This is a genomic window from Ensifer sp. Root127 (genome assembly GCF_001425225.1).
Classification (GTDB): domain Bacteria; phylum Pseudomonadota; class Alphaproteobacteria; order Rhizobiales; family Rhizobiaceae; genus Ensifer; species Ensifer canadensis.
Genome location: NZ_LMDX01000034.1, coordinates 226964 through 283688, shown reverse-complemented (window position 1 = coordinate 283688; position 56725 = coordinate 226964). Strand labels below are relative to the sequence as shown.

At 62.6% G+C, this 56725-nt stretch carries 53 protein-coding genes, 1 other RNA gene and 2 pseudogenes (2 of these 56 cut by a window edge); 23 read left to right on the top strand and 33 right to left on the bottom strand.

Annotation, left to right across the window (positions count from 1 at the left end):
- Positions 1 to 25, bottom strand: the 5' end (the start) of a protein-coding gene (locus ASD03_RS28805) for a pyridoxine 5'-phosphate synthase (protein ID WP_025427634.1). The gene continues 728 nt to the left of window position 1, outside the view; 25 of the gene's 753 nt are visible here — the first part of the coding sequence; it begins with the start codon at positions 23 to 25; its stop codon lies beyond the left edge, outside the window.
- 457 nt (positions 26 to 482) lie between these two features.
- Between ASD03_RS28805 and ASD03_RS28800 the strand changes: the two genes are divergently transcribed.
- The 3 genes from ASD03_RS28800 (at position 483) to ASD03_RS28790 (ending at position 3572) form a co-directional block, all read left to right on the top strand.
- On the top strand, positions 483 to 1595 hold the full coding sequence (locus ASD03_RS28800) for a hypothetical protein (RefSeq protein WP_025427635.1): 1113 nt from the start codon (positions 483 to 485) through the stop codon (positions 1593 to 1595).
- 416 nt (positions 1596 to 2011) lie between these two features.
- Positions 2012 to 2692 carry a MerR family transcriptional regulator gene (locus ASD03_RS28795; RefSeq protein ID WP_025427636.1) on the top strand — a complete coding sequence of 227 codons (681 nt, stop codon included), beginning with the start codon at positions 2012 to 2014 and terminating at the stop codon, positions 2690 to 2692.
- A gap of 205 nt (positions 2693 to 2897) precedes the next feature.
- Complete coding sequence (locus ASD03_RS28790; RefSeq protein WP_025427637.1) at positions 2898 to 3572, top strand: MnmC family methyltransferase; 675 nt, start codon at positions 2898 to 2900, stop codon at positions 3570 to 3572.
- 81 nt (positions 3573 to 3653) lie between these two features.
- Here the strand turns inward: ASD03_RS28790 and ASD03_RS28785 are convergent, their stop codons facing one another.
- Positions 3654 to 4013 carry a VOC family protein gene (locus ASD03_RS28785; protein ID WP_025427638.1) on the bottom strand — a complete coding sequence of 120 codons (360 nt, stop codon included), beginning with the start codon at positions 4011 to 4013 and terminating at the stop codon, positions 3654 to 3656.
- Between the two features lie 39 nt (positions 4014 to 4052).
- Positions 4053 to 5180, bottom strand: coding sequence for an ATP-dependent RecD-like DNA helicase (locus ASD03_RS28780; RefSeq protein WP_057217724.1), 1128 nt, complete (start codon positions 5178 to 5180; stop codon positions 4053 to 4055).
- Positions 5181 to 5584: 404 nt separating this feature from the next.
- On the opposite strand from ASD03_RS28780, the gene ASD03_RS28775 reads away from it, so the two are divergent.
- From ASD03_RS28775 to ASD03_RS28760, 4 genes are all read left to right on the top strand, one after another.
- On the top strand, positions 5585 to 6673 hold the full coding sequence (locus ASD03_RS28775) for an AbrB family transcriptional regulator (RefSeq protein WP_057211151.1): 1089 nt from the start codon (positions 5585 to 5587) through the stop codon (positions 6671 to 6673).
- A 141-nt stretch (positions 6674 to 6814) separates the two neighbouring features.
- Entirely contained in the window at positions 6815 to 7186 is a 372-nt protein-coding gene (locus ASD03_RS28770) for a hypothetical protein (RefSeq protein WP_025427641.1), read from the top strand.
- A gap of 10 nt (positions 7187 to 7196) precedes the next feature.
- Positions 7197 to 7724 carry an RNA polymerase sigma factor gene (locus ASD03_RS28765; protein ID WP_225906325.1) on the top strand — a complete coding sequence of 176 codons (528 nt, stop codon included), beginning with the start codon at positions 7197 to 7199 and terminating at the stop codon, positions 7722 to 7724.
- On the top strand, positions 7721 to 8548 hold the full coding sequence (locus ASD03_RS28760) for an anti-sigma factor (RefSeq protein WP_025427643.1): 828 nt from the start codon (positions 7721 to 7723) through the stop codon (positions 8546 to 8548). Before ASD03_RS28765 ends, ASD03_RS28760 begins: the two co-directional genes overlap by 4 nt.
- Positions 8549 to 8896: 348 nt before the next feature.
- On the opposite strand, the gene ASD03_RS28755 is transcribed toward ASD03_RS28760, so the two are convergent.
- From ASD03_RS28755 to nthA, 3 genes are read right to left on the bottom strand one after another with little or no spacing between them, the layout of a single operon-like run.
- Positions 8897 to 9268: a nitrile hydratase accessory protein gene (locus ASD03_RS28755; RefSeq protein ID WP_025427644.1), complete on the bottom strand. Its 372-nt coding sequence runs from the start codon at positions 9266 to 9268 to the stop codon at positions 8897 to 8899.
- Positions 9255 to 9914 (bottom strand): nitrile hydratase subunit beta, encoded by a 660-nt coding sequence (gene nthB / locus ASD03_RS28750; RefSeq protein WP_025427645.1) that lies wholly within the window; start codon positions 9912 to 9914, stop codon positions 9255 to 9257. Before nthB ends, ASD03_RS28755 begins: the two co-directional genes overlap by 14 nt.
- Positions 9911 to 10555, bottom strand: coding sequence for a nitrile hydratase subunit alpha (gene nthA / locus ASD03_RS28745; protein ID WP_025427646.1), 645 nt, complete (start codon positions 10553 to 10555; stop codon positions 9911 to 9913). Before nthA ends, nthB begins: the two co-directional genes overlap by 4 nt.
- 346 nt (positions 10556 to 10901) lie before the next feature.
- Here nthA and ASD03_RS28740 point away from each other — a divergent pair, with 346 nt between their 5' ends.
- From ASD03_RS28740 to ASD03_RS28730, 3 genes are all read left to right on the top strand, one after another.
- Positions 10902 to 11915, top strand: coding sequence for a hypothetical protein (locus ASD03_RS28740; protein WP_025427647.1), 1014 nt, complete (start codon positions 10902 to 10904; stop codon positions 11913 to 11915).
- A 188-nt stretch (positions 11916 to 12103) separates the two neighbouring features.
- On the top strand, positions 12104 to 13387 hold the full coding sequence (locus ASD03_RS28735) for an SDR family oxidoreductase (RefSeq protein ID WP_025427648.1): 1284 nt from the start codon (positions 12104 to 12106) through the stop codon (positions 13385 to 13387).
- Complete coding sequence (locus tag ASD03_RS28730; RefSeq protein ID WP_025427649.1) at positions 13387 to 13866, top strand: DUF2269 domain-containing protein; 480 nt, start codon at positions 13387 to 13389, stop codon at positions 13864 to 13866. The genes ASD03_RS28735 and ASD03_RS28730 overlap by 1 nt, the downstream gene beginning before the upstream one ends.
- On the opposite strand, the gene ASD03_RS28725 is transcribed toward ASD03_RS28730, so the two are convergent.
- The gene (locus ASD03_RS28725; protein WP_025427650.1) at positions 13858 to 14451 is read right to left on the bottom strand and encodes a LysE family translocator; all 594 of its coding nucleotides are present in this window, start codon (positions 14449 to 14451) and stop codon (positions 13858 to 13860) included. The genes ASD03_RS28730 and ASD03_RS28725 overlap by 9 nt on opposite strands.
- A 277-nt stretch (positions 14452 to 14728) precedes the next feature.
- Between ASD03_RS28725 and ASD03_RS28720 the strand changes: the two genes are divergently transcribed.
- Positions 14729 to 15574 carry an aldo/keto reductase gene (locus tag ASD03_RS28720; protein ID WP_025427651.1) on the top strand — a complete coding sequence of 282 codons (846 nt, stop codon included), beginning with the start codon at positions 14729 to 14731 and terminating at the stop codon, positions 15572 to 15574.
- A 627-nt stretch (positions 15575 to 16201) separates the two neighbouring features.
- Here ASD03_RS28720 and ASD03_RS28715 read toward each other — a convergent pair.
- The 7 genes from ASD03_RS28715 to ASD03_RS28685 all read right to left on the bottom strand — a co-directional run bounded on the left by ASD03_RS28715 (position 16202) and on the right by ASD03_RS28685 (position 25612).
- Complete coding sequence (locus ASD03_RS28715; protein WP_025427652.1) at positions 16202 to 16696, bottom strand: nucleoside deaminase; 495 nt, start codon at positions 16694 to 16696, stop codon at positions 16202 to 16204.
- Between the two features lie 472 nt (positions 16697 to 17168).
- A complete protein-coding gene (gene ilvN / locus ASD03_RS28710; protein WP_025427653.1) occupies positions 17169 to 17741 on the bottom strand; it encodes an acetolactate synthase small subunit in 573 nt (190 codons plus the stop codon).
- Positions 17742 to 17763: 22 nt separating this feature from the next.
- On the bottom strand, positions 17764 to 19542 hold the full coding sequence (locus tag ASD03_RS28705) for an acetolactate synthase 3 large subunit (protein ID WP_025427654.1): 1779 nt from the start codon (positions 19540 to 19542) through the stop codon (positions 17764 to 17766).
- 795 nt (positions 19543 to 20337) lie between these two features.
- Positions 20338 to 21555: an MFS transporter gene (locus ASD03_RS28700; RefSeq protein ID WP_025427655.1), complete on the bottom strand. Its 1218-nt coding sequence runs from the start codon at positions 21553 to 21555 to the stop codon at positions 20338 to 20340.
- A gap of 254 nt (positions 21556 to 21809) precedes the next feature.
- The gene (locus ASD03_RS28695; RefSeq protein WP_025427656.1) at positions 21810 to 22343 is read right to left on the bottom strand and encodes an SRPBCC family protein; all 534 of its coding nucleotides are present in this window, start codon (positions 22341 to 22343) and stop codon (positions 21810 to 21812) included.
- A gap of 421 nt (positions 22344 to 22764) precedes the next feature.
- Entirely contained in the window at positions 22765 to 23127 is a 363-nt protein-coding gene (locus tag ASD03_RS28690; RefSeq protein ID WP_244494216.1) for a hypothetical protein, read from the bottom strand.
- A gap of 43 nt (positions 23128 to 23170) precedes the next feature.
- Positions 23171 to 25612, bottom strand: coding sequence for an arylsulfatase (locus tag ASD03_RS28685; protein ID WP_057217706.1), 2442 nt, complete (start codon positions 25610 to 25612; stop codon positions 23171 to 23173).
- A gap of 216 nt (positions 25613 to 25828) precedes the next feature.
- On the opposite strand from ASD03_RS28685, the gene ASD03_RS28680 reads away from it, so the two are divergent.
- On the top strand, positions 25829 to 27853 hold the full coding sequence (locus tag ASD03_RS28680) for an ATP-binding protein (RefSeq protein ID WP_162250543.1): 2025 nt from the start codon (positions 25829 to 25831) through the stop codon (positions 27851 to 27853).
- A 269-nt stretch (positions 27854 to 28122) separates the two neighbouring features.
- Positions 28123 to 28524, top strand: a complete 402-nt coding sequence (locus ASD03_RS28675; RefSeq protein ID WP_025427660.1) for a VOC family protein — start codon at positions 28123 to 28125, stop codon at positions 28522 to 28524.
- Between the two features lie 29 nt (positions 28525 to 28553).
- On the opposite strand, the gene cax is transcribed toward ASD03_RS28675, so the two are convergent.
- The gene (cax, locus tag ASD03_RS28670) at positions 28554 to 29654 is read right to left on the bottom strand and encodes a calcium/proton exchanger (protein WP_057211147.1); all 1101 of its coding nucleotides are present in this window, start codon (positions 29652 to 29654) and stop codon (positions 28554 to 28556) included.
- A gap of 61 nt (positions 29655 to 29715) precedes the next feature.
- Positions 29716 to 30057 (bottom strand): potassium channel family protein, encoded by a 342-nt coding sequence (locus tag ASD03_RS28665; RefSeq protein WP_025427662.1) that lies wholly within the window; start codon positions 30055 to 30057, stop codon positions 29716 to 29718.
- Between the two features lie 186 nt (positions 30058 to 30243).
- Here ASD03_RS28665 and ASD03_RS28660 point away from each other — a divergent pair.
- Positions 30244 to 31386, top strand: a pseudogene (locus tag ASD03_RS28660) (sulfatase-like hydrolase/transferase); the annotation flags it as partial.
- A gap of 166 nt (positions 31387 to 31552) precedes the next feature.
- Here the strand turns inward: ASD03_RS28660 and miaA are convergent.
- Complete coding sequence (gene miaA, locus ASD03_RS28655; protein WP_025427664.1) at positions 31553 to 32464, bottom strand: tRNA (adenosine(37)-N6)-dimethylallyltransferase MiaA; 912 nt, start codon at positions 32462 to 32464, stop codon at positions 31553 to 31555.
- Here miaA and serB point away from each other — a divergent pair.
- Both serB and ASD03_RS28645 read left to right on the top strand, forming a co-directional pair.
- Entirely contained in the window at positions 32463 to 33350 is an 888-nt protein-coding gene (gene serB / locus ASD03_RS28650) for a phosphoserine phosphatase SerB (RefSeq protein WP_057217701.1), read from the top strand. The two genes, miaA and serB, sit on opposite strands and share 2 nt — an antisense overlap.
- Positions 33347 to 33922, top strand: coding sequence for a GNAT family N-acetyltransferase (locus ASD03_RS28645; protein WP_025427666.1), 576 nt, complete (start codon positions 33347 to 33349; stop codon positions 33920 to 33922). Before serB ends, ASD03_RS28645 begins: the two co-directional genes overlap by 4 nt.
- Before the next feature lie 272 nt (positions 33923 to 34194).
- Here the strand turns inward: ASD03_RS28645 and ASD03_RS28640 are convergent, their stop codons facing one another.
- A complete protein-coding gene (locus ASD03_RS28640) occupies positions 34195 to 35097 on the bottom strand; it encodes a LysR substrate-binding domain-containing protein (protein ID WP_025427667.1) in 903 nt (300 codons plus the stop codon).
- A 94-nt stretch (positions 35098 to 35191) separates the two neighbouring features.
- On the opposite strand from ASD03_RS28640, the gene ASD03_RS41185 reads away from it, so the two are divergent.
- A complete protein-coding gene (locus ASD03_RS41185) occupies positions 35192 to 35320 on the top strand; it encodes a hypothetical protein (RefSeq protein WP_255569857.1) in 129 nt (42 codons plus the stop codon).
- Between the two features lie 118 nt (positions 35321 to 35438).
- On the opposite strand, the gene ASD03_RS40190 is transcribed toward ASD03_RS41185, so the two are convergent.
- From ASD03_RS40190 to ASD03_RS28595, 10 genes are all read right to left on the bottom strand, one after another.
- A complete protein-coding gene (locus tag ASD03_RS40190) occupies positions 35439 to 35609 on the bottom strand; it encodes a hypothetical protein (RefSeq protein WP_156408090.1) in 171 nt (56 codons plus the stop codon).
- Positions 35610 to 35649: 40 nt separating this feature from the next.
- The gene (locus ASD03_RS28635) at positions 35650 to 37158 is read right to left on the bottom strand and encodes a DegQ family serine endoprotease (protein ID WP_057217699.1); all 1509 of its coding nucleotides are present in this window, start codon (positions 37156 to 37158) and stop codon (positions 35650 to 35652) included.
- Positions 37159 to 37555: 397 nt separating this feature from the next.
- Positions 37556 to 37942 (bottom strand): ACT domain-containing protein, encoded by a 387-nt coding sequence (locus ASD03_RS28630; protein WP_025427669.1) that lies wholly within the window; start codon positions 37940 to 37942, stop codon positions 37556 to 37558.
- 5 nt (positions 37943 to 37947) lie between these two features.
- Positions 37948 to 38133 (bottom strand): DUF2065 domain-containing protein, encoded by a 186-nt coding sequence (locus tag ASD03_RS28625; RefSeq protein ID WP_025427670.1) that lies wholly within the window; start codon positions 38131 to 38133, stop codon positions 37948 to 37950.
- A 7-nt stretch (positions 38134 to 38140) separates the two neighbouring features.
- Positions 38141 to 39064 carry a protease modulator HflC gene (locus ASD03_RS28620; RefSeq protein WP_025427671.1) on the bottom strand — a complete coding sequence of 308 codons (924 nt, stop codon included), beginning with the start codon at positions 39062 to 39064 and terminating at the stop codon, positions 38141 to 38143.
- The gene (gene hflK / locus ASD03_RS28615) at positions 39061 to 40158 is read right to left on the bottom strand and encodes an FtsH protease activity modulator HflK (RefSeq protein ID WP_025427672.1); all 1098 of its coding nucleotides are present in this window, start codon (positions 40156 to 40158) and stop codon (positions 39061 to 39063) included. Before hflK ends, ASD03_RS28620 begins: the two co-directional genes overlap by 4 nt.
- A 253-nt stretch (positions 40159 to 40411) precedes the next feature.
- Positions 40412 to 40948: a dihydrofolate reductase gene (locus ASD03_RS28610; protein ID WP_057217722.1), complete on the bottom strand. Its 537-nt coding sequence runs from the start codon at positions 40946 to 40948 to the stop codon at positions 40412 to 40414.
- Positions 40941 to 41546, bottom strand: coding sequence for a glutathione S-transferase family protein (locus ASD03_RS28605; protein ID WP_057217697.1), 606 nt, complete (start codon positions 41544 to 41546; stop codon positions 40941 to 40943). Before ASD03_RS28605 ends, ASD03_RS28610 begins: the two co-directional genes overlap by 8 nt.
- A gap of 151 nt (positions 41547 to 41697) precedes the next feature.
- Entirely contained in the window at positions 41698 to 42492 is a 795-nt protein-coding gene (locus tag ASD03_RS28600) for a thymidylate synthase (protein ID WP_025427675.1), read from the bottom strand.
- A gap of 163 nt (positions 42493 to 42655) precedes the next feature.
- A complete protein-coding gene (locus tag ASD03_RS28595) occupies positions 42656 to 42964 on the bottom strand; it encodes a DUF2853 family protein (protein WP_025427676.1) in 309 nt (102 codons plus the stop codon).
- A gap of 144 nt (positions 42965 to 43108) precedes the next feature.
- Here ASD03_RS28595 and ssrA point away from each other — a divergent pair.
- The 4 genes from ssrA to ASD03_RS28580 all read left to right on the top strand — a co-directional run bounded on the left by ssrA (position 43109) and on the right by ASD03_RS28580 (position 44778).
- Positions 43109 to 43472: a transfer-messenger RNA gene (gene ssrA / locus ASD03_RS37225) on the top strand.
- A 111-nt stretch (positions 43473 to 43583) separates the two neighbouring features.
- Positions 43584 to 44099, top strand: coding sequence for an SspB family protein (locus tag ASD03_RS28590; protein WP_025427677.1), 516 nt, complete (start codon positions 43584 to 43586; stop codon positions 44097 to 44099).
- A gap of 20 nt (positions 44100 to 44119) precedes the next feature.
- Entirely contained in the window at positions 44120 to 44329 is a 210-nt protein-coding gene (locus ASD03_RS28585; RefSeq protein WP_025427678.1) for a DUF4169 family protein, read from the top strand.
- A gap of 212 nt (positions 44330 to 44541) precedes the next feature.
- On the top strand, positions 44542 to 44778 hold the full coding sequence (locus tag ASD03_RS28580) for a ribbon-helix-helix domain-containing protein (protein ID WP_025427679.1): 237 nt from the start codon (positions 44542 to 44544) through the stop codon (positions 44776 to 44778).
- Here ASD03_RS28580 and ASD03_RS28575 read toward each other — a convergent pair.
- Positions 44758 to 45642 (bottom strand): GGDEF domain-containing protein, encoded by an 885-nt coding sequence (locus ASD03_RS28575; RefSeq protein ID WP_025427680.1) that lies wholly within the window; start codon positions 45640 to 45642, stop codon positions 44758 to 44760. The genes ASD03_RS28580 and ASD03_RS28575 overlap by 21 nt on opposite strands.
- A gap of 401 nt (positions 45643 to 46043) precedes the next feature.
- Between ASD03_RS28575 and ASD03_RS28570 the strand changes: the two genes are divergently transcribed.
- Positions 46044 to 46835 carry a hypothetical protein gene (locus ASD03_RS28570; protein WP_025427681.1) on the top strand — a complete coding sequence of 264 codons (792 nt, stop codon included), beginning with the start codon at positions 46044 to 46046 and terminating at the stop codon, positions 46833 to 46835.
- A 389-nt stretch (positions 46836 to 47224) separates the two neighbouring features.
- Here the strand turns inward: ASD03_RS28570 and ASD03_RS28565 are convergent, their stop codons facing one another.
- Together ASD03_RS28565 and ASD03_RS28560 are read right to left on the bottom strand one after the other, a co-directional pair.
- On the bottom strand, positions 47225 to 50962 hold the full coding sequence (locus ASD03_RS28565; protein ID WP_025427682.1) for an AsmA-like C-terminal region-containing protein: 3738 nt from the start codon (positions 50960 to 50962) through the stop codon (positions 47225 to 47227).
- Between the two features lie 167 nt (positions 50963 to 51129).
- Positions 51130 to 52536 (bottom strand): FAD-linked oxidase C-terminal domain-containing protein, encoded by a 1407-nt coding sequence (locus ASD03_RS28560; protein ID WP_025427683.1) that lies wholly within the window; start codon positions 52534 to 52536, stop codon positions 51130 to 51132.
- 320 nt (positions 52537 to 52856) lie between these two features.
- Here ASD03_RS28560 and ASD03_RS28555 point away from each other — a divergent pair.
- Positions 52857 to 53293, top strand: a pseudogene (locus ASD03_RS28555) (DUF1772 domain-containing protein).
- A gap of 76 nt (positions 53294 to 53369) precedes the next feature.
- Here the strand turns inward: ASD03_RS28555 and ASD03_RS28550 are convergent.
- A complete protein-coding gene (locus tag ASD03_RS28550; RefSeq protein ID WP_025427684.1) occupies positions 53370 to 56510 on the bottom strand; it encodes an efflux RND transporter permease subunit in 3141 nt (1046 codons plus the stop codon).
- Positions 56507 to 56725: the 3' portion of an efflux RND transporter periplasmic adaptor subunit gene (locus ASD03_RS28545; protein ID WP_025427685.1), read on the bottom strand. It continues 966 nt past the right edge of the window; 219 of the gene's 1185 nt are visible here — the last part of the coding sequence; the start codon falls outside the window, past its right edge; it ends in the stop codon at positions 56507 to 56509. The genes ASD03_RS28550 and ASD03_RS28545 overlap by 4 nt, the downstream gene beginning before the upstream one ends.

Genomic DNA, 56725 nt, shown 5'->3' with positions numbered 1-56725 from the left:
GATTCACGGACAGTTTTGCGGGCATGTCGGAACTTTCCAGAGGCGGGCAATGTCAATGCAATGTTCTACTGCATAATTGTAAAAACAGAAAACAGTTTGGACCAAGATTATGCAGCAATTCCAAAGAGTACGTTCGCCAGCGAAAGTCGGCTCCGGCGTCGCTTGTTTGCCGGCCATGCCTTGACGAAACCTTGACATTAGTGGGGCCTAACATGCAGTGCGTCCAGCAAGACCCATCAACCAAGGCAAAAACCGATGCGGATGTCGGCGATGCAAGGTCGCAAAAGACGCACCGCTACGTTCTGCCACAGGGGACGGTCGCAATTTTGAGTTTATTTCAGATAAATCTCAAATTTGGGGTCAAGCATCCTGACAACAGCTTTTTTTGAGCCTAAATTTCCGAATCATATCGAATTGCGGCAGATCTGCCCTTCGATCTCTTTCATAAAGTTTCGCGACGAATGAACCTGGAGCAACAATTGATGATGGCGGTCGAAAGACCCTGCGACGAGACGATACGGCAAAACCTTCGCCGTATCCTCGAGAGCAAGTCTTTCGCGCGTTCCGAACGCCTGCGCGCTTTTCTCGCCTATGTGGTCGAAAAGGAGATGATCGGCGAAGGCCCGCAATTGAAGGGCTATTCGATCGCCATCGACGTCTTCGACCGCCCTCAGGCGTTCAATGCCGACAGCGATCCGCTGGTGCGGGTGCATGCCGGCAAGCTGCGCAAATTGCTCAAGGCCTATTACGAGACCGATGGCGCCGAGGACGAATGGCATCTGGTCATTCCCAAGGGCACCTATGTACCGGAATACAGCCGCCGGCAGATCGATGCGGCCTGCCCCGCCGAGCCACAGACGCGCCAGCCGAAGCTGACGCGCAAGCGCCTCCCCGGCCAGAAGACGGCCTGGCCGCCGGCACCGTTGTCTTCGCCGCTGGCTGTGCTGTCGGTGCTGCCGCTTTTGTTGTTTGCGCCGCTGCCTTCACCGGAAATGACGATGGACATCGATGCGCAGGCGAAGCTCTTCAACGGCCGCCATTCGATCGAGCGCGTGCTGCCCTCCGTCAACGTCGCCATATCGGGAGACCAGAACGCCGACGTCAAAGCCTTCGCCGTCGCCCTTCGCGCCGCCGCTCAGCGCCACCGGACACTGGCTCGCGCCACCGACGGCGACGCCGGACGGCCGGTATCGCGCAATGCGGCGCTGTCGTTTTCGCTCGAGCTGACCTGGTACGACGCGCCTGCGGCCGGTGTGCGCGTTACGCTCAAGCATGATGGCGAAGGCGTGCCGCTGCGGCAGGATTTCATCACAAGCGAACGATTGAAGAGTGAGCCCGATCTGCTGTTTGAAAGCATGTCGCTGGCATCCGAACTGTTTTCCCTCGATGGCGAGATCTACACCCATGCGAGCGAAGAACAGATCCAGAGCCCGCTGATGGATTGCATGACGGCAACCGCCCAGTATCGCAAGCTGCTGACCCGCGGCAGCTTCGAAAGCGCCTGGTCCTGCCAGCAAAAACTGGCACCGCTGCGCGGCGACGAGCCGCTGTTCATCCTCAGCGCAAACAGCCCACTCCGGGTCATCGGCCACTGACGGAAAACCATGCTGCCTGCGTCCTAAGCGGCCCGCCAGCATGGCCCAAACCAGCACTTCCCCTGCAATATTCAGGACTATTCATATATGTGATTCGCGTATACGGTGTGGCCATGCGTTGGGAATTGGTGCCTGGTTGCTCGTCAGGCAAGCACAATTGTCAGCAGTAGCCGCGCCCTTCGCGGTGTGCCCCAGCCGAGCAGCAGTCGCTATCGTCGACCATCGACGGTTGCATTGGAGCGCGGATCGCTTCCGCTCCGGTCATACCGTGCGATCGCGACGAGTTCCTGATGCCTGCGGCATAATTCCGTAAATCGGCAGCGATATCGGGATCAATTATGCAGCAAATCGAAGCGTGACGGCTGCCTTCGCCCCCTTGAACAGGCGCGCGGCACTGTCAAACGGGGATCATCGATATGCCGCGAGACCACTGGAAGTACGAGGGCGCGCTGGCGGCGCCGGAGCGCACCGGCTACCTGCCCAGACTGCCGCTTCCCCATCACGATCCCTCAAGCCCGCTTGCAATCGCCGATATGGCCGATGCCTTCGGCGTCACCCACCGCACCCTGCATTTCTATGAGGAGAAGGGCCTGCTGACCGCCGCCCGCATGGGGCCGATGCGGGTCTATGGACCGGACCACATCCGCCGCATGGCCGTCATCAACGCCTGCCGTGAAATCGACATGCCGATCGCGGCCATCCAGGAACTGCTCGCTGGTCTTGCCGGCGCCGACGACCAGACAGAGGCCGACCGGCTGTTCAAGGAAGCGCTGTTGTCACGACGCCGGGAACTGGCGGCGCAACAATCCAACCTGCGGCGCCAGATGCAGCGCATCGCCGAACTGCTGGAAAACGAAGCTGAACAGGGCGAGGCCTCGTCCGATGACGCCGAAAACGTGCATCTCTCGCCGATCGAGAGCGAATGCCTCACATTCATGGCCGAAGGTTACCCGGCTGCACGCATCGCCCGGCTGATGGAGATGGATCTGGCCGCAGCGCTGACGCTCGAGGCCGGCATCATCCGCAAGTTCAACGCCCACAACCGCTTCCAGGCCATCGCCAAGGCGGTGCTATCAGGCATGATCGCCGCGGAATAACCAGGCGCGACGCTTCGCGCTATCGGACGTATCTAGCCGAGATCCCGCGCTGGTCACGGGGATGAAGCATCGCGGTGTCGAAATTCCCGTCGCCGAAAAGGGCATCGTGAGGGGGCAATTCTCCCTGGATCATCGACAATGTGATGTCTTCAGCGCCACGCTCATGTTACGAGGCGCTTGAACGATGCAATGAGAGACGACCCCGATGCTTCCCTGGATCCTGCTAGACCGCGCAACCATTCCCGGTGATGGCGACGAGTTGCGCCTGAAGAGCCGCGGCAGCGAATTTTCCATCATGCTCGGCTCGACGGAATTGATGAACAGCCGGCTGAGCGGATCGGAAGAGGCGCTGGCGACGCTGAGCTGTGAGCGGATTGCCTGCCGGAAGAATGCCCGCATGCTGATCGGCGGCCTCGGCATGGGGTTTACCTTGCGGGCCGCATTGGGCGCGCTGCCTGATGATGCCAGGGTGGTGGTCGCAGAGCTCGTGCCAGCTGTCGTCGAGTGGGCGCGCGGACCGATGGCGGATCTCCACCAAGGCACGCTCGACGATCCACGCGTCGACATCCATGTCGGCGATGTCGGCGCGCTGATCCGATCGAAGACCGCCGCTTACGATGCCATCCTGCTCGATGTCGACAATGGTCCGGATGGCTTGACGCGCGCCTCCAACGACAGCCTCTACAACCACACCGGCCTTCGCGCGGCCAAGGCTGCCCTGCGCCCAAACGGCGTGCTTGCCGTCTGGTCATCGGCGCCGGACAGCGCCTTTACGCGCCGCTTGCGCGAAGTCGGCTTTGCCACCGACGAGGTGAATGTGCGCGCCAACGGCAAGCGTGGTGGTGCCCGCCATGTCCTGTGGATGGCGACCAAGCGCTAGCAAAGAGCAGAAAGAGCGGCGCGCGCTTCAGATCCGGCCGCGGCGCGACGGAGCCAAGAAAAACGCCGCGCTATTCGACAGTCACCCGTTGCGAAAAGCGCGGCTTGAGACCGAGATCGGATCGTCGCACGGGTCCTTCGCGTTGGCGAAGACATAGCCATCGGCCTGATGGATGGCCCCAAACACCAGCCCTTCGGCAGCGCAGCGCTCGCAGAAGGCTTCGACGTCTCTCACGTCGAATACCAGCTTGACCAGCGACTGGCCGCGCCGCTGTCCCTTGGCCGCCGGGTGGATCATCAGGTTGGCCCCGCCTTCCCCGCAGATCAGCTCGATGATCCGGTCGCCCGCCTCGTCGCATGCTTGAAAGCCGAAGTGCTTCTCGTAGAAGCGGACGGTCGCCTCGACGTCTTGGGCGTAAATGATGATCCTGTTGATCGGCACTGAAATCTCCCTCGATCGAAGACTTAGGCCTGCCCGTCCTCAGCGAACGATCGTCAGGCGCTCGGCCGCACGGGTGATCGCGGTATAAAGCCAGCGCTCGCGGGTATCGCGAAACGCCCAGCTCTCGTCGAACAGCACGACATTGTTCCACTGCGAGCCCTGCGCCTTGTGCACCGTCAGCGCGTAGCCGAAGTCGAATTCGTCGTAGCGCTTGCGGGTCGACCAAGGAATTTCGCCCTCGACCTCTTCGAAGGCTGCCTTCAGCAGCTTGATCTTGGCGGCACCGCGATCCATGTCGTCGTCCTCAGGGCGGATCATCAGGTTGATGCCGGGCTTCACCGTTTCCTTCGACGAGCTCATGACCTGCCAGAGCGAGCCGTTGAGCAGGCCCTTGGCCGGGTCGTTGCGCAGGCAGACCAGCTTGTCGCCGGATTGCGGATATTCGCTGGTAAAGCCCTTGAGCTCGCGAAGCCGCTGGTTGTAGCGCCGCCGGGTCTTGTTGGTGCCGACCAGCACCTGGTCGGCCTCCAGCACCAGCTCCTGGTTGACCTGCCCGCGGCCGATCACCTGGGTGGTGCCGTAGTCGCCATGCATGATCTCGTTGCCTTCGCGCACCTGCATCGCCAGCCGGATGATCGGGTTGTCGCGGGCCTGGCGGTGAATGTCGGTCAGCAGATAGTCCGGATCCTGATTGGTGAAATAGCCGCCGCCGGTGACCGGCGGCAACTGGCCGGGGTCGCCGAGAACCAGGATCGGCGTGCCGAAGCTCATCAGGTCCTTGCCGAGCGCCTCGTCGACCATCGAACATTCGTCGACGATGATCAGCGCCGCCTTTGCGACCGGGCTTTGCCGGTTGATGGAAAACATCGGCGCGATCGAGGTCTTGCCGGTCTCCTCGTCGGAAACCTCCTCCTCGCCGCGCGGCCGGTAGATCAACGAGTGAATGGTCTTGGCGTTGCTGGCACCCTTGGAGCGCAGCACCTGGGCGGCCTTGCCGGTAAAGGCGGCAAACAGCACGTCGCCATCCACATGCTCGGCGAAATGGCGCGCAAGCGTCGTCTTGCCGGTGCCGGCATAACCGAACAGCCGAAAGAGCTGCGAGCGGCCCTCTTTCAGCCATTGTGAAACGGCCTTGAGGGCCTCGTCCTGTTGCTGAGCAAATTGCATGATCCGAAGTGTCAGGATTCGGGGTGCACAAGCAAGCCCGGATTTCGGGTCGTCGTATCCTGCCGGACGCCCGGCACCCGCGTTTGCAACGACCTCCATCGCGAAATCCCGCACCAGATCAAGGAGCTATCATCGATCTGCCGCGCGCCGGGCTGCCCAGCGCCGCGCCGCAATGGCGCAGGCGTGTCACATGACGGCACCCCCATCCAGTCGTTTCGGCCGCCCGCCCTATCCGCTGTGGCACTTCTGGCCCTGTGGCCAGCCTGCCGCTTGAATGCCTGCGCGCAATGCTGCTAACGAGCGGTTGCGCGGCGGCGAACCGATCCCTGCATGGGCCAGCCCCGACAAACGGATCAGGCGGGCACGAACACGTCAACCGCCTGAGGCAATGCCGGAGAATGCCCTTGAAGCCCGACCAGCCCGCCACGCCCTCGTCTTCGGACCCTGTCGGCATCGGCCGCCTTGCGCCGACGCTGCAATGGCTGCTTCTCACGCTCGTCTCCGTGATCTTTGCGACAGTCCTCGAATTGGTCGGCATTCCCGCCGGGCTGTTGATGGGGCCGATGCTCGCGGCCGTGCTCTTCGGCATGAACGGCGGCACCATCCGCCTGCCCAAGCAGGTGTACTTCTGCGTGCAATTCATTCTTGCAATGATGATCGCCGGCGCGATGACGCCCGGCATGCTCGGCACCTTTTCCGGCAACTGGCCGCTGTTCCTCGGCGTCATTCTCTCCGTCATCGCCGTCAGCACGCTCTGCGGCTGGGTGATCACCCGCATGCGCATCCTGCCGGGCACGACGGCGATCTGGGGCTCGTCGGCGGGTGCCGCCTCCACCATGCTCTTGATGGCGGATGCCTATGGCGCCGATGCGCGCCTCGTCGCCTTCATGCAGTATCTGCGCGTCATCTTCGTCGCCAGCACCGCGACGATGGTCGCCCATCTCTGGGTGACCGGCGCGGAGGCCGAAACCGCAATCGTCTGGTTCGAGCCTGTCTCGATCCTGCCGTTCCTGGCAACGCTTGCCGTCGGGCTCGGCGCGGCCTTTGCCGGCCGGATGCTGCGCGTGCCGGCCGGCGCCTTCCTGCTGCCGTTCCTCGTCGGCGCCGTGCTCAATGTCAGCGGCGTCATGACCACCGAGCTGCCGCAATGGCTGCTGGCGCTCTGTTACGCCCTGCTCGGCTGGAACATCGGCCTTGGCTTCACCCGCTCGATCCTTGCCCACGCGCGCCGCGCACTGGTGCCGACGGTGATCTCAATCGTCGTCTTGATCTCGTTTTCCGGCCTGCTTGCCCTGCTGCTCATCAAGGTCGCCGACATCGACCCGCTGACGGCCTATCTCGCCACCAGCCCGGGCGGGCTCGATTCGATCGCGGTCATCGCCGCTTCGAGCAATGTCGACCTCTCCTTCGTCATGGCGCTGCAGTCCGCCCGTCTCATGATCATCACCATGATCGGCCCCGCGCTCGCCCGCTTCGTCGCCAACCGCGCCTGAAAGCGGTGCGGCTCGCCGGCACTTGAAAAAAGTGCGACGATGCAACAATTCCGGGAATAATCCCCGCCCTCCTCGTGTCTCATGTCAGGATCCGCGCGCCTGCGCACTCCGCTAGATTCAAGTTGAGGAAGGAAAGCTCCCATGAGAACGTTACCGCTCGCTATTGCCATTTCCCTTGTCGCCGGCGCCGCCTTTGCGGCACCTCCGGTCAAGACGGTCGAAACGGCAAAGGGCAATGTGCTCGCCGCCGCCAACGGCATGACGCTTTACACCTACAAGGACGACCATGGCGGCGTTTCCAGTTGCTATGACGCCTGCGCGAAGAACTGGCCGCCCTTCACGGTCGAAGGCGATGCCAAGGCGGAAGGAGCCTACACGGTCGTCGAACGCAAGGATGGAGCCAAGCAGTGGGCCAAGGACGGTATGCCGCTGTATTTCTTTATCAAGGACAAGAAGATGGGTGACATTACCGGGGATGGCTTGAAGGGCGAATGGGATGTCGTCAAGCCGTGATGGCGTGAATATGGATGCGGGGGCGAAAAGCCCCGCATCCGACCGGTTCGAGGAGGATGTGCTGGCGCTGATGCCGGCGCTCCGGCGCTATTCGCGCAGCCTTGTGCGCTCGGATCCTGATGGTGAAGATCTGCTGCAGGATTGTGTCGAGAAGGTTCTGGCGCGCCGCGCCCAGTGGCGCGGAGTCAACCTGCGTGCCTGGGCCTTCACCATCATGACCAATCTCAGCCGCAACCGGCACCGGCACACCGCGCTGCACCCGCAGGTCGAGCTCGACGACAACCTCGGCCTCCAGGCGGAAACCCAAGAGAGCGATCCGCTCGAACGCTCGCGGCTGGAACGGGCGCTGAACGGCCTTTCGGCGGAAAACCGCTCGGTGCTGATGCTCGTGGTGATTGAGGGATACCGATACCAGGATGTGGCCGACATGTTGGCCATTCCGATCGGCACGGTGATGTCCCGCCTGTCGCGGGCGCGTCACCAGCTTGCCGAAGCGATGAAGGACGACAACGTGATCAGCATGCGGAGACCGAAATGACGGACGAATTGAACACCGTCTCCGAAGACGACCTCAACGCCTATGTCGACGGCTTCCTGAGCGAGGCGGACCGGGCGCGGGTCGAGCAATGGCTCGAGCGCAACCCCGCGCGCGCCGAGGAGGTCCGCCAGTGGCAGGGCCAGGCAACCGAACTCCGCGCCATGTTTTCGACCTATGCCCGCAGTGACGAGCGCGACCGGGCGTTGCTCGCAGGTACGAGCAGCCGGGGCGCGGCCGTCGCTTCGCGCGATCGCTGGACTTTGCGCCTTGGCGGCCGCATCGCCGCCGGTCTCCTGCTCTTTGGCGCCGGCGCCCTCAGCGGACTTTATGCCCCGCATGTCCTCGCCCCCGAACGTTCAGAACAGGTTGCCCTGGTGACTGAGAGCTTGCCGCGGCAGGCGCAGTCAGCGTTTCTCATCTATGCAAGCGAGGTGCGCCACGCCGTCGAGGTCGGGCCGGACCAGCAGACCCACCTTGCCACCTGGCTCGGCAAGCGGCTCGATCATCCGCTCAACATTCCCGATCTGTCGAAACTCGGCTTTTCGCTCGTCGGCGGCAGGCTGCTACCGGTCAACGGCAAGGCGGGCGCGCTGTTCATGTATGAAGACCCGAGCGGCCAGCGGTTGACCGTGCTTCTCGGCCGCAACCCGGACAACCGCGAAACCAGCTTCCGCATCGACAGCAGCGGCGGCGTCGAAACCTTCTACTGGATCGACGGACCGATCGGCTATGCCGTCACCGGCGAAGTGCCGCGTACGCTTCTGCAACAGGTCGCCGACGAATGCTACCGCCAGTTCGAGAAGCCGGCAGCCGCCAAGAGTTGACGGCGTCAGAGACGACTGCAGCGCTGCCGCAACTGAAAGCGTTTCGAGGTTAAAACCGTCGCCATATCATAACGTTGGCTCAGTTTTCGAAGCATCGATTCACGTTACGTGATGTTCCGTGGAGATGGCCCCTCATCCGGCCTGCCGGCCACCTTCTCCCCGCACGCGGGGAGAAGGAAACTTGTGGCTCGCGGCCACTCCACGTCAGCCATTCGCTGCCGAGGTGCTCGTCAACGACAGATGCCAGGTGGCAACGCTATTGTCGTCCACGTCCCCTCTCCCCGCCCGCGGGGAGAGGGCTAGGGTGAGGGGCAAACCCGCTCGCGTCCCATGAGATATGACAGACCGCTACCGCAGCGGGTCGTTCTCGATCAGGATCGGATGCCCATGCGGCGTCGCCTCGGCCGCGCGCTGCCAGCTCTTCGTCAAGGTTTCCAGCTGCCCGCTGGAGGTGATCGAAAGCTCGGTGACGAGCCGCGACAGCGCCGCCACCCAGCAATCGAAATAGTCGCTGGCATCCGCCTTGCGGCCGGGCTTGTAGAGTTCGGCGGAAAGCGCCTCGGCCCATTCGTTCCAGGAAAAGACGCCCTTTTCGTGCAGTCTCACCGTCATGGCAAAGGCAGACGCCTGCCACAGCTCGGCGAAGACGGGATCGCCCTCGGGCGATTTCGGCAGCTCGGCGGAGGCGGCAAGCGGCGATGTCGTCTTACAGGTGCTCAAGGTAGCTCTCCCAGGCATCGATCGACACCGTCAATGTCGGGTCGGCGCCCTCGCCCCAGATCTCAGCCCCGTCAAACACCACTGTATAGAGCCACTGCGCGCTCTCGCCGCGGCCATGGGCGTTATCATCGGGAAAGACGAAGGAACCCTGCACCGCCTCGATCGTGCCGAGCTTGGCGCGGGCATAGCGCGGCAGCCGCGTATGGGTCGTCGGGTTGAAATTTTTGGTGCGCACCTGTTCGCCGACGACGAAGCGCGGGCGCGTTTCGACCAGCCGGTCGCAAGAGCCGCCCTTGGCAAGCACCGCCGGCACCATGTCGGCCTTCAGCACGCGCTTGGGCTCGGCTCCTTTCTCGAGCATTTGGCCGCCGTCGAGTTCGGCCTGGGTCACGAAACCGTGGCGCTTCAGCAGCGTCTCCAGCGCCCGCGTCCAGATCTCGTAATAGCTCGCCGAGAGATAGGTGGCAGGCGGCAGGTTTTCACGCGCATGCCGGCTCTCGTCGATGGTCCAGGCGCCGAAGGCGCCGCAGGAAAGCGTCACGCCGAGCGCCCGTTTTTCCCATTCGGCGTGAAAATAGGGTTCGTTGGTCTCGGGCGCGACCGGACCCATTCCATGCTGCCCGCCGAGATCGTGCGGCCCGTTCATCGCAGCGCCTCGGTGACAAGCGCAAGCCCGGTACCGATCATGGAATCGCGGGTCACCAAATCGGCAAGCTCTTCCTCGCGGAGCCCCTCTGTCCCCACCGGCCGCTCCGGCACGACGAGATAACGCAGCTCCGCCGTCGAATCCCAGACGCGAATGCGCCTGTCCTCGGGGAGCATCAGCCCGAATTCCGCCAGCACCCCGCGCGGATCGATGACCGCGCGCGAGCGATAGGGCGGCGCCTTGTACCAGACCGGCGGCAGGCCGAGCACCGACCAGGGATAACAGGAGCAGAGCGTGCAGACGACGAGGTTGTGGGTGTCGGCCGTATTGAACACGGCGCGCATGTGCTCGCCCTGCCGGCCGGTATAGCCGAGGCTGGCGATCGCCGCCGTTGCGTCGCCCTTCAGCCAGTCGGCAAATTCGGCGTCGGTCCAGGCCTTGGCAACGACGCGGGCGCCGTTTCGCGGGCCGATCTTGGTCTCGTAGGTCTCGACGATGGCATCGATCGCCGCCGGATCGATCAGGCCCTTCTCCGTCAACACCGTTTCCAACGCCTTTACCCGCGCCTCCATATCGGTGAAATGGTTGTCGTGGTGATGGTCGTGATCATGGTGATCGTGACCATGATGGTGTTCGGACATTGCCTGGCTCCTCGCAGCACGGCGCCTCGCGGCTGCGCAGATGGCGCCGCTGCCTCCCTGAGGCAATAGTCGTAGCGAATAAACGCCGATTTCGAAATCGATTTTACCAGCGGCCGTGGACCGGAATTGTCACCGTAACAAGTCCGGTTCGACGCGGTTTGCCATCGCTGTCAAAACGGCCCGTTTGATTGCAAGCAATCATCAGGAAACGGCGAAGGCACGATTGCACACCACCTCCGTCACAAGTCTGAAGTTGCGCTAAGGTCTTAGCAAGCGGGGTGATTCGACGCCACGACGCCTTGTGGGCGGAAGGCGGAGGACGGAGCATTGGGGGAACTGGCAGCGCATGACGACACCAATCGAAAGTGCTTTCCCGTCCCGTGCTATCCGCGTCGTTGCGCCCGTCTTTTCCCTCGGCTTCTTTTTCCTCTTCCTGGCACTTTTGCCGTTGCCATTGGCGGTGGGCCTGCTCCGGCTCCCGATCGACGAGATCAGGCGTGATTACGCCATCAGCCGGAACCCCGTTCTCGTCAGCGGCGCAGAGATTTGCTCGGTCGATTGCCTGCCTGGCAGCGGCGAACCCCAGCTCTGCAGCACGCAGGTTCGCTTTCAGCACGATGGTCAGCCCCACGAGCAAATCTTGAACACCCGTTCGGTCGGTCAACCCGGCCTTTGCCGGCACGGCAACATCACAATCGCCGGCGACAGCCCCGAGCATGTCAGCCTCACCCATGATTATCGCAGCGTCATTCGCACGACGGCGCAGCGGCTCATCCTCGGAGCCGGCCTTGTGCTGTTCAGCCTGGTCATGCTGAGCAACGCCATCCCCATTCTCCTTGCCCGCCGCGCCGCCGGCCGGCGGTATTTGCTGAAGCCCATCATCGTCGATCTGAGCGGCAGCCAAATCCTGCGCTACGCCCCGAGCGTTCCCTTTGCGCGCGGTACTATAAAGACAGCCTATACCCGGATGAAGCCAGGCCAGCGCCCACTGTACCTCCGGCCGACGAGCGACGACCGCGCGCTGCCGACAACCCCCTTCGCCGGACATGCCTACCCCGCCCTCGCCGTCATCACCGAAGGCGTCCCGTTACCGATCCTGCTTGACGAGAAACTCACCCGGCTTGAACTGAGCGAGGCCGAGCGCAATCACATTCGAGCGGCAATCGATGAGACCATAGGGGTGTCCTTCGGCGACCTCCTATCCCCCGCGTTCGTCAGGGAAAAACTCATTCGACCGTTGCGGAAAGACAATCCGGTCGATAGGCCACGATTGCCTTCAAAATGGGCATTCCGGCTTGCCATAGTCATTCCGCCAATGCTGCTGCTCGCTGTCTTGTCCATTATCGACCAGTTCTTGTGATAGGTTCGCCCTGCCCCCTGCCGCGTCGGTTGTTGACCTAGCAATCGCAGGCTTGCCCTGGTGCCCGCAGCAGCCTCTGCTGTTGCATGATGCCGGCTCCATCCGAGGCGCGAAGTCGTCCAATCCACCTTCGCTGCTCGATCATTTTTACCCGCCAATTTTCGCTGGCAGCTCTGTAAACTGACGTCATGAAAATTCTGATTCTCGGCGCCACCGGCTTCATCGGCTCGGCCCTCCTCGATCGACTGACAAGCGACGGACATGGGGTGACCGGCCTTGGTCGCAATGTCGCCCGCGCCCGGCTGAAACGGCCGGGAGCGTCATGGATTGCCGCCGACCTTGCTGAGATGCGCAAGGCCGGCGACTGGCTGCCGCTGGTCGAGACGCATGACGTGGTCGTCAACTGCGCCGGCGCGCTGCAGGATGGCCTGGCCGATCATGTCGCTGCAACCCAGGAAGCGGCGATGCTGGCGCTCTATACCGCTGCCAAAAACAAACCGCCGATGCGCATCGTGCAGATCTCGGCGCCGCGCGGCGATGCCGGCACTGACCTCGCCTTTCTCGCCACCAAGTTCCGCGCCGACACGGCGCTTGCGGAAAGCGGCGTGTCGCATGTCATTCTGCGGCCGGCGCTGGTGCTCGGCCGCAATGCCCATGGCGGCTCGGCCCTGCTCAGGGCGCTTGCCGCCCTGCCCTTCGCGATCCCGCTCGTCCACGCGCAAAGCCGCGTCGAAACAGTTGCCCTTAGCGATGTCACCGAGGCGGTCAGCGCCGCCGTCGCAGGTCTCCTGCCCGAACGAAGCGACCTCGTGCTCGGCCACCCAGAGCGGCCACCCCTTGCCGAGCTCGTCGCGCTGCACCGCCAATGGCTTGGCCTATCGCCAGCTAGGATCGTTTCGCTGCCGGCCCCGCTCGCCGCACCCGTCGGGCTCCTTGCCGATATCGCCGGACGGCTCGGCTGGCGCTCGCCACTGCGCTCGACTGCGCTTTCGGTGATGGCCGGCGGCGTCTCAGCCGAGGATGACGCTCACGCCCCGGTGCCGTTTCTGTCGGCCCGCCAAAGCCTTTCGGCTGTGCCATCCGGCGTGCAGGATCTCTGGTTTGCCCGGCTTTATCTTTTGAAACCACTGTTGATCGTCGGGCTGTCGGCCTTCTGGTTGCTTTCGGGGCTGGTCCCGCTCTTTGCCATCGATGCGGCGAGACAGCATTTCCTGCGGTTCCTGGCCGAAGGCCCGGCAACGGCGTTGACGCTGTTGACCTGCCTTGCCGATATCGTGCTCGGAGCCGCGGTGCTCGTCCGCCCGTGGGCGAAACAGGCGCTCTTGGGAATGCTGGCGCTGACCGCCGCCTATCTCGCCTCCGCAACCCTGGCGGAGCCCGAACTCTGGACCGATCCGCTCGGGCCGCTCGTCAAGGTTCTGCCGTCGATCCTGTTGACGCTTGCCACCCTCGCCATTCGGGATGAACGCTGATGTTTCCGGACGACCTCCTGCGCCTCGCCCATGTCATCGGCGCCACCGTGCTCTTCGGTACCGGCGCCGGCATCGCCTTCTTCATGCTGATGGCGAGCCGCACGCGCGATGCGCGGCTGATCGCCCATGTCGCCGGCACAGTCGTGGTCGCAGATACGGTCTTCACCGCCACAGCCGTGGTGTTTCAGCCGATCACCGGATATCTGCTGGCGACAAGCATCGGCTGGTCGCTTGCGGAAGGGTGGATCGCGCTGTCGCTGATCCTCTATGTCGTCACCGGCCTGTTCTGGCTTCCCGTGGTCTGGATCCAGATCCGGCTGCGCAATCTGGCGCAGCTTGCTGCGGCGGAGAACACGCCGCTGCCGCCGGCCTTCGATCGGCTCTATGCCATCTGGTTTGCCTGCGGCTTCCCGGCCTTCTTTGCCGTTGTCGGCATTTTCTGGCTGATGCTGGCAAAGCCGCAGTTCCAGCTATTTTAGCATCGGCCACAGGCTGACGACGAGCAGCACCGCCATGGTGATGTTGAACCATTTGAGCCGTGCGGGCTCCGACAGCCATTGGCGCAGGGCCGAGCCGAAACCGGCCCAGGTGGAGACGCTCGGTACGTTGACGAGGGCAAAGACCAGGCCGACGGCAAGCACGCTGGCGATGTAGCTTTCGCCGCCGGTATAGGTCGCCATTGCCGAGACTGCCATGACCCAGGCCTTGGGATTGACCCATTGGAAGGCCGCCGCCTGCAGGAAGGTCATCGGCACGGCGCCGGCCTTGCCTTCGCCGAGCGAGCGCGAGGTGCCGATCTTCCAGGCGATCCAGACGAGATAGGCACCGCCGGCAAACTTCAGGGTGGTGTAGAGCAACGGTACGGCGTGGAGAAGCGCGCCCAGGCCGAGACCGACGGCGATCAGCAGCGAGAAGAAACCGGCACCGATCCCCAGCATATGCGGGATGGTGCGCACGAAGCCGAAGTTCACGCCCGAGGCAAAGAGCATCATATTGTTCGGGCCCGGCGTAATCGACGTCGTGAGCGCGAACAGAAACAACGCCAGGAGCGTATCGGCCTGCATTATCTTCCTCCACCAGGATTAGGTCAACATAATTGACCTAATCCTGGCAACCAGCCCGGAATTGTCACGGTGACAACATCGGGCGACCACCGGCCTGATAGGACGGAACGGGAGTTGGGTCGAGTTCCGCGCCCGAGATATCGCGACCAGCAACGCGCCTGCGCGCCGAGAAAAGGCACCTCGAAAGACCCGCCGATTGCGCTAGATTGCGACATACGAAACGCTGGGACCCGCCCAACGCTTAATCCCGTCCACGTCCGACCAAGGGGAAAGCCGAATGCACGATCCGATCCCGACCACCACGCTCATCGATGGACGCTCCGTTCCGGTTCTCGGCCAGGGCACCTGGCGCATGGGCGACGAGCGCTCGCGCGCCGCAGAGGAAGTGAAGAGCCTGCAGGCCGGCCTCGACCTCGGCATGACGCTGATCGACACCGCCGAAATGTACGGCAACGGCGCCTCGGAGCGCGTCGTCGGCGAGGCGGTCAAAGGCCGGCGCGACGAAGCCTTCATCGTCAGCAAGGTGCTGCCCTCCAATGCCAGCCGGATCGGCACCGAGGCCGCCTGCGAGCGCAGCCTGAAGCATCTCGGCATCGACCATATCGATCTCTACCTGCTGCACTGGCGCGGCGGCTATCCGCTCGCCGAGACGGTGGCGGCGTTCGAAGCCCTGAAGAAGGCCGGCAAGATCGGCGCCTGGGGCGTTTCCAACTTCGATGTCGACGACATGGAGGAGTTGTTGGCGGTTCCCGGCGGCAAGAACGTCGCCGCCAACCAGGTTCTCTACAATCTCTCAAGGCGCGGCATCGAATATGATCTCCTGCCCTGGTGCCAGAAGCGCGGTGTCGCCGTCATGGCCTATTCGCCGCTCGACGAGGGCCGGCTCTTGCGCAACGCGGATCTCGTCCACATCGCCAAGGCGCACCAGGCAACGCCGGCGCAGATCGCACTCGCCTTCCTGAAAACCCGCCCCGGCGTGATCTCGATCCCCAAGACTGGCTCGGCGGAACGCGCCCGCGAAAACCGCGACGCGATGGACATCCACCTGACCCCGGAAAACCTCGCGACCCTCGACAACGCCTTCCCGCCACCGAAGCGCAAAAGGTCGTTGGAGATGATTTGAGGGCCGACCGTTTAAGGCCCCACTCGGATCTTTCCGGCAGAAATTGGCAGGTTCAGCTCTCATGATGACGGGTCGTGGAGACGCTGGGGACCGGCCAACCCCCCCGTCATTCCTGTGCTTGTCACAGGAATCCAGCCAGCCCAAGTCTTTGGGCTGAAAGGTCTTTTGACCCGACGGACGTCGAGTCGCTGGATTCCGGCACTACAGCGCCGCGCGTCTTATTAGGCGCGCAAAGGTCGCTGTAGCACTTTGAATTGCTGCATGTATCCTTAGGATACATGCAGTGGGCCGGAATGCGGGAGAATGGCGTGCCCCTATCGCGTGTAGGCTGTTTACGGGATTAGCCAACTGCCTGGCCTGTCGAAGTTTCCTGGCGACTTGCACAGCGTTCCGCCCGCCCCTCATCCGGCCCGCCGGCCACCTTCTCCCCGCCTGCGGGGAGAAGGATAGATGCGGCAAACTTGCGCAATTAGGCAGAAACTGCCACCAGACTCCAATCCATTGGACTCATAGGATCGTCGCGATCCAGAGCATTTCCAGGAAAAGTGCGAAGCGGCATTCCGTCAGGAAATGCGTAAAAACAAAGAGATAGGGCGTTTCTGCGACTCCGTTTAAATCGGAAACGCTTTAACGACGAGACCAGTATTCTTCGTGGAGTTTCGCCGCCTCGTCCACAAGCATGGGGCCGACGACTTCCGTTGGGCGCTGACCGGCGGCGAACACGATGTGGCAGGGGAGATCAAGCGTCGGATTTTCCTCGCTCGCGCCTATCTGTTGTTTCATCTCTCTCTCGGACAGGCCAAACACGACGCGCCCTATGCCTGCCCAATAGATCGCGCCTGAGCACATGGCGCATGGCTCCGCGGACGTGTACATCGTGCATCCGGCAAGAAAATCCAAATCATAGGCTTTGCCGGCGCGCGTGGCTAAAAGCCGCTCCGCGTGGGCCGTGCGGTCGCCACCTTCCGAACTGTAGCCGTTGCACTGTTCCAGTAAGACATTGCCGTCACGGTCGGCGAGAATTGAACCAAACGGGTGATCCCCGCCCTCGCGCGAACGCCGCGCCACATCGAAGGCCTTCCGCAAAAGTGTCTCATCATAGGGCCGCTTGCTGCTTGCCATTTTGTGAGCTCCTGAGAATTATCGCGGTTCATTCACCACTAATGTTTCCCCGGTAACGGAACGGGTAATTTGCATTCTCTGCCAGGTAAAAGGATGTCAGCTCCCCAGCGCCGCCTATCTGCCATTCCCCCGATGAACAGATACAAGAATCAATTTGATCTTTTTTGACTTTGGCAGCAAGGCCGATCGAGGTGCGAGCTTGTCAGGGAAGAATCGGGGGGACGGGTGGCAGTCGCCACCTAGAGCATTTCCAGGAAAAGTGCGAAGCGGTTTTCCGTCAGGAAATGTGTCAAAACAGGGAGATAGAGCGTTTCTGCGACTCTGTCTAAACCGGAAACGCTCCAGTTGCGCAAACTCGAAGTTGCACCCCCTCTCCCCGCCTGCGGGGAGAGGGCTGAGGTGTGGGGCAAACACCCCCCGCCTGGCTCAGATAGGCCAGACAAGGGTCACCCCCCTACCCGCTAACCTACAATCACATCCCCTGCGGGCCGCGGTTCATCGCGGCGATGCCGGTGCGGCAGACTTCGATGAGACCGAGCGGCTTCATGATGGCGATGAACTGTTCGATCTTCGACGACTTGCCGGTGATCTCGAACACGAAGTGATCGATATTGGCGTCGATGACGGAAGCACGGAAGGCATCTGCCAACCGCAGGGCCTCGACGCGATGGTCGCCCGAGCCATGCACCTTGACGAGCGCCAGCTCGCGCTCGACCGGGCGGTCATGGCCAAGCGTGCCGGCACGCACGGTGAGATCGACGACCCGGTGGACCGGAACCAGCCGCTCGAGCTGGTTCTTGATCTGGTCGAGCACGTGCGGCGTGCCGCGGGTGACGATGGTGATGCGCGAGAGATGCGCCTGATGTTCCGTTTCCGAAACGGTCAGGCTCTCGATGTTGTAGCCTCGGCCGGAGAACAGGCCGATGACCCGGGCGAGAACGCCCGGCTCGTTGTCGACGAGAACCGAAAGCGTGTGCGTTTCGGCGACTTCGGTTTCCTTGGCGATGAAATAGGCGGAACCGGTCGGTTGAAGGTGTGCGCTCATTTTATTGTTTCCTGTCCCTATCTCAAACCAGCTGGCGGCCCTTGGCGTCGATCGCGTTGGCGACCGCTTCGTCCGTGGCTTCGTCCGGCAACAGCATCTCGTTGTGCGCCTTGCCCGATGGGATCATCGGGAAGCAGTTGGCGAGGTTGGCAACGCGGCAATCGAAGATGACCGGCGCCGGCGTGTCGATCATGCGACGGATCGCATCGTCGAGTTCGCCCGGCTTGTCGCAGCGGATGCCGACACCGCCATAGGCTTCCGCCAGCTTGACGAAGTCAGGCATCGCCTCGGTGTAGGAATGCGACAGACGGTTGCCGTGAAGCAGCTGCTGCCACTGGCGCACCATGCCCATGTACTGGTTGTTGAGGATGAAGATCTTGACCGGCAGGCCGTACTGGACCGCGCAGGACATTTCCTGGATGCACATCTGGATCGAGGCATCGCCGGCAATGTCGATGACGAGGCTGTCGGGATGCGCGACCTGGACGCCGATGGCAGCCGGGAAACCGTAACCCATCGTGCCGAGACCACCCGAGGTCATCCAGCGGTTCGGCTGTTCGAAGCCGAAGAACTGGGCGGCCCACATCTGATGCTGGCCGACTTCGGTGGTGATGTAGGTGTCGCGACCCTTGCTCAACTCATAGAGCCGCTGGATCGCGTATTGCGGCATGATGACGTCGTCGTTGGCGGCATAGGCCAGCGAGTTGCGCGCCCGCCACTTGACGATGCCTTCCCACCAGTCGGCCAGCCGTGTCTTGTCGTCCGCCTTTGTGGCCGCACGCCAAAGCCGGACCATGTCTTCGAGAACCGAGCCGACATCGCCGAGGATCGGCACGTCGACGCGAACGTTCTTGTTGATCGACGACGGATCGATGTCGATGTGGATTTTCTTGGAGTTGGGCGAGAACGCGTTGAGGCGGCCGGTGATGCGGTCGTCGAAGCGCGCGCCGACGCAGATCATGACGTCGCAGTCATGCATCGCCATGTTGGCTTCGTAGGTGCCGTGCATGCCCAGCATGCCGAGCCAGTTCTTGCCGGAAGCAGGATAGGCCCCCAGCCCCATCAGCGTCGAGGTGATCGGGAAATTGGTGAGCTCGACCAGTTCGCGCAGCAGCTGCGAGGCTTGAGGGCCGGAATTGACGACACCGCCACCGGAATAGATGATCGGACGGCGGGCCGTCTTCATCAGTTCGACGGCTTCCTCGATCTTCTTCAGATCGCCCTGCGTCTTCGGCTGGTAGCTCGTCTGGGCCGGAACGGCCGACGGCGGCGTATAGGTGCCGGTCGCAAACTGCACGTCCTTCGGGATGTCGACAACGACAGGACCCGGACGGCCGGACTGGGCGATGCGGAACGCCTCATGGATAACGCGGGCGAGATCGTTGACGTCGCGAACCAGCCAGTTGTGCTTGGTGCACGGCCGGGTGATGCCGATCGTGTCGCACTCCTGGAAGGCGTCCGAGCCGATCAGAGAGGTCGGGACCTGGCCGGAGATGCAGACGAGCGGGATGGAATCCATCAGCGCGTCCTGCAGCGGGGTGACGGCGTTGGTGGCTCCGGGACCGGAGGTAACCAGCATGACGCCGACCTTGCCGGTGGAGCGGGCATAGCCTTCGGCCATGTGGCCGGCGCCCTGCTCGTGGCGAACGAGGATGTGCTGGATATCTTCCTGCTGGTGAATTTCGTCGTAGATCGGAAGCACGGCGCCACCGGGATAGCCGAAGATATGCTCGACGCCATTGTCCTTCAGTGCCTGGAGAACGATCTCCGCGCCTGTCATCTGGTTCTCTGTACCGCTCATTGACTTGCTTCCATCCCTTTTCCCAGTTGGGTGCTTAGCTTGTTTGAAGGCATAAAAAAAGGCCCCGTCAGGAGCCTCGTTTAGCGCATGGGTGGCTACTGCCGGATGGTTACACCATCCTGCCCATGCGCCGTCCCACCACAAGAATAACCGCAAAATTTATCATGGGACGATTTGTTAAACGCAAAAGCCGGAAGCGTCAACGCTTTTTCCGGGAGATATCGGATTGCACGAAACCGGGCCGCCGCCGCCGCAAGCGCCCATGAGGCAACGTCGCGCCATCGCCACCAATCCCTTCCGTTTACCATATCGATGCACTTAAACTTAAGTGGCCTGGGGAAAGATGGCCCGGCTGCATGATGCAGTGCTAAAAAACAAGGCAATGATATGCTTGACCTTTCCGTACTCTCGCCGCTGGTCATCAGCGCTGGCGCCATCTACCTGTTCTTCCGCTGGGTCGTCTTCGACATGAACTCCCACCAATAGAGCGGTTGCGACAGAGCCGGCCCTGCCCGTTCACGGACCAAAGCTCCCTTGATCGCGGCCGAAAGCTCCGCCGACGTCATGCGTTGACCAGCTTAGCCACGAGATCGCCGAGCAACCGTTCCAGTTCCCGGTCACCGTTGGGTTTGCCGACCCGCTGCGTGTCGCGTCATTGACGCGGCCCAGCCCGTCGCTTGCCCGCCTCCGTACACGGGCCGGTCCTCGAACTTCGCCTGGTACCCGGGCGCTGACCGAGCGAGGCGGACCTGATCCAAGCCCTCGCGGCCGTCCACGTGGGCTATCGCCCGATGATCACTGTGCCGGTACGGGCACCGGCACGCCTTTGGGGAATGGCCTGAAGGTCAAGGCGATCAGGAAGGCGCCGAGACCGATGCCCCAGGCACCGATATAGAGCCAGGCGTAGCTGGCGAAGGCGTCATAGATCAGGCCACCGGCCAAGGGTCCGGTCGCCATGCCAAGGCTACCTGCCATGGCCGTGCCGCCAATCACCGTGCCCATCATCCGCTGCGGAAAATTCTCGCGCGCCAGCACCGCATAAAGCGGCATGACACCGGCATAGATGAAGCCGAACAGCACCGCCACCGCATAGAACGCCCCCAGTTCGCTGACGAAGACATAGGCAAGCGCGCCGAACGCCTGGATCAGCAGTCCCAGAACCAGAATGCGCTTGGCTCCGAACCGGTCCCCGAGCAGGCCGAAGGCGACGCGGCCGCCCATGCCCGCGAGCCCTTCGACGCTGTAGATCGAAACGGCAGCTATCATCGGGATGCCGCAGGTGACCGCGTAGCTCACCGTATGGAAGATCGGGCCCGAATGGGTGGCGCAGCAGAAAAAGTTCGTCAGCAGAAGCACGATGAATTGCGGGGACCGGACGGCCTGGCTGACCGACATTGACGATTGCGGCCCGCTATCCATTGCCGAAGCGGTGTTTTCGTCTTCCTGAACCGGCGGGCGGCGCACCAAGAGCGTCGTCGGTATCATCACGGCGGCAACGATGACCGCGATGATCTGCAGCGCCGTTCTCCAATCGTAGATGGAGACGAGCCATGCCGCCAGCGGCGACATGGTCATCGGCGCCATGCCCATGCCGGCAGAAACCAGGGATACCGCCAGGCTGCGATGGGTATCGAACCAGCCGGTGACGCAGGCCATCATCGGCGCAAAGATCGCCGCGGTCGCCGCGCCGACGAGAAGGCCGAAGACGATCTGAAACTCGATGAGCGATGTCGCCCGGCTTGCCAAAAGCAGGCTCCCGGCAAGAATAACCGACCCGATCAGCACGATCATCCGGGCGCCCAGCCGGTCCGAGAGGCTGCCCCAGGCGATGCTTGCCGCCGCCATGGATAGAAAGCCGATGGTCATCGCGCTGGAGACGCCGGTGACGGACCAGCCGGTATCCTGCGAGATCGGCCGAAGAAACACCGGCAGCGAAAACATGGCGCCGATGGCGATGCAGCCCAACAGGCCGCCCGCCGCGACGATCACCCAGCGATATCGGGAATTGTGCATGTGGTATCTCCTCGTACCTCATCTCGACTGCTGTTCTTCAAGCGGCCCGGCTTGCGCCGGCCCGGACGGAAACTCCACGCAAGGCACACACACCGTCCCCTCGGCACAAGGACGCTTCCGGGCTCGGACATCCGACTCGTCGTCGCACTTTTTTTGCGCGAACAGATTTCTGGAGCACAGCCGGCGTGCGGCATCGGGCTCTCGGAGCGAGAAGCCCTGCATCGCCACACGCCTGTTGTGACCGGCGCTCCCCTTCAGGCAGGCAGCCGTTGGTCGTAGTCTTTCATCAGGCGGTTCCAGCCGTCCCAGAAAGGTTGCGGCTCCGTGCCGTTGGCACGAGCAGCCAGAATGTCGAGATGCATGTGCCAGCCGGCACCGAACATCAGCATGGTGGCGCGGTCGGCAATGCTGCGGTGGGTCACGGTCAACAGCACCCTGTTGCCCACCGTCTCCAGCTCGAAGGAAACGTCACCACTACCGGCCCAGCTTATCGAGAGCTTTCTCGGCGGGTCGAGGTCGGTGATCTGGCTCTGCATCCGATGCTCTTCGGGAAAACCGGCCGGGCGCTCGCCGGGCGGGTTGGTGAGTTCGTCGTTGCGCCAGACGAGTTCGACCGGCGCGCCTACCTTCATCTCCATCTGGCCTGACGCCAACCACTGCTGGCGCAGGTCGCTTTCGGTCAGATAGGCCCAGACTCGCTCGATCGGCCCGGGTAGTAGCCGCGTCATCTTCAACGTGTCCGGTTCACTCAGCACGCCATAGGTGTCCAGGGTCGAAAGGTCGTTCATCTGTCGTCTCCTTTTTGGGTTTGTCGGGCTTGGGTTTGTCGGGCCCGGAAAGGCCGGGCGAGGTTCGATCGGGTCGGCTTTGGTCTGGCCACGGCCGGTCGGGCCGTGGTTTTCCGTTGATGGAGACACGCGCTGGCTCAACGCCCTCTCGAGCCTGTCGAGACGGTCGGTCCAGAAGCGTTCTTGGGCATTCGGCAGGTGGTCGGGGTGAAAGACGAACATCATCTCAGGCACCTATAATTCAACCATTTGGTTGAATGTACGCGCGCACTGGCAAATAGTCAACCGTTTGGTTGAATTACGTTTGCGACAGGACGTATGGTTTCCCGAACTTCCCCGTTATTGCGAACAGGTCAGCCGCCGTGGCCTTCAATCAAGGTTGTCGTCCCCGAGATTCCGCGTCCTGAACTGGGATCTTCGTTCAACGCTCCGGAGCGACGAGCCAAGCGCGCGACAAAAGGATGGAAAAGACGGCATGAAGCGCGACGACCGGCCACAGCAGGACGCCGGTCAGCTCACCGGCGACAGCGAGATAGGCAAGATAAAGCGTCACGGCCACATTGTAGGTCAACATGCCGACCAGAGGCGAATGCCGCCAGCAGGCGAGCCCCAATGCGATCAGGGCGATCCCGGCCACGCGAGCAGCCGACGCTCCCGCGCCGGCCAGGGGCTCGCCGAACAACAGTTCCGCCACAAACGACGGGGCGATGAGTAACGCCATCCCCGTGGCCGCCTCGCTGACGGCGGCGAACATCAGGACCGTTTTCATCGAACTCACCAGCATATACCTTTCATTCAACCATGCGCTTCAAGGCTGCCTGAACAGCCTAAGGCTTCGCTGTTGGCTGCTCGCTCAACTTGAAAGTCAACTTGTCGATTTTGCCGGTGAACCTGAAAGGTGGATCGTAGCGATACTCGATCATCGCGACGCCGGAGCGCGTATCCAGGCCAACATCGAAAGATTCGTCTTCCGGAAACGTGATCGGCGTGGTGTGATCCAGCGAATTCCTTACCACTTCCTTGCCATCCACGGTCAAGATACCCGTGCCACCTTGACCCAGCGCTGGGCCGTCCGACTTGAAGTCAAAGACAATGGTGTGCTTGCCGGCATCCAGTGTGGGCCCTTCCCATGTGGTTCGTTTGAGGTCGAGCAGGTTATAGAGGAAGACGACCTTACCGCTCCCGAATCCCAGTTCTCCCTTGCTCAGGAACAGCCCGTAACCGCCGAACCTCCCACCCTCGGTGACGATCATGCCTTCCGCTCCGCCTTCGGGTATCTCGACTTCGGCCGTGATGCTGTAGGACTTGTCCAGTATTTTCGGCGCAGCACTGGCTGGCACACCGCTTAGTTCGCCCGAATAGGTGAATTCCGCCCGTCCCGCCGTCAGGCTCGGACGAGGCGCGTTCCAGCGGGCGAGCGTGGAGTTATCCAGCGGCAAGACGTCGTGTTTTGCTGCCTCCGAATAAAACAGCGCCTGCATTTCCTTAAGCTTGTCTGGCATCTTGGCGGCAAGGTCGTCGAACTGGGTGGGGTCGTCCTTGACGTTGTAGAGCTCCCATTTGTATCCGGAGATCACATCGGGAGGCGTCTTGGCGCTCAGCTCCCACGGCAGGGTCGCTGGCGTCGTCGCCGCCACCCAGCCGTCGTGATAGATGGCGCGATTGCCGAGCATCTCGAAATATTGGGTCTTGCGCGTGGATGGCGCCTCGGCGTTGGCTTTGTCCCAGGTATACATCATGCTCACGCCATCGAAGGGGCGCTGCTGGATGCCGTTGATCGTGTCCGGCGCTGTGATACCGGTCGCCTCAAGGATCGTCGGCACGATGTCGATGAAATGGTGGAACTGCCGGCGGATACCTCCCGCGTCAACAATGTGGCCCGGCCACGACATCGCCATGCCCTGAGCCGTTCCGCCGAAGTGCGACGGCACCTGCTTCATCCATTTGAACGGCGTGCCCATCGCCCACGCCCAACCAGCGGAGAAATGCGGGAACGTGCGGTCCGACCCCCAGAATTCGTACCAGAGATACTGGTCTTTCACCGGGACCGGAACGCCGTTGAACGTCGTGAACTCGTTCGGCGTGCCGTTGACCATGCCTTCGGCGCTCGCACCGTTGTCGCCGCTGATGTAGATGATCAGCGTGTTGTCGCGTTCGCCCAGATCGTCGACCGCCTGGATGACCCTGCCGATCTCATTGTCGGTATAGGCGAGATAGGCTCCATAAACGTCCGCTTGCTTGATGAAGAGCTTCTTCTGCTCAAGATTGAGGGTATCCCATTCCGGCAGTTCCTTCGGCCAAGGCGTCAGCTTGGCATTTTCGGGCGTGATGCCCAGCCGTTTCTGGTTGGCAAAGATGGTCTCGCGAAGCTTGTTCCAGCCCTCGTCGAAGAGATGCATATCGCCGATCTTCTTAATCCATTCCGGCGTGGGATGGTGCGGCGCGTGGGTGCCGCCGGGCACGTAGTAGACGAGGAACGGCTTGTCTGGCGCGATCTCCTTCAACTGCGTCATGTACTGTATGGCATCGTCGGCCATTGCCGTGGTCAGGTTCCAATCGGGCTTGCCCTCGAACGGGTAGATGGCCGTGGTGTTGCGGAACAGGTTCGGTTGCCACTGGCTCGCGTCGCCCCCGACGAAGCCGTAGAAATATTCGAAGCCCATTCCGCTCGGCCATTGGTCGAACGGGCCCGCCTGGCTTGACTGATAGAAGGGCGTGTTGTGGTTCTTGCCGAACCACGAGGTGGCATAGCCATGGTCCCTGAGAATGGTGCCGATGGTGCCGTTCTCCTTGCGGATGATCGAGTTATAGCCAGGATATCCCGTTGCCATCTCACCAACGACACCGAAGCCGGCGACGTGATGGTTGCGGCCGGTAATCAATGCCGCTCGTGAAGGCGAGCACAGCGATGTGGAGTGGAAGTTCGTGAAACGCAGGCCCTCGTTGGCGATGCGATCGAGAGCAGGCGTCGGGACGACGCCACCAAAGGTGCCGGGCGCACCGAAGCCCACATCGTCCGTCATGATAAGCAGCACGTTGGGAGCGCCCTGCGGCGGCGCGATGCGCGGGGCCCACCAGGGCTGCGACTCCGAGGCCTTTTGATTGATCACGCCGCCGAAGCGCGGATCGGCTTGGGGAAGCTGCTTGCCGTCAATCGTGATCGTGGCGTCCGGAGAACCCGGGAGACCTTTGACCTCCTGCGCCAACCCGGGGATGCAACTCATGGCGAGAAAACCTGCGCCCGCAAGCATGCTGTGACAAATTTTCATGAGGAAAATCTCCCGTGGCTCAGGCACACTTTGAATTCATTATATTAGAGTACGCGCATAAATTGATGCGAGCAATGCACCAGCCATGCGTCGCTGGCAGCGTTCGCGCCTGATCGTCGCAGCCAATGCCGAAACCACTTGTTAAATCCCCCGCGCTAACATGAAGGACCGTTGTGCCGGGGTTGTGCGTTGCTGAACAATGATCTTCATTCCTCGATGCGTGCCGGAGAGCAGGATCGCCGCGACGGCTTGAAGCCCGGCAATCGCTTCCTCGGCCGCGTCGTCGCGTGCAGCGGTTCGCGCGCAACCATTGCTGCCGTCGCGGAAAAGGGCGAAACCTCGCTGACGGAACTCTGGTCGGTCGGCCGGCTGATCTCGATCACGGTCGGAAGAAACCGTGTGGTTGCCCTCGTCTATTCCATGCAGACGGCCAGCAGCGAATGGGGCGAAGACACCGACAACACCTTCCGCATCGAGGTCGAGCTGATGGGAGAAGTCCATGTCGGCCCCGGAGGCCGTGAGGAGTTTTCCGCCGGCATCAGCGTGTATCCCTACCTTGGTGCGGTCGCCCATCGCATTCGCACCGCCGATCTCGCCCGCATCTACGATTCCGGCCAGGACGATTGCTGCATCATCGGCAAGCTGACCCAGGACGAAAGCCTCGACGCGACGATCCATGTGCCGTCGATGCTGGCCAAGCATTTCGCCATCGTCGGCACCACGGGTGTCGGCAAGTCGACCGCCGTGACGCTGCTGCTCAACAAGGCGATTGCCGCCGATCCGAAACTGCGCGTGCTGATCCTCGACCCGCACAACGAATTTGCCGCCGCCTTCCCGGAACTTGCTGTCGTCATCGACCCCGATACGCTTGACCTGCCGTTCTGGTTCTTCCGGCTGGAGGAGTTCGCCGAGGTCATTTTCCGTGGCCGTCCCGCCATCCCCGAAGAACTCGACATCCTGCGCGACGTCATTCCCGACGCCAAGAAAGCCTTCAAGGGCAGCGCCGAGTCCGGCCTCGTGCGCCGCCAGACGGAAAAGAGCTCGATTACCGCCGATACCCCCGTGCCCTATCGCATCGCCGACCTCTTGGCGCTGATCGACGAGCGCATTGGCCGGCTCGAAGGGCGAAACGACAAGCCGCATCTGCGTTCGCTCAAGGTCAGGATCGTCTCGGCGATCAACGACCCGCGCTACCACTTCATGTTCTCGTCGAACACGATCTCCGACACGATCCAGGACACGATCGCCAAGGTCTTCCGCATTCCCGGCGAGGGCCGGCCGATCGCCACCTTCCAACTCGCAGGCATCCCGTCGGAAGTCGTCAATTCCGTCGCCTCGGTGCTTTGCCGCATGGCGTTCGAAATCGGCCTTTGGAGCAGTGGCGGCATCCACATGCTGGTCGTGTGCGAAGAGGCACACCGCTATGTGCCCGCCGACCCGTCGCTCGGCTTCCTGCCGACGCGCCAGGCGATCGCCCGCATCGCCAAGGAAGGCCGAAAATACGGGGTCTCGCTCGGCATCATCACCCAGCGTCCGGGCGAACTCGACCCGACGATCCTGTCGCAGTGCTCGACGGTCTTTGCCATGCGGCTCGCCAACGACCGCGACCAGGAGATCATCCGCTCGGCCATTCCCAACTCGTCGATCTCGACCACCAGTTTCATCTCATCGATTGGCAACGGCGAAGCCATCGCCTTCGGCGAGGCGGTCGCCGTGCCCATGCGAATGCGCTTTACCCGCGTCAACGAGGAGCGGCTGCCCCGCGCCCACGGGATTATCGACCGGGTCGACGAGGACGCGCCGCCGACCGTCGACATCCGCTCGATCGTCAACCGCATGCGGGCGATCACCGGCCCGAACATCTCGAATTTCCAGCAGAGCTATCTGGCGGCCGCCACCACCGACGAGCAGGACGAGCGGCTCTGGGCCGCAGAACTGGGCCCCGAGACCCGCGACGAACCGGCGCCTGCCGGCTTCGACGACGATGACGTAGCGGAGATCGAGCCCTATCGCCCCGACATGCTGCCCCGCGCGCCCGAGCCCGGCAATCCGCAGCTCGAGCGTTTCAACCAGATCCGCCAGCAGCTTCTGACCGAGACACCGGAGCCGGCGGCCGGCTATCGCCCGCCGCCACCGACTGATGCCTATGCTGTCCCCCCCGCCACCGAACCGCGACGCGAAGGCTCGCTGCGCGACAGCCTGCTCAAGCGGCCGCTCGGCAGCATCATCCGCAAACCCTGAGACGCGCAGGTGCGCCTCGGCAGGCTTCGGCTCGCGCCGGCCCCTCAAGGCGTTTTCACCCTCCCCACCGGACATCAGCAGATCGGACAGACTTGTGCGCCCCCGCCGCGTGCGGCAAAAGTGCGCCCGCGTTCGCGCCAGCAAAGGCACGGGCGCGTCAAAGGAGCGGGAACCGCAGGGCCGACCTGGCCGTTCTCCAGTACGGGGCCAAGCCGACATCAAAACAGCGCCGCGGCGTGCGGCCAAAACATTCGACGCAGGAGGCAGACATGGTAGCAGCCGTCACCCCTTTCCTGATGTTCCAAGGCAGCAACAGGGCCGAGACCGCGATGGCGCTCTACGTCTCGCTGTTTCCCGATGCCGAGATCCTGTCGATCGAGCGCTATGGCCCTGGCGAACAGGGTGCCGAAGGCAGCGTCAAGGTGGCAGCCTTCCGCCTTGGCGGCCAGACGGTGAAATGCATCGACAGCCCGGTCAGCCACGCCTTCGATTTCACCCCGTCCTTCTCCTTTTTCATCGATTGCGACAGCGAGGAAGAACTCACTCGTCTTTCCACCGCTCTTGCTGAGGACGGCAAGATACTGATGCCACCGGAGGATTACGGCTTCAGCCGGCGTTTCACCTGGGTCAACGATCGCTTCGGCGTTTCCTGGCAGATCAACCTGCCCTGAACAGCTGGGTCCTTTGCCTGCGTGCGAGCTCACAAGAGCTTGGGCGGCAGCAGATACAGCGTCATGGCGAAGATCACATAGACCATGAGCATCAGCACGCCTACGAACCACGCGGCCCGGCCGCTGGTCGTGACGATGAAGGCCGTCATGGTGGAGAGCAGCACCATGGTGACCGCACCCGGCCAGAACTGCAGGTCCATCGGCGTCGGCCCGATGACGTAGCTCAAAAGCACGAGAACGGGAGCAACGAAAAGGGCAATCTGGGCAGCACTACCGAGCGCAATGCCGACGCTCAGGTCCAGCCGGTTTTTGCGAGCGCCGGAAAATGCCGACGCCATTTCGGCCGCCGCCCCCACCAGTGCCACGACGATAAACCCGACGAATGCCGGCGTCATTCCGAACGTCTCGGCCGCCTGCTGCACCGATTCCACGAAGACTTCGCTGACTAGGGCGACCATGACCGTCACGGCGGCCAACGTCGCAAGCGCAACACTCAACGGCCAGGGAGCATCGTCCGAGGTGGCAGCATGCTCGACGCTGCCGAAGAATTCGCGATGGCTTTTCAGGGAGAAGAACAAGCCCAACCCGTATGCGATGATCAGAACGATCGCCAGACCGAAGCTCAACTCCTGCATGAAGTCCGGTGCCGCTGCGAGACTATCGGCCTCGGCCATTGCCGACGGAACGATAAGGGCGATCGTTGCCAGGAAAAGCATGCTCGTCTGCAGGCGGGCGCCGACGCGATTGTAGTCCTGAACGTGGTATTTCAGGCCGCCGAGCAGGAATGAAGCGCCCAGCATGAAAAGCGTGTTGCAGACGATGGCGCCGGCCAATGAGGCCTTCACCAGCGTGTACTGACCAAGCCGCAAGGCGGCCAGCGCAATGATAAGCTCGGTCAGATTGCCGAGTGTTGCGTTGAGAAGGCTGCCGACCGTGTCGCCCGTCCTGGCGGCGACGGCTTCGGTGGCATGGCTCAACAAAGTTGCCAACGGAATGATCGCCAAGACCGAAAGCAGGAAAAGCAGCGTGTGCGCATCGGGTGCGGCACTATGCGCCACCAGCACCAACGGCCCCAGGACCAGGAGCCAGAGGAGCGGAGTGTGCCGAATTTCGTGCCAAAGCTGGCTCATGAGACCCCCAAATGCATCGAGGCTTCTCGACCGGAATGCGGCCGGCGACAGCAAACAAGGCTCAGTCTGGCGAATCTCGCCCGTTGCTATCATCGGCCGTAGTCCTCAGCGCCTGGACACTGACGGCTGCCACGAGGCCGGTGAGCACAATCCCCGTAAGACCGATAAGCAAGGCCAGCACGCGCGAAGACAAGTGGCTCGGCACCAGATCGCCGTAGCCGATGGTAAGACCGGTCACGAAGGTGAAATACAGCGTGTCCATCATCCGCCATTCCTCTATTCGCCCGATCAACAGGCCGCACCCGAGCATGATGCCAAGCATGCCGGACAGGATTGGCCAGACAACGCCAAGCTGGCGATAGAACTCGATGAAGAAGATCCGTCTTGTGCGCTTAGTACCCATCGGACCCTGCCCGAGAAACGAAAGCCGCCATCCCCATGATGGCCGCCTGAAAGACATTTCCAGATAATGCCGACGACCAGATTACCCCTGCAGTCCAGATTACAATTTAGGGTGATCTAATGTGGAGAAATGTCAACTCTGTAACGGTAACGAGGTAGGTCGGCTGCCATCGAGCGGATTTTGCGGTTCCCCGACATGGATCCGAAGCTGCGGGCGATGTTCCAGAAAGTGACCAAAGGCGCTCTGTCAGGCAAAGCGGGTGAAAAAGCCGTGGAAGAGTTCAAGATCAACGGCCAGTACGTCGATACGCCGACGATCAACGGTGCACCGGGTGTTGTCGGTATTCCGTTCTTTGATAGCTACGTCGAGAAGGCCGCCGTTGGCTTCCTCGACGACGCATCCAAATCCGACAAGCCATTCTTTATCAGCGTCAACTTCATGAAGGTGCACCAGCCGAACCTGCCTGCACCGGAGTTCGAGCATAAGTCGATGTCGAAATCGAAGTATGCCGACAGCATCGTGGAACTGGACACCCGCATTGGCCGCATCATGGACAAACTCCATGAAACCGGCTTGGACAGAAATACCCTCGTGTTCTACACCACCGATAACGGCGCCTGGCAGGACGTGTACCCCGACGCCGGTTACACGCCATTCCGCGGCACCAAAGGTACCGTTCGCGAAGGCGGCAATCGCGTTCCCGCCATCGCTGTCTGGCCGGGCAAGGTCAAGCCAAACAGCAAGAACCACGATATCGTCGGCGGGCTTGATCTGATGGCGACTTTCGCCTCCGTCGCCGGCGTCGCCCTGCCGGATAAGGACCGCGAGGGCCAGCCGACCATCTTCGACAGCTATGACATGTCGCCGATCCTGCTCGGTACGGGCAAGTCGGAACGCACGTCCTGGTTCTACTTCACCGAGAACGAACTTTCGCCCGGCGCTGCCCGCGTCGGCAATTACAAGGCGGTGTTCAATTTGCGCGGCGACGACGGTCAGTCGACGGGAGGACTGGCGGTCGATTCGAACCTTGGCTGGAAGGGCGCATCCAAATATGTCGCAACGGTCCCGCAGGTCTTCGATCTTTGGCAGGACCCGCAGGAGCGCTACGACATCTTCATGAACAACTACACGGAGCGCACCTGGACGATGGTCACCATCGGCGACGCGATCAAACAGCTGATGGAAACCTATGTAAAGTATCCGCCGCGCAAGCTGCAGAGCGCGAGCTACTCCGGTCCGATCGAGATCTCGAAATACCAACAATTCCAGTGGCTACGCGATGAGTTGTCAAAGGACGGTTTTAGTATCCCGATGCCAACAGGCAACTGATCACCTATCCCGAAGGTGGTCGCCCGCATAGCCGCGCCGTCGACCGCGGCGCGTCTTGACCACGACACTTCCGCACCAAACGACAAAGCCGCCGAGAATGGCGGCTTTGTCCTGCAAGTCTGAATTTTACACATCGTTATCCGGTGGTGCGATCGCCCGCCGGAACTCAAATAGCCTCGGCAGCATTCTCGATGCGCTGCCAGCTGTCGTCGAGCTGGTTGCGAAACCAGGTCATCTGCCGCTTGGCATATTGCCGGGTTGCGGCGGCGCCGGTCTCGATCACCTCGGCCTCATCGATCTCGCCGCGCAGGAGCGCGGCAATCTGGCTGACGCCGATCGCCTTCATCACGGGCATGGCCGGATCGAGGTTCAGCGCCAAGAGCGCACGCACCTCGTCGATCGCCCCACCGGAGAGCATCATACCGAAGCGGCGGTTGATGCGATCGTGCAGCACCTTGCGATCCGGCAGCACGACAAGCTTTCGCGCCCGTTGCGGATCGATGATCTCAGGGCCGCTCTTCTGCTGGTAGAGGCGGATCGACTGGCCGGTCGCCTCCACCACTTCGAGCGCGCGCACGATACGCTGGCCGTCGCCGGGCTTCAGCGTCTCTGCCGTCTGCGGGTCGCGCGCGGCAAGCTCGGCATGCAGCCCATCCGGCCCCTCTTGCATCAGCCGCTCGCGCAGCCGCTCGCGAATGGCGGCCGGAATTTCGGGCATGTCGGCAAGCCCGCCGGTCAACGCCTTGAAGTAGAGCCCGGTGCCGCCGACGAAGACCGGCAACCGGCCGGTCTTGCGCAGCGTGGCGACGAGCGCTTGCGCCTCGCGCAGCCACGCCCCGGTCGAATAGGCCTGACCGGCAGGCATATGGCCGTAGAGACGGTGTTCGACGCCACCCATATCGGCCTCGTCAGGGCGCGCGGTCAGCACCCGCAAAGTGTCATAGACCTGCATGCTGTCGGCGTTGATGACCACGCCGTCATGCCGGCGCGCCAATTCGACCGCAAGCGCGGACTTGCCGCTGGCGGTCGGCCCGGTTATCAGGATCGCGTCCGTATCGGTTTCAAGGTTGTTGTCCATGGCTCTCGTTGCCACGCTTATCGCCAATCCGTCAAATCCTGTTCTGACGCCAGCGCTCGCGGAAGCCGCCGCTGACGCCGTTAGGGCATCCGGTCTCTACTGGCTCGCCGACGGCGTCGCCTGCGACCTGGCGCTCACCGACGGCACGGACCCCTTTGCCGCCGAGGCGGCGCTGCGCGGCGCGCTGAACGGAACGCCTGTCGATGTCGCCGTCCAGGACGCCGACACCAGGCGCAAGAAGCTTCTGATCGCCGACATGGACTCCACCATGATCGGCCAGGAATGCATCGACGAACTTGCCGCCGAAGTCGGCCTCAAGGACAAGGTTGCCGCCATCACCGCCCGCGCCATGAACGGCGAGATCGCCTTCGAGCCGGCGCTGATCGAGCGCGTCGCGCTGCTGAAGGGCCTGCCTTCGAGCGTCGTAGGCGATGTCATCGCCAGGCGCATCACGCTGACGCCGGGCGGCCCTGAGCTGATCGCCACGATGAAGGCGAAGGGCCACTACACCGCCCTCATCTCCGGCGGCTTCACCGTGTTTACCGGCCCGGTCGCCGACATGCTCGGCTTCCAGGAAAACCGCGCCAATACGCTGATCGAGAAGGACGGCACGCTGACCGGCGAGGTCGCCGAACCGATCCTCGGCAAACAGGCCAAGGTCGATGCGCTCATCGACATTGCCGGCCGCCTCGGCATTTCGACCGACGAGGCGCTTGCCGTCGGCGACGGCGCCAACGATCTCGGCATGCTGCAGCTCGCCGGCACCGGCGTTGCGCTGCACGCCAAGCCCGTGGTCGCCGAACAGGCGAAGGTCCGCATCGACCATGGCGACCTCACGGCCCTTCTCTATCTGCAGGGCTATCGAAAGACCGATTTCGTCAGATGATCGTTTCCGAGACCGAACGCCTGCGCATCCGCGCCTGGAAGGAGGCCGACCGCGATCTCTTCTTCGAGATCAACAATGATGCCGAGGTGATGGCGTTCTTCCCCCATCGCCGCAACCGGGAGGAAACCGACGCGCTGTTCGACCGCGTCGGCCAGGGCATCGCCGAAACGGGGCTCGGCTTCTTCGCTGTCGCGCTGAAAAAAGACGACCGGCCGATCGGCTTCTGCGGCCTCGCCTATACCGACCTCGAGCCCCACCTGCCGAAAGGCACCGTCGAGATCGGCTGGCGGCTCGCCGCCCCCTTCTGGGGCAAGGGCTATATCACCGAGGCAGCGTCCGACCTCCTGCGCTACGGCTTCGACGAAAAAGGCCTTCGCGAAATCGTCTCCTTCGCCGTCCCCGACAACACCCGCTCGACGGCGGTGATGGCGCGCCTTGGAATGCACCGCGACCCCGCACGCGACTTCAACCACCCGCGCATCCCCGCCGACAAACCGCAGCTCGTTCGCCACGTGCTCTACGCAATCACCCGGGCGGAATGGCAGGCACAGCGGGCGAAGGACGTGGCGTGAAAGCGCCGCGGCGCCGGTAAACGGCGGCTTGCGGGTTCATCCGTCAGCCGCTTGCAGTTCATGACGCTGCGCTTGCCCCTCACTGTCCTGCCGGACATCTCTCCCCGCCAGCGGGGAGAGATGCGCAAGCCGAACCCTCTTCGCCAATCCGCAACGTTTGCGCGTTGTCAGTCCGGTCACATCCGAGCCTGCTCCCCGCAGGCGGCGAGAAGGTGCCAGCAGGCGGATGAGGGGCGACCCACCCGGAACATCTCGCAACGCCATCCGAGACGTCACCCCCCGCGCCCTGCCCCCGGATAACTCCGTTCGACCCAAGTGACGAACGCCTGCGCCGCCTCTGACAAAGCGTCGAACCGCCGCGCCACGAGAAAGAAGGCGCCATAGGGCACCGAGACATCGAACGGCTGCAGCAGGCGCCCGGCCGCAAGCTCGTCGCGCACATGGTCGCGATCGACCAACCCGACGCCGTTGCCGCGCAACGCCGCCTGCAGCACCATGGCGCCATCGGTAAAGATCGCGCCCCGCTCGATGCGAACCGGTCCCGCCCCGGCAGCAGTGAACCATTGCTGCCATGCTTCGCGATTGTCCTCGTGCAGGAGCGCATGCTGCATGAGATCGACAGGCATCAACAAGGGCCTGCCGGACCGGGCAAGCTCCGGCGCGATCACCGGGATCATCTCCACCTGCGCAAGCCGTCGCGCCTCGACGCGCGGCCAGGAGGAGAGCTTCAAGCTGTGACGCATGGCGATATCAGCGTCCCCGCTGCGAAACTCCACAAGCCGCGGGTCGGCGTCGATCAACAGGTCGATCTCGGGATGCTCGCTCTGGAACTCCGCCAGATGCGGAACCAGCCAGCAGCCGGTAAGGGACGGTTCGGCACTGACCCTCAGCGTATGGCCAGGCTTGTGCCCGGAGAGCGCCTCCAGGCTGTCTCCCACCATGTCGAAGGCGGAGGTCAGCACCGAAAGCAGCGACCGGCCCTCGACCGTCAGGCTGACGCTGCGGTGGCGCCGCTCAAACAGCGGCCGGCCGATGAGGTTTTCCAGCTCGCGGATCTGTCGGCTGATTGCGGCTTGGGAAACGAAAAGCTCGCCGGCAGCCAGCGTGAAGCTTTCGAGCCGGCCCGCAGCCTCGAAACTCCGCAACGCTGTCAGGGGCAGACGGCCGCGCTTCATGCATAACCTCAAGTCATCCGAAGACAACTGTAAACTCGTTTGAGCCTTTGCGACAAGTGCGTTGAAATGAGGAACCAGAAAGGAGGATCCGGCCATGTACGCCATCCTCGAGACCCTGATCGACGCGCTGCGCCTGATGACCTTTCAGCCCCTGCGGCACGACATACACCGCACCCGACCGGAACGGACCGCCAGCCACGGCGTGCCCTGCGCCAAAGACTGAGGGGGGGCCGCCGCACCGCTTTCCCCAACGGCGCTGCAGGCGGTACCTCCAAGACAGCGGCCACCGCCCGTCACCACAGTGCCGGACGTAAGACAGGACCTACCAAACATGCAGCAATTCAAAGTGCGACAGCGACCTTTGCGCGTCCAATAAGACGCGCGACGCTGTAGATCGCCCGAAGCGCCACCGCATAATACTGAGCTTCGACCGCTGCCGGTTCAAGGAAGACACCGCCTTGAATCGAAATCTCAGGGATCGGAATCAAGCCGGGAGAGAACGGCGCGATCATCCTGAAAGGATTCAGGAAAAGGCCATCGCGCCACGCCGTCCTATTCCATGCGCACGGTGACGAAGCGCAATTCGCCGGTCTTGTTGGAAAGCATCAGCAGCGCATTGCGCCGGCCGTCGGACTTCAGCTCTTCAACGCGCTCGGAGACGTCGTCAGGCGTATCCATCGCTTCCTGGCCGACCTCGACGATAACGTCACCCGGCTCCACCCGCCGCTCGGCGGCGGCAGAGCCTGCCTGGACCTCGGCGATCACCACGCCTTCGACATCGTCGGCAATGCCGAACTTCTTGCGGCTTTCGGCATTGAGCGTGGTCAGCTTCATGCCGAGCACCGTGTCGGTGGCGGGCAGCTCGGCTGCCGGCGGCTGATCCGTCTTCTTGTCCTCGCCGCCTTCTTCATTGGTGGTTACCGCGGCATTGGCGATGCCCTCGCCATCCTCGAGCCGTCCGAGCGTGACCTTGACCGTCTGCTCCTTGCCGTCGCGGATGATCACCACGTCGACGGCCTTGCCGACGGCACTTTCGGCGACCGCCCGCGGCAGGTCGCGCATCTCGGAGACGTCCTTGCCATCGAACTTGATGATGACGTCGCCGGCCTTGATCTCGCCCTTGGCGATCGGCCCGCCCTCGATAATGCCCGAGACCAGAGCGCCGCGCGGCGAGGCCATCTTCAGGCTTTCAGCGATATCGTCCGTCACCGGCTGGATGCGCACGCCAAGCCAGCCGCGCCGCGTCTCGCCGAAATCCTTCAGCTGCAGCACGACATTGGCGGCAAGCTCGGTCGGAACCGAGAAGCCGATACCGATCGAGCCGCCCGTCGGCGAAATGATCGCCGTGTTGATGCCGATCACCTCGCCCTGCATGTTGAACAGCGGGCCGCCCGAGTTGCCGCGGTTGATGGCGGCGTCCGTTTGGATGAAATTGTCGTAGGGGCCGGCATTGATGTTCCGGCCGCGCGCCGAGATGATGCCGACGGAGACAGAGCCGCCAAAGCCGAACGGGTTGCCGATCGCCATGACCCAATCGCCGATCCGCATCTTGCGGGAATCGCCGAAGGGTACTGCCTTCAGCGGCGTCTTCGGCTCGACCTTGAGCACCGCGAGGTCGGTCTTGGTATCCTTACCGACGAGCTTGGCCTTCAGCTTGCTGCCATTGGCGAAGATCACTTCGATATCGTCGGCACCCTCGATCACGTGATTGTTGGTGACGATGACGCCGGCGGGATCGATGACGAAGCCGGAGCCGAGCGAATTGACGGTGCGCTGGCGGTTGCCGCCCTTGTCGCCCTGCCCCTTGAAGAACTCGTCGAAGAAGTCCTGATAGGGCGAGCCCTCCGGCACCTGCGGCGTCGGCGCATCGTCGTCGTTCTTGACGCGCTGGGACGTCGAAATGTTCACGACCGCATCAAGCAGGCCGGCCGCAAGGTCGGCGACGGATGCGGGGCCATTGCTCGGCGGGCGAACGGCGGCCGTCTGCGCCATGGCCGCATTGGACAGAAGCAGCGTGGCGGCCAGCGCCAGAGCGCCGAAGGATTTCGATCGAGTGGACAATTCGCGGAGCTCCTCACATTGTCTCGGCGGTGCGGCGCCCTTGAAGGTAGCCGCGTCATGCGATGCTCTGCAGCCCCATGCGCCCGACAAAGAGCAAGGGTCGCTGCAGCGACTTTGATTTGCCGCATAATTTATCCCACGATCGATCCCGATCGGAAGACTTATGCAGCCGGTGACAGCGACGCGATCCGGGGATCACGTTGCACCCGATCTTCCAGTGAAGATACGGCGGAATTCAGAAGCGTCCAGACACGATTTTCTGATCCGCTCGAAAGTGCGGATACGGAGCCTACAGCGCCGCGCGTCAAATATGACGCGCTAAGGACGCTGTAGCACTTCAGGCTCACTGCATAATTTCTCCTTAAATCGAATCCGATTTAAGGAATTATGCAGTAGATCAGATGGTGATCTCGTGCCCGTGCTCTTTCAGCGCCTGCACCGCTTTGTCGAGATCGGAGCCCGGCACGAAGATATAGTCGGTGCTGAAGGTCGAATTGGCAAAGACGCCGATGCCCGCGGCCGACAGCGGCCTGAGCACGGAAGAAAGCACGCCGGGCACGTCGACGCTGAAATGCTGTTCGATACGGAAGCAGCGCCAGCCGAGCGAACTCTGGGTGCTGGAAGGGACGCGCGCGGCGCGACAGACGAGGGTCATTTCCTCTCGCGAGCTGGACACGGTCCAGAAACCCGGCCCCGGCAGCCATTCCGGCATCTGGGAACCGACATTGAGACGGGTGATCGCATATTCGGCATCGACCAGCCGGATCAGCAGTTTATGTGGCATTCGCATTATCCTCGAAGCAACCAGACAAGTCCGACACCGGCGGCAACGGAAAATACCCCGGCCAGTCGAAGCTGATGCTCCGGGACATACGGCAAACGCTTCGCCAATTCCACTAAAACCAAAGGGGCCAGTGCGTACACCAGCCCCTCGATGATCAGGAAAAAAGCAATCCCGGTCAGAAAGTCGGACATTGTCCGCTTAGTTCCCGGTCGCCGGTTGCGTCTCTGTCGCAGCCGGTGCTTTGCCTTCCGAGTCATTGAAATAACGGAAGAACTCCGAATGCGGCGACAGCACGAGCGTCGTGTCCGAGCTACCGATGGACTCCGTATAGGCGGTCATCGAACGGTAGAATTCGAAGAACTTCGGATCGCGCGCAAATGCGTCGGCAAAGGTCTTCGTCCGTTCGGCTTCGCCTTCACCGCGCAGGATTTCCGATTCGCGCTGGGCGTCGGCGACGATCTCGACGACCTGACGGTCGGCGATGGCGCGGCGACGCTGGCCGGCTTCGTTACCGCGGGCACGGATCAGTTCGGCTTCCGCCAGACGCTCGGCCTTCATGCGGTCGAAGGTCTGCTGCGAGACTTCCTGCGTAAGGTCTGTGCGACGGATGCGAACGTCCTCGATGTTGAGGCCGAGCGATTCGGCATCGGTTTTGAGGTCGGCGCGAACTTCGCGCATCATCGATGCACGCTCGTCGGACAGCGCTGCCTCGAAGCCACGCAGACCGTAGACGCGACGCAGCGATGCGTCGAGACGGGTGCGCAGACGTGCCTCGGCAGAATCGCGGTCGCCCGAAACGGTTTCGCGGAAGCGACGGGGATCGGCGATCTTGTAGATGACGAAGGCGTCGACTTCATAGAACTTGCCGCCCGAAACCTGGACGCGGATGTTGTCGAGATCGAAGCGCAGGGCCTGGTCTTCGACATACTGCACGCGATCGGCATCCATGAAGGCGAAGGGCAGCTTGAAGTAGAGGCCCGGCTGGGTCTTGACGTCCTGGATCTGACCGAAGCGAACGACGATCGCCTGCTGGCGTTCGTTGACCACGAAGATCGACGAATAGAGACCGACCAGGACGACGGCGAGCAGGATCAGGATGATTGAAGTACGATTGTTGATCACTGTGCGCCTCCCGACTGTGCCGGCCGACCGATTTCATTCAGCGGCAGATAGGGCACGACGCCCTGCCCGTTCTTCTCGTCGATGATGACCTTCTTCGACTTGCCGAGAACGCCTTGCATCGTTTCGAGATAGAGACGCTTGCGGGTTACATCAGGCGCCTTTGAATATTCGTCATAAACAGAGATGAAGCGCTGGGCCTCACCTTGCGCTTCCTTGACGACGCGGCCCTTGTAGGCGGCTGCCTCTTCGCGGATCTGCGCGCCCTGACCGCGGGCCTTGCCGAGGATCTGGTTGGCGTACTGGTTGGCTTCTTCGACGAAGCGGTCTTCGTCCTGCTCGGCACGCTGCACTTCGTCGAACGCATCGGCGACTTCGCGCGGCGGGGCCGCATCCTCGATCGCCACGGTGTTGACGGAAACGCCGGCGCCGTAGCTGTCCATCGTTGCCTGGATCGTGCTCTTCACGTCGGCGGCGATCGCCTGACGGTTATCGCGGAAAATGTCCTGGGCCGGACGACGGCCGACCACTTCGCGCATCGCGCTTTCGGCGACCTGCTGCAGCGTGTCAGCCGGATTTTCGACGTTGAAGAGGTAGGCCTTCGGATCCGTGACCGAGAACAGCACCGAGAACTGAACGTTGACGATGTTCTGGTCGCCGGTGAGCATCAGGCCGGCATTGGACTGACCGCTGTTGCGGCCGCCGATGTTCTGCTGCTGCTCGGTGATCTTGACGAACTCGACGGTTTCGAGCGGCCAGAAGTGATAGTGCAGGCCCGGCATCGAGATCTCGTCCTTCGGCTTGCCGAAGCGCATTTCGACGCCGCGTTCATCCGGCTGGACGGTGTAGATCGAGTTGATCAGGATGAAGCCGACGATCAGCAGGCCGACGATGGCGAAGATGCCGCCGTTGAAACCGCCGGGAACGACGTTCTTCAGCTGATCCTGGCCACGGCGAATGATCTCTTCGAGATCCGGCGGTCCGCCCTTGCCGCCGCCACGCGGCCGGTTCGGCCCCTGGCCCCATGGCCCCTGATTGCCTCCGCCGCCGCCGCCGCCCCAAGGGCCGCCGCCGCCATTCTGATTGCTCCAGGGCATCAAAACCTCTCTTTTGAATACTGCTCACGCTGAACTGCCGCGCGAATGCACGGACGTCCACGATGTGAACCCGTTATAGGTATGACATGCACCGCTTTCAACGCGATACGCCAGAGTTCACCGTAAATGGTTCAAAATAGTTGACGAATGGCCCATTACGCGCGGCGCGCCAAACATGACGCGCCAAGGACAGCGCTTCAAACTCGCTGCATAACTTTCTCCTTAGATCGATGCCGATTTTAGGAGGCATGCATTAGCGCGTGGCCCGGCGCCGCCACGTCACGAAATGCATGGCATGGCTGTCTTTCTCGCCCTGCGGCAGGTCCTCTTCGAACACCTTGTCGAAAACGTCAGGGTCGATATCCGGAAAGCGAGTATCGCCTTCGACTTCCGCCTGAACCTCTGTGATGTGCAGGATATCGGCGACGCCGATCGATTGCCGGTAGATCTCGCCGCCGCCAATAACGCAGATCTCGTCTGCCCCTGATGCCGACGCTTCGCGCCGCGCTGCGCCCAGCGCCTCCTCCAGCGAATGCGCGACGGTCGCGCCCTCAGCAGTAAAATCTGCGTTGCGGCTGATGACGATGTTCGCTCGGCCGGGCAGCGGACGTCCGATCGAGGCCCAGGTCTTGCGCCCCATGATCACGGGCTTGCCGATCGTCAGCGCCTTGAAGCGCTTGAGATCGGTGGAAAGCCGCCACGGCAGATCGCCGTCGCGGCCGATGACGCCGTTGGCGGCAACCGCGACGACGATGGAGATTTTCGGCTCGTTGGTGCTGGTATCAGTCATGGAACCCATTCGGTTTGCTGTCGATTTCACTTGCCCTGACATAGGCTGCCCGGTCCGTGACCACCCGGATATAGCGGTCGACGACCTCACTCTCGGGCAGGATCTTGCGCATCCATTGCAGTGCGCTGGCCAAAAGCAGGTCGGCGCCGCTCATCGTCGCGCCGAGCAGATAGGTCTGTCGGTTGAGCACGTCGATCACATGGGCGCACATTTCGCTGTAGAGCCGCGCCTGCGCCGGATTGTTGATCGTCGCGCCGGTGATGTGGGCCAGCGCCGTCGGCTCGATCACGCCGGCATAATAGGCAAGCCAGGAGAGATAGGCGCCGCGCTCGGGATGGCCGGGCGCCCGGCCGAGACTGCATTCGGGGTGAAGGTCGGTGAGATATTGTACCACGGCCGCCGATTCCCAGATCAGCGCACCCTTGTGCAAGAGCGCCGGCACCTGCTTGTGCGGATGCGGATTGTTGTCGTCGGGTGCGCCGGTGCCATCCCAGCGGCGGATCGAGACATAGCGGATCTCGTATTCCGCGCCGATCTCCTCGAGCAGCCAGACGATACGCGACGAGCGCGACAAGGGTGCGTGGACGAGCGTCAGCATCGAAACCTCCCGACAGCGCCTCGCCGAACATGATGCGCAAAGGCCGCTGTAACATCTGAACTCCGTAAGAAACGGCAAACCCTCCCGGTCTGCCGCCGTTACGCGAATGCCCGTATCGACCGCCTGCCCGCACCCCCGAGGCGACGACGCCTCAGACGGCGATCGGCGCCTTGATGGTTGAATCAGCTTCGTAGCCGACCAGGGTAAAGTCTTCAAAACGGAACGAAAACAGATCCTTGACGTCTGGCTTGATCTGCATGGTCGGCAGCGTCTTCGGCGTGCGGGCAAGCTGCAGCCGTGCCTGGTCGAAATGGTTGTGGTAGATATGCGCGTCGCCGAAGGTATGGACGAAATCGCCCGGCTTCAGCCCGGTCACCTGCGCCACCATCATCGTCAGAAGCGCGTAGGAGGCGATGTTGAACGGCACGCCGAGGAAGATGTCGGCCGAACGCTGATAGAGCTGGCAGGAAAGCTTGCCGTCGGCGACATAGAACTGGAACAGGCAATGGCACGGCGGCAGGGCCATCTCGTCGACCAGCGCCGGGTTCCAGGCGGAAACGATATGACGGCGCGAGTTCGGATTGGTCTTCAGGCTTTCGACAAGACCGGCGATCTGGTCGATATGCCGCCCGTCCGGCGCCGGCCAGGAGCGCCACTGGTAGCCGTAGACGGGCCCGAGATCGCCGTTTTCGTCCGCCCATTCGTCCCAAATGCTGACGCCGTTTTCCTTGAGATAGGCGATATTGGTCTCGCCCTTCAGGAACCACAGCAGTTCGTGGATGATCGAGCGCAGGTGCAGCTTCTTGGTGGTCAGCACCGGGAAGCCTTGCGAAAGATCGAAACGCATCTGGTAGCCGAAGACCGAGCGCGTCCCCGTTCCCGTCCGGTCACCCCGGTCGGTTCCGCTGGTCATCACATGGTCGAGGAAGTCGAGATATTGCTGCATGGTCTGGCGCCGCCGATTCGTGTTGTCCCAAATTTAGGGTGAAGCCGGCGGCAAACCAATGTCCCGGGGGTGTTTATCCCGCATATTCAGCCGCGCTCAAAGCGGGATCAAGGAAAGTGCGCGCGGTTTTCCGCCTGCATCCCGCCTTCACAATGAACGTGATCTACAGCGTTTGCAGCTTACCGAGGTTCTTGGCCACCAGATAATAGAAGGTCACGCGTGACTTGGATCGATCTGCCGACATCGCCTTCGTCGTCGCCGAAATGGCCGCATCCGCTTCCGCACCCACGACGCCGAGCTTCTTCTCGCACCATTTTTCCCTAACGCGATCGAGTTCCTTGGGGTCCGTGGCCGACACGAGCGAGGAATCCTTGTTGCGCAGTGCAATGCCGAGATGGCGCACGATCTTGTTCACAACAGCTTCGTCGGCGCCGCTGTCATACTTCTGCACATCTGCGAGATAGTCAGTCATGATGCCTCCAGATTGATCTTGCTCGATAAACCGCAGCGCCCTTGCAGGCCGCGTGCAGCAGCCGGAGTTTTTCACGGCTGCCATTCATGTCAAGGCGTTTGGCATGTCAGGGGTTTTGGAAAAGCTGCGATATATCCGTGCTTTCCCCTTTTCTTCAGCGCCGGAAAGACCTATATGACAGATGCCGTCTTCGGGCGGCTATGGCAATAAACGGGCGGTGAAATAAACCCATTGGACCCGGGGGCGGTACCCGGCGCCTCCACCAAAAACCGGTCGAGATTTCGATGACCGGCTTTTGATGGGGGCGAAATAGGATCGACAAGGGCGTAAAGATCGACTTTTTGCTCGGCATTGTACCACCGTTATCGGGCTAAACTTATAGTTGCAAACGACAACTATGCTGAAGCACGTCTCGCTGCCTAACGGCGGTGCGACACTTCAAATCAAGTCCTTCCGGGTAGCACCGTAAGGCGGGGTCCGAAGGCACCTGGCAACAGAAGCCTTCACCTTCTCCCCCGCTTCGAAATGGTCTATAGATGCTTGAATAATTGACTCGTCATATCGAGACGGGCAATGGAAAGCCGACAGTAGAATTGAGTTCGAGAAAGACGGGAATCTCATGGGCCAGGACCACATTCGCTACGACATTCTGGCGCAGGACGCGCTTCGCGGCGTCATCCGCAAGGTGCTGACCGAGGTTGCGGCCACCGGCCACCTGCCCGGCGAGCACCATTTCTTCATCACCTTCCTGACCGGCGCGCCGGGTGTTCGCATCTCGCAGCACCTGAAATCCAAGTATCCCGAGCAGATGACCATCGTCGTGCAGCACCAGTTCTGGGAACTCAAGGTTTCCGAGGCCGGCTTCGAAATCGGCCTGTCCTTCTCCGATACGCCGGAGCGGCTGGTCATTCCGTTCAATGCCATTCGCGGCTTCTACGACCCCTCGGTCAATTTCGAACTCGAATTCGACGTGGCGACGGCCGAAGAGGAAGAGGCCGAATCGGCGGAGATCACCGCCTATCCCGTTCCTGAAACCGATGGCGAAGTGCCGCCCAAGGACCCGGAAAAATCCGGCGACGCCAAGAACGGCGGCGGCTCGGTGGTTTCGCTCGACTCCTTCCGCAAGAAGAACTGAGGCAAGCGAAAGGACGCGGCATGAGTGGTGACGTCGTCAATCTACGCCAGTTCCGCAAGCGCAATGCCCGCGCCGAAAAAGAAAAGCAGGCCGAACAGAACCGCATCTCGTTCGGCCGCACCAAGGCCGAGAAATCGCTGACCGACGCCTTGAATGCGAAGGCGGCAAAGGCCCTCGACCAGGGGCGCCGCGAACCTTCCGGCGATCGACCTGACGAGGCCGAGGACTGAAGCGCCGCGCGCACGAACGGCTGCGGAACGTTTAAAGCGTTACAGCGACCTTTGCGCGTCTAATAAGACGCGCGGCGCTGTAGAGATCGCGACGCGCTTTAGAACGTCGAACCCGGCGCACGACCTGCAAAAAAGCGATTCCGCTTCAATGACTTGCAGCAACGTCCCGAATCAAACCGCCAACGACTTGAATCAATTTGCGAGCTCCGGCGATGATCCGAAAACACTCCGCCACCTTGCACGGCCACCGCACCAGCTTCTCGCTGGAAGATCCGTTCTGGTTGGAGCTGAAGACGATCGCGGCCGCCCGCGCCATGCCGATCGCCCAACTGATCGTCGAGATCGACGATGCGCGTGGCGCCGACAGCAACCTGTCTTCGGCGCTCCGCGTCTACGTTCTCGACTGGATCAAGGCGAATATAGAGCTGTCAGCGGCCAGCGACACTTGACGGCTCTTCGCCTGGCTCATCGCGGCCGCTTCCGAATGTCTCGGTGAAGACGCCTGCAAGCCCCTCGCGCAGCTGGTTTGCCATCGCCCTGATGCCGCCCGGCCGACGCAAATACTCGACCAGGCAAACCCGGTTGCGCCCGGTATTCTTGGCGAGATAGAGCTGGTCGTCGGCGATCTTGAAGACATCCTCATAGTGGGCGGGATAGCTGAACAGCGCCACACCGACGCTGACAGTGACTGGCTCTGCGCCCGGCGCGATCGCCTGCCCGCGCTCGGCCACCGCCAACCGAATTCGCTCCGCCATCGCCCCTATCGTTTCGGGACGGGCATAGGGAACGAAAACGCCGAATTCCTCTCCGCCGAGGCGCCCCGTCAGGCCGCTACCGTCCACTGCCTGGCGCATCTCGGTTGCTATCGCCACCAATGCCTGATCGCCGGCCAGATGGCCGTGGCAATCGTTGATGCGTTTGAAGTGGTCGGCGTCCAGCACCATCAGCGCCGACGTCGGCGGAAACGGCTCGAGGTCCTGATCGGCAAAGAATGCGGTGACATCCGATGTGAAGGCGGCACGGTTGAGACAGCCCGTCAGGCCGTCATAGCGACTGGCCAGCGTCAGAAGATCGTTGGCAAGTGCCAACTGTTGGAGCTTGATGCCGATGAAGGCGAAAAGCGGGATGGCCAGCAGCAGCGGAATGAACAGCGCAAGGCGCATTGAGGTCGCCATCAGCTCGCCGCCGAACGGGACGATGTAGTAATAAGTGATGAGAAGGGCAACGGCCGTGCAGCCGGCAGTGCCTGAAAACGTCCAGTTCATGATCCAGATGATCGCGCGGCGATCAAGGCCCTGCTCCAGCGACTTCATGCCACCCCCCGTTGCAGGCCTCACTGTGAAGGCAGGATGCTAACTCCTGCTCAATCAATCCATTAGGATTTTAGGGGTCTCCCCATTTCAGCGCGCAAAAGCAGGCATTCGGCGCAGGAGCGGGATTGCCTTCACAAACCAGATGCATGCCTCAGCACCCGTCCCTGAACACACCAATCCGGGAAAATTTGAAGCACACGCCGACAGAAACATAGACTTGAGATTGCAACTGTGGCCCATCCCACCGGTTTCTGTGTGCTTGGCGCCACAGCTCGGGCATTTCGGTAACGCTTGATCCGGCAATAAACGCGAATGGGCTTGTTTAGACTGCACTAATTTCAAACAATCATACAGTTGCCAGCGCACGAGAGTCGCTGGCTGGACAGGAGAGGGAGGAACCCATGAAGCTCTATGCTCGTATCGGTCTGGCCACGTGTTTGACTTTGTCATCGGCCGCCATCGCCAGCGCCGCCGATATCGCACCCCTTCTTGCACCCACAGCCCAACAGCAGGAGACGGAGAGCGGCTGGAAGTTCACCGTTGCACCCTACTTCTGGATGGCGGGCCTGACGGGCGACACCGCCCAGTTCGGTCTCCCTGAGGTGCACATCGATTCAAGCTTCGGAGATATCTGGGACCATCTCGATTTCGCTTTCATGGCGACGGGCGAAGCCCGCAACGGGCCCTACAGCATCTTCGGCGACGTGATCTATACCGACCTTTCCGCCGACGGCCACACGCCGAACGGCATTCTTGCCAATAGCGTCGATGTGAAATCGAAGACCTTTGCCGGATTGCTTGGCGTCGGTTATGCGATCTACGAAGATCAATCGTCCAACCTGGATTTCGTCGGCGGCCTGAAAGTCTGGTCGGTTGATTCGACGCTTTCGTTCTCAGGCGGCCTGCTCAACGGTAGGAAACGCGAAGACAGTGCGACATGGGTCGATGCGGTCGCGGGCTTGCGCGGCGCCTATTACTTCACGCCCGAGTTCTATATGACCGGCTGGGGGCTGGTCGGTGCGGGCGGCGCGGATCTCGACTGGGATGCAGCGCTCGGTCTCGGCTACAAGTTCACGGATACGATCTCAGTCGTCGCCGGCTACCGCGCACTCGGCGTCGACTACAGCGACGACGGCTTCAAGTTCGACGCCGTGCAACACGGACCGATCCTCGGCGTTGCCATCCACTTCTGAACCGGGACGCGGCGACGCTTCGCAATCCTGGCCGAAAGATTCTATGCTCCAATGCGAGCTGGAGACCCAAGCATTTCCAGGAAAAGTGCGAGGCGGTTTTCCGTCAGGAAATGCGTAAGAACAAAGAGACAGAGCATTTCTGCGACTCCGCTTAAACTGGAAACGATCCAAGCGTGATCGTCCGGTGTGAGCACGCGGGCGACAAACCGCACAGCTGCACGCCCGACGGCACGCACAGCTACAGCGACCTTTGCGCGTCTTATTAGACGGGCAAAGGTCGCTGTAGCACTTTGAATTGCTGCCTGTTGTTATCCTTAAATCGAATAGGATTTAAGGAACCATGCAGTAGGCCAACGCCTATGCGGCGCGCAACCGCGATGCCGGCAAGACTATTGCACGGTAATGTCGGGCAAGACGTCGAAATTCAGCCCCTGGCCGCCCGGTTTCTGCGGGCCTTCGACGGTACCTGTATTCGGCTGCGCCTGCGCTGGCGCGCCCAGCTGCTGTTGCTGCTGGCGTTCGCGTTCGGCCTGAGCAGCCTCTTCCGCCGCCTTGCGGGCCGCCTCGGCGCGGGCGGCGAGATCCGCCTTCACCCGCTCCGCCTCGACTGCCGCAGCGGCGCGGCGCCGTTCTTCGGCGATCGCCCGCAGGCGCTCGACTTCACGCTGCTGCGCCTTTGCCTTGTAGAGCTGCACCTCGCGGCGCAGCCGCTGCTTCTCAAGCACGTTGGCCTGCAGCGTCTCGACGCGCCGGCGCTCGCGCTCGAAGGCCCGAAGCGAGAGGAAATTCGAGAGATCGGCAACATCGAGGCTGACGCCTGGCGATGCCAGCAGTCCCGCGAAGCCGAGCCGCACGCGCGGCTCAGCGCCAGCAAGCGCCTCGTCACCCGGACGGAAAGTCATGTCGATGCCGGCATCGATGCGTTCTGCCGCAAGGTCGAGCGACGCCTCGCCGGCAAAAGCTGCGTTGCCGTCGGCGGCCGTCACGTTCTGTGCCCGCAGCACGCCGCCGGCGATGCTGAAGGGCACCTTGACCACACCGACGACCGACTGGCCCGAAAACACCGTCGCCTCCGCCGCCTGGCGGATCGCGTCAGCTGAAATCTCCATCTTCAGCGCATCGGCAGTCGCCATCAACTGCGGCAGGGCGGCGCTGTTGATGCCGTTGAGTGTCACGCCGTTGAAGGTCGCAGTGCCCGAGCCGCTTGCCGAATGCGCCATGGCTTGCGCGTTCGCGCCCGATGCCTCCAGCGCCACGGACAGGTCGAAGGTGCCGGTGGCAACCGGCGCGCCTGCCCGCATCCAGCCCGCCTGCGCCAGATCGCCGCCCTTGACGTCGAGACGCGAGCGCAGGAAGCCGGAACCGTTGGCATTGCCGATCTGCACCCGGCCCTCAAGTTTGCCGCCGAGCCAGTCGCCGGTCGCGTCGGTGAAGGCGATCTCGTCGCCCTTCCATTCCATCTTGCCGACAAAATTTCCAACGGCGCCGTAGAAGCCCGGCCAGAAATTGGCCGCCTGCACATCCAGGGCCACGTTGAGGCCGGTCCAGGCCGCCTGGGCGACCGGCGTTTTCGACAGCGCGCCGGTCGACATGTCCTGAACCTGGCCGAGGATGCCCTCGGCGAGCCAGGCGAGATCGAGCGTTGCAAGGTTGATCTGGCCCTCCGCCTTGCCCGGCACCTTGCGGTCGATCGTCAGCGCGCCTGCAAAGCCGTTGTTATCCGCCTTGCCTTCGACCGTTGTAAGGGCGATCGCCTCCGGTGTCGTCGCCACGTCGGCCGAAACAGAGATCGGCAGGCCACTGCCCGTCTGTGGCAGGGCGATGCCCTGCTGCAGCAGATAAGGTTCGAGGTCTTCCGTCTGCAGCGTCAGCTTGGCCTGGCCCTCGAGGAAATGGTCGCGCGAAAGATCGAAGCTGCCCTTGGCGGCAAGCGCCGTCTTCTCAGTGGTAAAGGTCACCGTGCCATTGGCGTTGGAGCCATCGGTGCTCTGCAGCTTGACCGAGAGGATGCCGTTGGCGTCCGCATCGAATGGCAGCGGATCGAACCCGGCCTGGCCGAGCAGCAACAGCGTCTGCGGGTTTTCGAGCGTCGCTTCGAGCAGCATGCCCTTGCCGGCAAGCGCCTGGGCCATGTCGGGCGCCTGATAGCTGGCGGCGATCTTGGTGCCGTTGGCCGTGCCGAAGATGCCGAAGGTCGCGGGCGCGTTGCCTTCCTTGTTGCCGGCGGTCAGCGTCACGTCGAAGGCGGCGTCCGTGTAGTACGGGCCAGCCTTGGTCAGCCGACGAAGGGCCGGATGATCGACGGCGTGCCGGCCGATCATTTCCAGGAACGGCGTCAGATCGTTGGCCGCGAGCTTCATCTTGGCCGAAATGACGGGCTTTGCGAGATCGCCGCTGGCGCGGCCGGAAAAGGCAAGCTGCGCGCCGGCAAGCGAGCCGATCGCCACGCGCTCGGCCTGTAGCTGGCCGTTCTTGAGCGTCACCACCGCCTGAACGTCGCGGGCATCTTCGCCGAAGGCGGAGAACTCGTCGGCCGAAAGGTCGGCAGCGATCGCGTGCTGCATCAATGTCGAGGTCGAGGCATCGCCGGCGACGAGGCCAGCCAGCGCCTGCAAGGCTTCGAGATCGATGCGGTTGCCGTTCAGCTGCAGCGAAAGGTTCGGCTGCTGCTCGGCGAAGGACTGGCGCTCGAGCCGCCCCTTGAGGCTGGCATCGCCGGCCGCGACTTCAAGGTTTTCGAACTGCTGCAGCGTGTCGGTCAGGTTGACGGTTGCCGAAAAACCCGCGGTCTTCAGCTTGCGGATGGCCGGGTCGACAGAGCCGGCCAGCCAGCTCGCCAGCCCCGACGGCTGGTTGGACGCGAGCAGCAGGTCGCCGCGGAAGGAGCGCTGACCCTTGAGGTTGAGCCGTCCCTTGGCCTCGAGCTGGGTGCGACCGGGCAGAAGCGCCACGACATTGTCGATTACCCATCCGGCGCCATCAGGCTGTACGTCGATGCGCACGTCGCGCACCGTCGTATCGCCGATGACGATCGCCGGCAGCTTCAAACTGGCCCTGCCCGGCACCTGCGGAATGGGAATGTCGGCAGCGATCGCCAGCATCGCTTCCAGCCGCTGGCGCATGGAGATCGCCGGGTCGCGCCCGGTCTTGCCGTTGCTGCCGGAATTGCCGATGCGGCTGACGTCGATCTGCTGGCCGTCGGCAATTAGCAGGAACTTCTGCTCCTTGCCGGTGTCGAGCGTCGCCTCGCCGGTCACCACGTAAGGATCATCCGAAGGACCGACCTCGAAGCGATACTCCGGCACACGGATGCTCTCATTGGTCAGCTGGAAATCGCCGTTGATGCGCAGCGGCGCATGGTCGTCGACTTCTTTGGCCTCGCCCTGCGGGCGGTTTTCGGTCAGCGTGAAGCGGCCGCCGTAAAGCGGCTTGAAGTCGACGATCTTCAGCGCGCCATCGAGCTCGACGCCGAATGGACGCTTGTCCGGCGTCACCCGCGCCTTGAGGCTGAGCGCGCCCGCCTCGTCCACCTTGTTACTGGCAAAGGCAAAACTGCCGGCCTCGCCGTCCAATGCCGCACGACCTTCGACCTTCCAGGGGCCGGCCAGCGACCGGGCCGAAAGATCGGCGGCAAGGTCGGTCACGCGCCGGGTGCGGCCGGTCTGCTCGTCGATGAATTCGATCTCGCCCTGGGTGATCTCTACGTTTTCAAGCACCACCGTCTTGGCGGGGATCGCCGTGCGCGTACCACGCGCCCAGTCGAGCGTACCGTCGGAAAGCAGCCGGACCTTGGCCTTGGGCCGGTCGAGGCGCATGTCGAAGATTAGCGCTTCGCCACTCAGGAACGGCGCAAGCTCCGCGCTCATCGAGAATTGTTCGACCTGGATCAGCGGTTCGCGCGCATCGCTGCCGCCGACACGCACGTCGTTGAGCGTCACGGTCGGGAACGGGATCAGGCGTGCGTCGACGCGGCCGTGCACGACGACGGGTTTGCCCATGATGCGGCTAGCCTCGCGCTCGAATTCCTTGCGGAAACCCGTCCAGTCGATGAACCACGGGGCGATCAGCGCCGCAAAGAGCGCAACAACCACAAGACCGCCGATGGCAACCAGAATTCGCGAAAGCACCGTGCCTACATTCCCATCAAGTTCTCGGGGCGCCTGTCGACGCCGTCTGCGTCCATATGAACGCCAAAGGGACGTTTCCGTCCATTACAATTGCGCGGGCGCGCCCGCCTTTGCCCCAAAGGGGTAGTGGCCGCGCGGCCGCGTGTCCCCTCGCCCGTCGTCTCGCGTCAGGCGAAGATCTTGCCGGGGTTGAAGATATTCTGCGGGTCGAGAGAACGCTTGACCTGCCGCATCAGATCCAGCGCGTCGCCGAGTTCGGCTTCGAGGAACGGCATCTTGCCCTGACCGATGCCGTGTTCGCCGGTGCAGGTCCCGTCCATCGACAGCGCCCGCGCATTCAGCCGCTCGACGAAGGCCTCGGCCCGCGCCACGTCGGCGGCGTCCTTGTCGTCAAACAGCAGGCCGACGTGGAAGTTGCCGTCGCCCGCGTGGCCGACGATCGGTGCCGTCAGACCGTGCTGGGCGATGTCGTCATGGGTCGCCGCAACGCAATCGGCCAGCCGCGAGATCGGCACACAGACATCGGTGGAGAGAATTGCAGCCCCGGGGATCAGGCTCTTCTGGGCCCAGTAGGCGTTGTGCCGCGCCTTCCACAGCCGCGCCCGCTCTTCCGGGTTGGTCGTCCAGATGAAGCCGCTAGAGCCGAATTCCGACGCAATTTCGGCAAAGTGCCGCGATTGCATCTCGACGCTCTCGCTGTTCCCATGGAATTCGACAAAAAGCGTCGGCGTTTCCTCATAGGAAAGGCCGGAGTAGCCGTTGCACGCCTTCATCTGCAAAGCGTCCAACAGCTCGATGCGGGCGACCGGAATGCCGGACTGGATCGTCAGGATCACCGCGTTGCAGGCATCGGCAATCGTCGGGAACGGGCAGACGCCGCCGGAGATGACCTCGGGAATGCCCTGCAGCCGGAGCGTGATCGAGGTGATGATGCCGAGCGTGCCCTCGGCCCCGACGAAGAGCCGGGTCAGGTCATAGCCGGCAGACGACTTGCGTGCCCGATGCGCGGTGCGCACCTCGCGCCCGTCTGATGTCACCACCGTCAGCGCCAGCACATTGTCCTTCATCGTGCCGTAGCGCACCGCGTTGGTGCCGGACGCCCGCGTCGAGGCCATGCCGCCGATCGAGGCGTTGGCGCCGGGATCGATCGGGAAGAACAGGCCGGTGTCGCGCAGATAGGTGTTCAGCTCCTCGCGGGTGATGCCGGGCTCGACCCGGCAATCCAAGTCTTCCGCGTTGACCTCGAGCACCCGGTTCATCCGCATCATGTCGACGGAAATGCCACCGTTCGGCGCGTTGACGTGGCCCTCGAGCGAGGATCCGGTGCCAAAGGGAATGAGCGGCACGGCATTTGCGGCTGCGATCGCAACGATCTCGCGCACCTCGTCGGCACTCTCGGGGAAGACGACGCCATCGGGAAGCTGCGCCGGGATGTAGGTGGTGGTGTGGGCATGCTGGGCACGGATCGCTTCGCCCGTCTGGAACCGATCGCCGAATCGGGCAGCAAGCTGCCCCTTTGCGGTTTCGATCCCGGTTTCGTTTCTCGAGCCAGCTCTGATCGCCTTCAATGCCACGGAAAACGTCCCTTCTTCATGCCATTCGCGCTGCCCCATTCCGACATAGGGGAAGCGCTTTCATTTCAAGGCGCTACTGTGCAAATCGGAATCACTTTGTCCAGACGTTCACGCAGTCTCCGGCAGACTATCGCGTGAAAACGCCGCTGGTGAGACCTGAGTGTCACAAAGCTTTCGCATTGCGACGGATAACGTCGATCAGAATTCCCTCCCGGATCTGCCCTTGAGCCGGCAGCTCTGCGCCCAACGACGACACCTATCGTTGTGCAGCCCCTGACGGTATATACTGAAGGGAGAGAGGAGAAGGTCAAATGCTCGGTCTGCTCGGTCTGCTCGCTTTGTTTACCGCAGCGGTATTCTTCGGCGCCGCCGTCTACATCAACGTCGCCGAACACCCGGCAAGGCTTCACCTCGATGAGCGGCCCTCGCCCAATGGGTGCCGGCCTACCGGCGAGGTTTCGAGATGCAAGCCTCGCTCGCAATCATCTCGGGCCTGCTCGGCGCTGCCGCATGGTGGCAGAGTGACAATGCACTTTGGGGCCTAGGGGCAGCAATCATCATTCTGAACTGGCCCTACACGATCCTCGTCATCATGCCGATCAACCGACGCCTCGAGGCAACGCGGCCGGATGAGGCGAGCGAGGAAACCCGCGCGCTTCTCCGCCGCTGGGCGAGGCTCCACGCCGGCAGGAGTGCGCTGGGCGCGATCGCAGCGGTGGTCTTTCTGATCGCCGCCTGGCTTGAACTTCAGGGTTAGCGCTTTTTAGAGCCAGGGAGCAGCGCGACAGGCGGTCAGCGTTGACATCTTCGCTGCCGACGCTGAGAGCCCGCCGCTATTTCGTTTCGAGCGCGGCCGCCGCTTCCATTTCCTCGTGCAGCTTGCGCTCCTCGTCCGCATGCGGCTTCGTGAGCCCAGCAATGACGAGATAGGCGACCGGCGTGAGATAGAGCGTCACGACCACGGCAAGGCCGAGCCCGCCGACCAGCACCCAGCCGAGCGCAATGCGCGCCTCGGCACCGGCACCGCTTGCCAGCACCAGCGGCACCGCGCCGACGATGGTGGCGATCATCGTCATCATCACCGGCCTGAGGCGAATGTTGGCGGCGTTCTCGATCGCCGTGCGCACATCCTGGCCGCGATCACGCAGCTGGTTGGCGAATTCGACGATCAGGATGCCGTTCTTCGCCATGATGCCGACAAGCATGACCAGGCCGATCTGGCTGTAGATGTTAAGCGTGTTGCCGGTCATGATCATCGCAAAGATCGCGCAGGCAAGCCCGAGCGGCACCGTCGCCATGATGATGAAGCCGCTGATGAAGCTTTCGAACTGCGCCGCCAGCACCAGGAAGATGATGACGAGGGCAAAGCCGAAGGTGATGACGAGGCCGTTGGCGTTCTCGTTGAGGGTGGCAGCCTCGGCCAGCGGCATGATGCGCGAGCCCGGCGGCAGCAGCGGCTCGGCCATCTGCTCGACCATGGTCAGCGCCTCACCGAGCGCCAGGTCGGACTTGAGCCCGGCCGACAGCGACACGGCGCGAAGCTGCGATTCGCGCGAGAGCTGCGGCGCCACGGCGGTTTCCTCGACGCTGGCGATCGTCGACATCGGCACGATCTTGCCGTCGCCGGCTTTCAGAAAGATGTTCTGCAGGTCGGTCGGGTCGTTGACCGGATTGGTCGAGGACAGGAGCTTGACCGGGTAGGATTCGCCGTCGACATAGACATCGACGACGCTGTTGCCGTCGAGCATCGCCTGCAGCGCCCAGGCAAGGCCGCCGATATCGACGCCCATGTCGGATGCCCGCTCGCGGTCGATGGTGATCGAAAGCTGCGCCTGGTTGGCCTCATAGTTCAGCCGCACATTCTCGAAGCGCCCGGTGTCTTCCATCTGGCGCACCAGCTTTGCCGCGGCATCGCCGAGCTTGGTGTAGTCGTTACCAACAAGCGCCACCTGCAGGCCGCTGCCGGCGCCGCGAATGCCGAGGCTGTTGGGCTGCATCGCAAACACCCGCACCGAGGGGATGCGCGCCGTCACCTTGTTGATGTCGGAGACGATCTGCTGCTGGCTGCGGTCGCGCTTGTCCCAGGGGGCAAGCGTCAGCACCATGAAGCCGCTATTGGCCGAACCACCCTGGCCGGAGATCGAGAAGATGTTGTCGATCTCGCCGGATTTGACCAGCGGCTGCAGCCCGTCCTCGATCCGGCGCATCTGCGCCTGCGCATATTCCAGCGACACGCCCTGCGGCGCGTTGATGCGCATCATCACCTGCGAGCGGTCCTCGCTCGGTGTCAGTTCCGATTTCAGCGTCATGAAGCCGATGCCGCCCATGGCGGTGAAGAAGGCGGCAACGACGAAGACGATCAGCGGCGCATTGAGGCAACCGCGCAACGTGACCCGGTAGAATTCCGAAGCCCGTGCCCCGAACCGGCGCATCGGCCCCGGCTTCTCGTTGTGGGCCTCCTTTGTCAGCATGCGCGATGCCAGCATCGGGCAGAGCGTCAGCGACACGAAGGACGAAAGCAGGATCGAGAAGGCGAGCACGAAGCCGAACTCGCGGAAGAGCCCGCCTGTCTGGCCCGGCAGGAAGGACAGCGGCACGAACACGGCCGCAAGCGTCGCGGTCGTCGCCAGCACCGCGAAGAACACTTCGAGCGTGCCGTGCACGGCCGCGGCCCTTGGGCCCAGCCCTTCGGCCCGCCGTCGCACGATGTTTTCCAGAACCACGATCGCATCATCGACCACGAGCCCCGTGGCGAGCACGATCGCCAGCAGCGTCAGGATGTTGATCGAGAAGCCGGCCATGTAGATCGCCGCCACCGTCCCGATCAGCGCGATCGGCATGGTGATGGTCGGGATCAGCGTTGCGCGCCAGTCGAGCAGGAACATGTAGATGACGAGCGTGACGATGAAGATCGCCACGCCCAGCGCAATCTCGACCTCGTGGATGGCGCCGTTGATGAAGACGGCGTCGTCGCTGGTGATCCTGAGCTGCGTGCCCTCGGGAAGAATCTGCGTCTGGATCGTCTCGACGACCTTGCGCACGCCCTCGGAAATATCGACGGTATTGGATTGCGCCTGGCGGATGATGCCGAGGCCGATGCCCTGGCGGCCGTTGGAGCGCAGCGCCGTGGTGCCTGAATCGGGTCCGAGCGTCACCGTGCCGATGTCGCGCAGCCGCACATTGTTGACGAGGATGAGGTTTTCGAATTGCTCCGGCGTCTGCAGGTCGGCGGTGGCGCGCACCGAAATGTCCTGGCTGGCGCTCGTGAGCTTGCCGGCCGGCACGTCATAGGAGGCGTTGGCAAGGGCCGTCCTGAGGTCTGCCACCGTCACGCCGCGCCCGGCAAGCTTGGCTTGGTCGAGGTCGATGCGAAAGATTTTTTCCTGGTCGCCATAGACGGCAACGTCGGCGACGCCCTCGACGGCGGCCAGCCGGTCGCTGATCTCGTTTTCGACGAGCAGCGTCATGTCTTCCATCGACATGGTATCGGAGGTCAGCGCCAGGCGCATGATCGGTTGGCTGTCGGCGTCCGCCTTGACGATGCTCGGCTCGTCCGCCTGGTCGGGCAGCTGGTTGCGAACGCGCCCCAGCGCATCGCGGATATCGTTGGCCGCCTGGCCGATGTCGGTGGTGTCGGAGAATTGCAGCGTCACGCGGCTGCGGCCGAAGGACGAGGTCGAGGAGATGTCGCGGATGCCCTGCACGCGCGAGACCGCACCTTCGACGACCGATGTCACCTCGCGGTCCATGGTCTCGGGTGCTGCACCGTCGAGCGTCGTCGTCACGGAGACGACCGGCTGGTCGACCTGCGGCAGTTCGCGGATCTCGATGCCGTTCCAGGCCGCAAGGCCGGCGACGACGATCAGCGTGTTGACGACCAGGGCGAAGATCGGCCGGCGGATGAAAAGCGCGGTGAAGCCGGTCTTGCCGGCCTCGCGCGCGGTCTGGTGGCCGGGTTCCTTCGCGCCGCTCACTTCCCGTCCTCCGCGACCTTCTGCGCGGCATCGCGGCGCTCGCGCCCGGCAATGCGCACGTCGCCGCCGTCGCGCAGCCGCTGCACACCTTCGGTGACGACTTCGTCGCCTTCGCTCAAGGCCGCATCAACCAGCACCTTGTCGGGGTTGCGCTGGATGATCTTGACCGGAACCCGCTCGCTCTTGTCGGCGCTGACACGCCAGACATAGGAGCC

Excerpts from the sequence above, each read along its gene's own strand:
- ASD03_RS28765 (WP_225906325.1), top strand. The coding sequence starts at position 7,197 with ATGGATGCGGGGGCGAAAAGCCCCGCATCCGACCGGTTCGAGGAGGAT.
- ASD03_RS28590 (WP_025427677.1), top strand. The coding sequence starts at position 43,584 with ATGGGCCAGGACCACATTCGCTACGACATTCTGGCGCAGGACGCGCTT.
- ASD03_RS28695 (WP_025427656.1), bottom strand. The coding sequence starts at position 22,343 with ATGAACGACCTTTCGACCCTGGACACCTATGGCGTGCTGAGTGAACCG.
- ASD03_RS40190 (WP_156408090.1), bottom strand. The coding sequence starts at position 35,609 with ATGATCGCGCCGTTCTCTCCCGGCTTGATTCCGATCCCTGAGATTTCG.
- ASD03_RS28575 (WP_025427680.1), bottom strand. The coding sequence starts at position 45,642 with ATGAAGTCGCTGGAGCAGGGCCTTGATCGCCGCGCGATCATCTGGATC.
- ASD03_RS41185 (WP_255569857.1), top strand. The coding sequence starts at position 35,192 with ATGTACGCCATCCTCGAGACCCTGATCGACGCGCTGCGCCTGATGACC.
- ASD03_RS28725 (WP_025427650.1), bottom strand. The coding sequence starts at position 14,451 with ATGCAGGCCGATACGCTCCTGGCGTTGTTTCTGTTCGCGCTCACGACG.
- ASD03_RS28735 (WP_025427648.1), top strand. The coding sequence starts at position 12,104 with ATGAAAATTCTGATTCTCGGCGCCACCGGCTTCATCGGCTCGGCCCTC.
- ASD03_RS28705 (WP_025427654.1), bottom strand. The coding sequence starts at position 19,542 with ATGAGCGGTACAGAGAACCAGATGACAGGCGCGGAGATCGTTCTCCAG.
- cax (WP_057211147.1), bottom strand. The coding sequence starts at position 29,654 with ATGAGCCAGCTTTGGCACGAAATTCGGCACACTCCGCTCCTCTGGCTC.
- hflK (WP_025427672.1), bottom strand. The coding sequence starts at position 40,158 with ATGCCCTGGAGCAATCAGAATGGCGGCGGCGGCCCTTGGGGCGGCGGC.
- miaA (WP_025427664.1), bottom strand. The coding sequence starts at position 32,464 with ATGGACAACAACCTTGAAACCGATACGGACGCGATCCTGATAACCGGG.
- nthB (WP_025427645.1), bottom strand. The coding sequence starts at position 9,914 with ATGAACGGGCCGCACGATCTCGGCGGGCAGCATGGAATGGGTCCGGTC.
- ASD03_RS28730 (WP_025427649.1), top strand. The coding sequence starts at position 13,387 with ATGTTTCCGGACGACCTCCTGCGCCTCGCCCATGTCATCGGCGCCACC.
- ASD03_RS28680 (WP_162250543.1), top strand. The coding sequence starts at position 25,829 with ATGCGTGCCGGAGAGCAGGATCGCCGCGACGGCTTGAAGCCCGGCAAT.
- ASD03_RS28690 (WP_244494216.1), bottom strand. The coding sequence starts at position 23,127 with ATGCTGGTGAGTTCGATGAAAACGGTCCTGATGTTCGCCGCCGTCAGC.
- serB (WP_057217701.1), top strand. The coding sequence starts at position 32,463 with ATGGCTCTCGTTGCCACGCTTATCGCCAATCCGTCAAATCCTGTTCTG.
- ASD03_RS28740 (WP_025427647.1), top strand. The coding sequence starts at position 10,902 with ATGACGACACCAATCGAAAGTGCTTTCCCGTCCCGTGCTATCCGCGTC.
- ASD03_RS28580 (WP_025427679.1), top strand. The coding sequence starts at position 44,542 with ATGATCCGAAAACACTCCGCCACCTTGCACGGCCACCGCACCAGCTTC.
- ASD03_RS28605 (WP_057217697.1), bottom strand. The coding sequence starts at position 41,546 with ATGCTGACGCTCGTCCACGCACCCTTGTCGCGCTCGTCGCGTATCGTC.
- ASD03_RS28780 (WP_057217724.1), bottom strand. The coding sequence starts at position 5,180 with ATGCAATTTGCTCAGCAACAGGACGAGGCCCTCAAGGCCGTTTCACAA.
- ilvN (WP_025427653.1), bottom strand. The coding sequence starts at position 17,741 with ATGAGCGCACACCTTCAACCGACCGGTTCCGCCTATTTCATCGCCAAG.
- ASD03_RS28665 (WP_025427662.1), bottom strand. The coding sequence starts at position 30,057 with ATGGGTACTAAGCGCACAAGACGGATCTTCTTCATCGAGTTCTATCGC.
- ASD03_RS28720 (WP_025427651.1), top strand. The coding sequence starts at position 14,729 with ATGCACGATCCGATCCCGACCACCACGCTCATCGATGGACGCTCCGTT.
- ASD03_RS28630 (WP_025427669.1), bottom strand. The coding sequence starts at position 37,942 with ATGCCACATAAACTGCTGATCCGGCTGGTCGATGCCGAATATGCGATC.
- ASD03_RS28645 (WP_025427666.1), top strand. The coding sequence starts at position 33,347 with ATGATCGTTTCCGAGACCGAACGCCTGCGCATCCGCGCCTGGAAGGAG.
- ASD03_RS28675 (WP_025427660.1), top strand. The coding sequence starts at position 28,123 with ATGGTAGCAGCCGTCACCCCTTTCCTGATGTTCCAAGGCAGCAACAGG.
- ASD03_RS28760 (WP_025427643.1), top strand. The coding sequence starts at position 7,721 with ATGACGGACGAATTGAACACCGTCTCCGAAGACGACCTCAACGCCTAT.
- ASD03_RS28715 (WP_025427652.1), bottom strand. The coding sequence starts at position 16,696 with ATGGCAAGCAGCAAGCGGCCCTATGATGAGACACTTTTGCGGAAGGCC.
- ASD03_RS28795 (WP_025427636.1), top strand. The coding sequence starts at position 2,012 with ATGCCGCGAGACCACTGGAAGTACGAGGGCGCGCTGGCGGCGCCGGAG.
- ASD03_RS28770 (WP_025427641.1), top strand. The coding sequence starts at position 6,815 with ATGAGAACGTTACCGCTCGCTATTGCCATTTCCCTTGTCGCCGGCGCC.
- ASD03_RS28685 (WP_057217706.1), bottom strand. The coding sequence starts at position 25,612 with ATGAAAATTTGTCACAGCATGCTTGCGGGCGCAGGTTTTCTCGCCATG.
- ASD03_RS28625 (WP_025427670.1), bottom strand. The coding sequence starts at position 38,133 with ATGTCCGACTTTCTGACCGGGATTGCTTTTTTCCTGATCATCGAGGGG.
- ASD03_RS28570 (WP_025427681.1), top strand. The coding sequence starts at position 46,044 with ATGAAGCTCTATGCTCGTATCGGTCTGGCCACGTGTTTGACTTTGTCA.
- ASD03_RS28700 (WP_025427655.1), bottom strand. The coding sequence starts at position 21,555 with ATGCACAATTCCCGATATCGCTGGGTGATCGTCGCGGCGGGCGGCCTG.
- ASD03_RS28600 (WP_025427675.1), bottom strand. The coding sequence starts at position 42,492 with ATGCAGCAATATCTCGACTTCCTCGACCATGTGATGACCAGCGGAACC.
- ASD03_RS28790 (WP_025427637.1), top strand. The coding sequence starts at position 2,898 with ATGCTTCCCTGGATCCTGCTAGACCGCGCAACCATTCCCGGTGATGGC.
- ASD03_RS28610 (WP_057217722.1), bottom strand. The coding sequence starts at position 40,948 with ATGACTGATACCAGCACCAACGAGCCGAAAATCTCCATCGTCGTCGCG.
- nthA (WP_025427646.1), bottom strand. The coding sequence starts at position 10,555 with ATGTCCGAACACCATCATGGTCACGATCACCATGATCACGACCATCAC.
- ASD03_RS28640 (WP_025427667.1), bottom strand. The coding sequence starts at position 35,097 with ATGAAGCGCGGCCGTCTGCCCCTGACAGCGTTGCGGAGTTTCGAGGCT.
- ASD03_RS28800 (WP_025427635.1), top strand. The coding sequence starts at position 483 with ATGATGGCGGTCGAAAGACCCTGCGACGAGACGATACGGCAAAACCTT.
- ASD03_RS28585 (WP_025427678.1), top strand. The coding sequence starts at position 44,120 with ATGAGTGGTGACGTCGTCAATCTACGCCAGTTCCGCAAGCGCAATGCC.
- ASD03_RS28595 (WP_025427676.1), bottom strand. The coding sequence starts at position 42,964 with ATGACTGACTATCTCGCAGATGTGCAGAAGTATGACAGCGGCGCCGAC.